Genomic DNA, 57,671 nt, shown 5'->3' with positions numbered 1-57,671 from the left:
GGGCGCCCGGGGAGGAGGTTCCCATGAACGTAAAAGAGGCAATGCACGAGGGTGTCACCTGGTGTTCACCGGATACCCCGCTATCAGAAGTGGCAAAAATTCTCCGCGACGAGGATATTGGTGCTGTTCCCATCGGCGAGAATGATCACCTCATTGGTATGGTCACCGACCGGGATATCACGTGCCGGGGCGTGGTGGAGGGTAGCGAGCTTTCCTCGATGACTGCCCGTGACGTGATGACGGAGGGTATCGAGTGGTGCTGGGAAGACGATGATATGCACGAAGCCCTCCACAAAATGGAGTCACTGCAGCTACGCCGGATGCCGGTGATGAACAGCGAGAAGCGTTTGGTCGGCATCCTGAGCCTGGGGGACATTTCCCACTCCCTGGCGCAGAATGAAATCGGTGAGTTTGCAGCGAGCGTATCCGCCCATCACGGCTAGGAGCGCCTGGAACCACATTGCCGGAGCGGCGCTATATGGCCCCAGGATGGATTTAGGGCCGATGAGCGCTCGACTCCGGTGGATTGCATTTAGCGGAGATAGATCGATACCTGCCCCGGCCGGCGAATGTCGCCACCGGGGCGTGTTTTATCCGCTTTTGCCAGCCTTGTGCCCAGTACCGCAACCCGGCCGCCCGGGGCATCGGCTTGGCAGTCGCCGGCTGGCGGGTATAATGCGCGCCGCTTCCGACCGGCTACCCGGCCGGGCGGAATAAATGAGGGACCCTATAAGATGAATGAACAGCAGCTCCGCCAGCGCAGTGGCGAAAAATGTGAGCTATGCGGTGATGGCAGCGAGCTGGGCGTATACAGCGTGCCGCACTCCGAGGGGCGCAGCGACACCGAAATCCTTGTCTGTGGCCGCTGCCGGTCACAGCTGGAGGGGGAGCAGCCCCTCGACAGTGATCACTGGCGCTGCCTGGGCGACAGTATGTGGAGCCAGGTGCCGGCGGTGCAGGTGCAGGCCTGGCGATTGCTGAAGCGGCTCAGCGGCGAAACCTGGGCCCAGGACCTGCTGGATATGCTTTACCTCGATGACGACCTGCGCCACTGGGCCGAGGCGGGCGCTACTGTGGCCGAAAGCGAGCGGGTGGTACAGCGTGACTGTAATGGCGTCGAGCTGCGGGCCGGGGATACGGTCACTGTCATCAAGGACCTGGATGTAAAAGGCACCAGCATTGTTGCCAAGCGCGGCACGGCAGTGCGCGGCATCAGCCTGACCGATAACCCGGAGCAGATCGAGGGGCGCGTCAATGGCCAGCGTATTGTCATCCTGACCAGGTTTGTCAAAAAGACCGGCTAGTGCTCGCGGCTGGATTGTCCGGGGCGGTGATGGGCCTCCTCCAGCACTACCTGCCCCCGGTACATTTTTTTCCGCTGCTGCCGCCGGGGTTGGGACGCATCGTGCAGGGATAGTTCGTCACCATAGATCATGGCGTAAATGTCCCGGTTTTCCTGCAGGATTGGCTGGCCGCGATACAGGCGGGGGGCCGGTTCATCGCCAGTACTAAAAGGCGCGCCGCGCAGTTTTTCCAGTTGCGCAATCATATGCCGCGTGTCCCCGTCCACGGTCTTGTGCTTTGCCCGGGCGAGGTGCTGCTCAAAAGCATATTCTGAGAAGCGGAGGCTGATATCGAATTCCGCCTGCAGCCGTTTGCGCAACTTGCGCAACAGCGTGAGCGCCTCTGCGCTCATCAACCAGTGATGATTGTCCATAGAGGCTGTCCCTTTGGTTGCTGTTGAATATAGTGCGTTCACCCTGAGCTGGAGCAAGTTTCAGGCCAGCATCTGCGCCGTTGCAGCAGTTACAGGAGACTGTGGCCGCTCGCGAACTGATGCGCCCGGCACCCGCACGCTTCAGTACCTGCAGCGACGCTGTGGGTTTATCCAATGGCTCCCTGGAGTGCACCACTGTGGCACAGGCAGCCTGGCGAAGGCGTTAAGTTGTGCACGCATCATTAGTGATTGAATTTACTTCGCCACCGGCACAGTGGTTGCAAGCCCGGGGAGGGCTGTGCCACCGGGTCGGTAAGCGAGAAAAGGACCCCCAGAAGAATCGATGAAACCGAATTACGAAATTCGCAGTGGCGCCCTGGCGGGATTCAACCAGCTGGTGCCCCATCTTGGCGGCGATCCGTCCGTGCTGTTGGCCCGGGTGGGCCTGCCGGAAGACTGTATGCGGCGCCCGGACCTGCTGGTGCCGATTGCCACCCTGTGCCGGTTGCTGAATATCTGCGCGGAAGAGTTGCAGTGCCGGGACTTCGGTGTACGGCTGGCTGCCATGCAGGGGATGCGGATGCTCGGGGCGCTGGGCCAGCTGCTCGATAATGTCGACCTGGAAACCGCACTGTCGGTGACCCAGCGCTATATGGCATTACACAACCAGGCGGAGCACTGGCGTATGCGGGTCGAGGGGGAGCAGCTGATTGCCGAGCGCTACGACCACTTCGAGGGACCCATCGATGCGCGCCAGTACCGGGAGCTCTCCATGGCGGCCTGCTACCGCCTGATGCTGGACCTTGCCGGCAAGGACGTGCGTCCCCGCATGGTGACCTTCCGCCAGCAGCCCGTGGCCGACCCGCAACGGCTCCGGGACTTCTTCCACACGGAGGTATTTTTCGGCCAGGAGCACGACTGCCTGGTGTTTGATGCCGCTATTGCCCGCCGCCCGGTGTGCCCCCCCAGTGGCAGCCTGCTACGGTATTTCCAGGAGTTCACGAGCCAGCTGCTGGCGGAACACCAGGAAAGTGTGGCGGCACAGGTGGAGACGCTGATTCTGCAGACCCTTGGCGCGCAGCGCCACAGCCTGGCCCAGGTGGCCGGCCTGATGGGGATGCCGGCCCGGACCCTGCAGCGGCGGCTCAGTGCCGAGGGCACTTCCTTCAAGCAGCTGGTGCAGGATGCGCGCATGCAGACCGCCCGCTGGCACCTGCGCTCTTCCAGTATCGACATCAACCTGCTGTCTGCCACGCTGGGTTACACCGATATCAGTGCCTTCTCCAAGGCATTTCGCGCCATTCACGGCAAGTCACCGTTACAGTGGCGCAAGCAGCAGCGCGAGTCGGGTTGAATCTGTCGCTCCAGAACCTCAACCATTGCCGGAATGGCGCGCCAAGTCACACGCAGCAAGGGCACAAACGCTTATCGTTATTACCCCGGCAATGAGATATTGTCGGGGTAATGCTGCACATGGATGTGCAGCCGCCGAGCGTAGCGCGGGCGCAAGCCCCTGAAATACAAGAAGATCCACGCATCTTCGCCAGTATTTCATGGGCGCCAAACAAATATTTCAGGACGAAATATTTGTTTGCCAGAATAATAGCTACCCTACCGGTGCGGCAGGTTCCCGCACCGGGGCACCAACTGATAATCACTGCAGGAGCACTCATGAGCGCAGAGCCGATCCAATGCAAGGCCGCCGTGGCCTGGAAGGCGGGGGAGCCGCTTTCCATCGAGACCGTCGAAGTGATGCCGCCGCAAAAGGGCGAGGTCCGCATCAAGCTGGTAGCTACGGGTGTCTGTCATACCGATGCCTTCACGCTTTCCGGCGAGGACCCGGAGGGGAATTTCCCCGCGATTCTCGGTCATGAAGGCGGCGGTATCGTCGAGTCCGTTGGTGAGGGGGTGACCAGTGTGGCGGTCGGGGATCATGTAATCCCGCTCTACACACCGGAATGCGGCGAATGCAAGTTCTGTAAGTCGGGCAAGACCAACCTGTGCCAGAAGATCCGTGATACCCAGGGCAAGGGGCTGATGCCCGATGGTACCTCGCGCTTTTCTGTCGACGGAAAGCCCATCTACCACTACATGGGCACGTCCACTTTTTCCGAGTACACGGTACTGCCGGAAATTGCCCTGGCGAAGGTGAACCCGGAAGCGCCGCTGGAGGAAGTCTGCCTGCTGGGCTGTGGGGTTACCACGGGCATGGGGGCAGTGATGAACACAGCGAAGGTGGAAAAGGGCGCAAGCGTGGCCATCTTCGGCCTGGGCGGCATTGGCCTGTCGGCGGTGATTGGCGCACGTATGGCTGGGGCCGGGCGTATTATCGGTATCGATATCAATACGTCAAAGTTCGACCTGGCGAAAAAGCTCGGGGCCACCGAGTGCATCAACCCGAAAGACTACGACAAGCCCATCCAGGAAGTGATCGTCGAACTTACCGATGGCGGTGTCGACTATTCGTTCGAATGTATCGGCAACGTGGATGTAATGCGCTCGGCGCTGGAGTGCTGCCACAAGGGCTGGGGAGAATCAGTGATTATCGGTGTGGCCGGTGCCGGACAGGAAATCTGCACGCGGCCATTCCAGCTGGTGACCGGCCGAGTCTGGCGCGGGACCGCCTTCGGTGGTGTGAAGGGGCGCTCTGAACTGCCGGATTATGTGGAGCGCTACCTGGCCGGGGAATTCCCGCTGCAGGACTTTATTACCCACACCATGCCGCTGGAAAAAATCAATGAGGCTTTTGACCTGATGCATGAGGGCAAGAGCATCCGCAGCGTCATTCATTTTGAACAGTAACGGGGGCTTCGGTGATGACTCTGGAACGAATCAGCAGCACAAAAGTATTCGATGGCAGGCAAGAACGGTATCGGCATCACTCAGAGACGCTGGACTGTGAAATGCACTTTGCCATCTTCCTGCCGCCACTTGCCGAGCGGATGGAGAAAGCCCAGCGATTTCCGGTTCTGTATTGGCTGTCGGGCCTTACCTGCACGGATGAGAATTTCAGCCAGAAAGCGGGCGCACAGCGTATGGCCGCGGAATTGGGTATTGCACTGGTGATCCCGGATACCAGCCCGCGGGGAGACGCGGTGGCGGACGATGAGGGCTATGACCTGGGCCAGGGGGCAGGTTTCTACCTCAACGCCACGCAGGATCCATGGAAGCGCCATTACCGTATGTATGATTATGTGCTGGAGGAATTGCCGGCGCTGGTGGAGGGCAATTTCCCGCTAACCGGCCGCCGCGCGATCGCCGGGCACTCTATGGGTGGCCACGGCGCCCTGGTACTGGCGCTGCGCAACCCGGGGCGTTTTACCTCGGTCTCGGCGTTCAGCCCGATCAGCAACCCCATCTCCTGTCCCTGGGGCGAAAAAGCGTTCAGTGCCTACCTGGGAGGGGACCGCAGTAGCTGGGAGGAGTACGATGCCACGGTTCTGGTCAGCCGGGCGACAGAGCACCTGCCAATGCTGGTTTCCCAGGGGGAAGACGATGAGTTCCTCGAGACCCAGCTCAAGCCGGACGCCCTGGAGGCCGCTGCAGAGGCGGCGGGGTACCCGGTGAGGATTGACCATCACGCAGGCTACGACCACAGCTACTACTTTATCGCCAGTTTTATCGAGCAACACCTGCGCTTTCATGCGGATTACCTGCTGAAGCCGGACGGATAACCGGCTAGCCTTCCCGCTCGATATGCTCATGGACGGGCCGGCAGTGCCCGCTCCGGTAGGACAGGATTGTGTACGGATCGGTCACGACGGGGCCCGGGCGAAATGGGTGCTATCCTTCGCAAAGCGTGCGGGTAAACTGTTCACGAGACGTCGATGCCTGCCGGGTGGTGTATGGCAGGTCGCCAGGCAGTGCCCGTTCAATTCGCCACCATGGAGCAAGGTCTGATGGCTGCAAGCTACACGTTCAGCTGCGATTGCGGAGCCGTTGAATTTACCGTCGAGGGAGCCCCCAAGGTGCGGGGCTTCTGCCACTGCGCCGATTGCCGCAACTTCCTCAAGGTTCCCTACCACTCGGTGGATGTGTGGGAGAAGGACCAACTGACGGTGAATAAGGGCGAGGACAAACTGGCTGAGTTCCAGCACCCGGAGAAAAAGATGAAACGATTCTTCTGTTCCGAGTGCGGGGATACCCTGTTCAACAGCAACAGTGCCGACTGGCGGGTGGTATCCCAACTGCTGGTGCGCCGCAACAATGACGGAGAGCTGCCCGAGGCCCTGGCGCCCCAGAGTCACTTTTACTACGGCGAGCGCATCGTCGATATCGACGACGACCTGCCCAAAAAAGAATAGTGGGGCGCGCTCACCTGTCACCGGGATTCCCGCACAACCCGCCAGCCCGTACTATCCTGGTGGCGTTTTAGCTTTCGGAGCCCCAGGGGGCGGGGGGCAGTTCGACTTCCTCGCCCAGGTCAAACTCGACCCGGAATTTTCGGCCAGTCGGGCGCGTCAGCTCGTAGGCGAACATTTCGCCCGGGTGAACTTCCATGGCCCAGGTGTTTGTGACCGAGGCATCGAGCCCCTCCCGCTGGAACATGGCGATGGATTCGGCATCCACGGGGAATTCCTGGCGGGTGGCAGTACCTGCACCAGCACTGTCACCACCGTACATGGTGACGGCATCGGCGCTGCCATCCTCGTGGCGATGGTCGTGCTTCAGGCGCAGGCCGCTCTCGGTGCGGGTGAGGATCCAGGTGCGCGAGTGGTCATCGCCCACATGGAAAGGAATGCGCAATTCCTTCCGTGGGGTATCACAGCCGCGTACGTGCATCACCAGAGCCTTGTTGGCAAACGGGTCCGCCTGGTCGGTTGCGGGTTCATTGGCAACGATGCGGCCGGCAAACGCCTTGCCGCAGTATTCGGCGATGCTGGACAGGAACTTGTCCGCGGGCTGCGCAGTCGCCTGCTGCTGTTTATCCGGTGTACAGGCCGAGAGGATCAACAGGGAGCCGGCGATTGCGCCAACAAGTGTTTTCCGGGGGAGCATTTTTATTTTTCCTTTTGCCGTTGTCGTTGTCGTTGTCGTTGCCGGGTGGCTCGGTCAGTCGGTGCTGCTTTCTCCGCTTTCGTCGATGATCTGCTGCAACTGTTGCTCGAATGTGGCGACTTCCTGGGCGCCGCTGATGGCGTACTGGCGATTGAATACGAATAGCGGTACACCCTGCACGCCCTGGCCGGCAATCAGCTGTTCCAGTTCGCGGACCTGGTCGGCATAAGCCTGCTCCTCCAGGACCTGGCGTGCCCGATCCCTGTCCAGCCCCACTTCCCCGGCGGCCTGGACCAGGACTTCGGTATCGCCAACATTCCTGCGCTCGCCGAAAAAATCCTCGAACAGGCGTATGCTGAGTTCATTCTGCTTGCCCTGTTCGGCAGCCCAGTGCAGCAGTTGGTGCGCATTGAAGGTGTTGTACATGCGCATGTCGTCGCTGTAGTTGAAGGTGAAGCCCACGTCTGCACCCAGGTCGGTGAGTCGCTGGCGTGCCTCGATGCTCTCCTGAGGGGTGGTGCCGTATTTCTCTGCCAGGTGCTCGCGCAGGTTCTGGCCTTCGCCTGGCATTTGCGGGTTGAGCTCGAATGGCAGCCACGAAATGGTGGGCTCGATACTGTATTCGAACCGCTCCAGGGCCTGGAGCAGGCGGTAGTAGCCAATGACACACCAGGGGCAGACAACGTCGGAAACTATCTCAATATGTACGGGCAGCTTCTTCATGGGACCTTCAGTTTCTGTGGCGGGGTGTTGGCCCCGCGTATGTCTATTGTTTCATTGTAGTTGGGGGGCATGAGCGGAAATTCAATGGCCGGGCGGGCATCCAGTGGGCTGCACGAACTGTCACATCAGGCCCGCTAGCGGAGGCTTGCCTGGACAACCAGCAATAGGCCGGAGCCCAACAGCAGTCCGCGGCAGCAGAGCATAAACATCCGGTCCTGGATGCGTCCCTGGATATGCCTGCCCAGCCAGGTGCCCAGCAGGGCCACCGGCAGGAGGGCCAGTGATGCCAGGAAGACGTCCGCTCCCCACTCCCCGGTTAGCAGGTAGGGGATCACCTTGATGAGGTTCATAATGCCGAAGAAGATGCCAGCCGTGGCCAGCCATGTCAGCTTCGGTAACTGGCGGGCGATCAGGTAGATATTGACGGGCGGGCCGCCGGCGTGGATCAGTGTACTGGTGAGTCCACTGATTCCCCCCCATAGCCACGCGGCGCCCCTCATGCCGCCGAGTACCGGGGCGAGCCGTTGCCACAGGGCAAAGACGATGGAGATTATGCCAAGGGTCAGCTTGAGGGCCTGCTCGGGCATACTGCCCAGCATCAGGCCGCCAGCGACAATGCCCAGTAGCGCGGCGGGTACCACGGCGCGCAGTTCGGGCCAGCTCGCATGGTGGCGGTAGTACTGGATGGTTTTTACATCCATGACCAGCAGTAGTGGCAGCACCAGGAACACCGCCTGGGGAATGGGCATTACCAGTGCCAGCAGTGGTACTGCCACTACCCCGGCTCCTCCCGCAAAACCGGACTTGGATATTCCGGTCAGCACAACCCCGATGAGGGCCAGCAGCCAGAACAGGGGGTTGCCTGCCAGGGCCTCCATCAACGCCTCTGTTGTCGATTGGCGGGGAGGTCGAACCACAGGGCCTCGATACCGCTTTCCCCGGCGGAGACTTGTCGCTCCCGCCCGATATTCATCCCCAGGCCATCACCGGCCCTTAACTCGATATCGCCGGCACCGGCGCTGCCGCCAATGACGTGCAGGTAGCCGCAGCGCTCGCCTGTGGCGAGCGGTACTGCCTCTCCCGGCTCCAGTCGCAGGCGATAGAGACTGGCATCCTGGTGTATGTGCAGGCTTCCATCGCGCCCGTCAGGAGTCACCAGCGCTGTCAGGGGACCCTGCTGGGGAATGTTCGCCTGTTCGTAGCCCGGTTCAATACCGGTGACTGCGGGTTCGATCCAGATCTGCAGGAAGCGCAGGCTTTCGGTGGGCGATGCGTTGAACTCGGAGTGTTGGATACCGGTGCCCGCCGACATGCGCTGCACTTCCCCGGCCGGCAGCAGGAAGCTGTTGCCCAGGCTGTCGCGGTGCTCAATCGCGCCCTCGAGCACGTAGGATATAATTTCCATATCCCGGTGCCCGTGGGCACCGAAGCCCCGGCCGCCCCTGACCCGGTCATCATTGATTACGCGCAGGACGGAAAATCCCATATGGCGTGGATCGAAATAACTGCCGAAGGAAAATGAGTGGCGGCTATCCAGCCAGCCGAAATTAGCCTGCCCGCGCTCATCCGCTCTTCTCAGGTAGTCCATCGTCTACCTCCTGCCGTAGCCCAATAACAGCGCAATCATAAGCGGCGGGCAGCCGCGGTTAAATCGCATAATTCCTGCAGGTTTGCTGGATTAAATCGAATGGTCTGCTGTACTTGCGGGAGCTGCGTTGATCTTGGTGCTTGCCCTGAGCGTAGGTCGAAAGACGTTTTCCAACAACAGAAGGAGGCATATCCCATGGCGGATCGAAAGGTGCTATTTGTCCTGACCGGTCATGAAAAGCTGGGGGATACCGGGGATAAGACCGGTTTCCACTTGTCAGAGGCGGCACAGCCCTGGAAGGTCCTGCGGGAGGCCGGCTTTCAGGTGGACTTTGCTACCCCGGAGGGAGGTGAGGCCCCGATTGATCCCGGCAGCCTGGATCTCGACGATCCTGTCAATCGCGAATTTACTGAGAGCGAGGACGTGAATGCCAAGCTCAGGCCCACCCCGGCGCTCGGGGACCTGGACCTGGGCAATTATGACGCGCTCTATTTCCCCGGGGGCCACGGCACCATGTGGGATCTCCCGGATCATACTGGAGTGCAGGCCGCCATCCGCGATATGTACGAAGCCGGCAAGGTGGTGGGCGCCGTCTGTCACGGGCCGGCTGCATTCGTGAATGTGAAACTCTCCAATGGCGAATGGCTGGTGGACGGCAAGACCCTGTCGGCTTTCACCGATGAGGAGGAGAGGGCGGTGGAAAAGGACGGGATTGTGCCCTTCCTGCTGGCGTCAAAGCTGAAAGAGCGCGGGGCGAAGCACGAGAAGGCGGACAACTTTGACAAGTCAGTTTCTGTCGACGACCGCCTGGTAACCGGGCAAAACCCCGCATCGGCCCGGGGGGTCGGTGAGGCGATTCGCGAACTGTTGCAGTGAAGCGCTGCCGATTGTGGGCCCGGGCGTAAGCCCGGGTGCTGCACTGGCTCCGGCTTGGCTGGCCGGGGCCGGCCCTATCTCCCTTTCCCTCATAGACCTGTGTGCCGCATACGGGCTGTTCCCTGAAGCGGATGGCGCAGGCTCTCTATCCTGCTTTCGAACATGGTTGGTATTGCGGCAATCCCGGTAATCCATTCCCTGATTTCCATTGATCTCAAATCAATAAGCTGCCTATTTTTCGTTCAGTACCGGTCAGTCTTTAGAGTTCAAGGTAGTTTTGTTGTCTAGTTATTGATCAAGCAATAATCTTTTTGTGATGCACATTTGTCTTTCCTCCACGAATTTGCAAAAATTCGCCGCAAATAAAGGCAATTTGCAGATCGTGATCGCGGTTGCTCCCCTGTCTTATGCTCCATGAAGGGCTCTCAGGCCACTTCAGTGTCGGGGCAGAATTCCAAAAATAATTACATCACTAAATTTTTCAGCGGGATGGAATCGGTTGGTGTCCGTGGGATACCGGCAGTGCGCCTGTAACTGTTGCCTGTGGCCGCGTGGCGGCCTCCGGGAATGCCCCTTATTTGGGGGCAGCGGTTTTCAATGATTGAAATCAACCTCAGGAAAGCAAGGAGAACTTTGTGTTCGAGAAAAATAAACTGCATAGCGCAGTGATCGCCGCCTCAGCGGCGCTGCTGGGCAGTGCGGCCGTCGAGGCAGCACCCAGGCAGATCGAGGAAGTCACAGTGACTGCCACCAAGCGCGCGTCCAGCGCGCAGGATATTCCGGTGACCGTCCAGGCGCTGGGCGAGCAGAACCTGGAAAACCTCAACGTCACCAACTTCGATGACTATATCCGCCATATGCCCAATGTGACCTCTGGCGGTCGCGGGCCGGGCCAGTCATCCATCTATATTCGTGGTATGGCCACCGACACCATCGCCACCCAGCTCTCCCAGGCCAATGGCACCGCGCCGAATGTTGCCCTGTATGTGGACGAGGCACCGGTCAGTGTCGGCGGCCGCAACCTGGATGTCTACGTCACCGATATCGAGCGGGTGGAAGTTCTGAAGGGGCCGCAGGGCACCCTGTTCGGTGCCAGCTCCCAGGCAGGTACCGTACGCCTGATCACCAACAAGCCGGTGATCGACGAGTTCGAGCTGGGCATCGAGGCGGGGCTCGCCACCACCAAGGACGGCGAGATGTCCGACACACTCGAGTCGGTAATAAACCTGCCACTGGTGGATGGCAAGCTGGCTGCCCGTGTTGCCGCTTACCAGTCCAATGAAGGTGGCTACATCGATAATGTGGCCGGCACTTACACCCCGGACCCGGAAGTAAACCCGGCCTGGGCAGGCCTGCCGGTGGAAAGCGCCACCAACGAAGACCTGGTGGAAGAGGACTTCAACGATGCCAGCTACCGCGGTACGCGGATCGGGGTTAAATACCTGATCAACGACAACTGGGAAGCGCTGGTACAGCACACGCACCAGGACCTGGATGCCGATGGTGTTTTCGACCACGACCCGGAAGACGTGGGCGACCTGGAAGTGCAGCGCTACTTTGAGGATTCCCTCGAGGACAGCTTCGATCTCACCAGCTGGACCCTGGAAGGGCGCCTGGCAGCACTCGATGTGGTCTACACCGGTGCCTACCTGGATCGCGAAGTCGAGCAGTCCATGGACTACACCGGCTACAACGATGTCGGTGGTTACGTGGCCTATTACACCTGCGACTATGTCGACAGCTGCTACGACCCCACCAAGGGTTACGTGGGCCTGGTGGAGAACACCCGCACCAGCCATGAGTTGCGCTTCTCCACCCCGGAAGACTATGCCCTGCGCCTGACCGCCGGCGCCTTCTACGAAGACGTGGAGATCCTTGACCGCGGCAACTTTGTCTACAACTCCATCGTTGACCTGGGCTTCCCCCAGAACTATCCGCGCGGCTGGTCCCCGGATACAACCGACCCGAACAAGGCTACCGTCATTGACCCCAGTGCGCGTCCCGCGGGTGTAGCCTTCTTCAACGATATTACCCGCACGGAAGAGCAGCTGGCGTTCTTCGGTGAGCTGTCCTACGACCTGACCGACCAGCTCACCGCAACCGTAGGCGTGCGCCAGTACGATATCGATGTGGAACTGCTGGGTTCCGCCAACTCCTCGTTCGGTAACTCGCCGCTGTTCAGTGAGGGTGTCGACCTGGACCAGTTCGGTGACAACCTGGATTCCAAGTGGGCCGAGGCCGGCGTGGAAACACCGCTCAACGAGAGCGACGTGATTACCAAGTTCACCCTGAGCTACACACCGAACAGCGATGTACTGCTGTACGCTACCTATTCCGAAGGCTTCCGTCCGCCCGCATTCAACCGCGGTGGTGGCAACGGCAACGAGACCACCACGGTGCCGTACACTGTGACCACCGATACCGTGGACAACTACGAAGCCGGCTGGAAGACCAGCCTCTCGGATTACAGCCTGCAGTTCAACGGCAGCATCTACCAGGTGGACTGGTCCAATATCCAGACCTCGGTCTTCGACCCGAGCGTCTACTTCCTGTTCTACCTGGATAATGCCCTGGATGCGCAGATCCGCGGTATCGAGGCGGACGTAACCTGGCTGCCCACGGACAACCTGCAGATTATCGGTGCGCTCTCCTACAATGACACCGAGATCACCAAGGTTCCCGCCAGTGCCGTGAACGTGGCACCGGAAGGCAGCGAGCTGGCCCTGTCCCCGCCCCTGCAGATGAACCTGCGCGCGCGTTACGACTGGACCGTGTCCGGTTTCGATGCCTATTGGCAGGTGGGCGCGCAGTACAGTGATGAGGCCTGGAGCTCCATCGTGGTACAGCCCAACGACCGCTTCCGCCAGGACGCCTACACCACGGTAGACGCCTCTGTCGGCATGCGCGAGATGAACTGGGGTGCCGAGCTGTATGCGGAGAACCTCACTGATGAGCGTGCGGAGCTGTTTATCAATACGCTGGATAACTCCAAGCGCATCACCACCAACCGTCCGCTTACCATGGGCGTGCGGCTGACCTATGACTTCTGATCCCTGATCGGTAAGTCATGACCGGGCTGCCCCTTCCGCGAGCGGGAGGGGCAGCCCTGGTGGACAGCGGATTCGTTTTTGCCTTTGGGGAGAGAAGCGAATCCGTTGCCCATCCGGGCCCAGGATCCACTGACCGCCAACGTTGAGAATTATCCGTGTCCACAGATAGCCAGGCAGCTGATCAACAACCTTCCCCCCGCGGCGGGGCCGACCAGGCAGCCCTCCGGGAAGTTCGTGGCGCCTTGAAACAGCGCGAGTTTACCCGGGCGAAGACCCTGGCGGAAAAGCTTGTGGAAGAATATCCGCAGGATAGCGAGGCCCTGTATATGCTGGCCGCAAGCCGGCGCTACCTGGGCGAACATCGACAGGCACTGGAAACCCTAGAGCAGCTGTTGGCAGTGGATGGCCGCAATGCCCGCGCATACCAGGAGCGTGGGCACAACTTCAGCCAGCTGGAAGATAACACCGCCGCGATCACTGCATACCGGCATGCGGTGGAGCTGAACCCGGCACTGCACGCCAGCTGGAAGGGCCTGGCGCTGGGCCTGCGCCAGGCCGGGGAAGTCGCTGAGGCGGAACACGCGCTGCGTCAGTTCCAGCACCTGCAGAAACTGCCGCCGGAGCTGGCGAGCGCAGCGAGCCTGTTATACGAGCGCAGGCTGTACAAGGCCGAGCAGATCTGCCGCGGCTTTCTCCAGCGCCATCGTCACCACCCGGAGGCCATGCGCCTGTTGGCATTGGTGGGAGCGGAACTGGGCATCCTGGATGATGCCGATTTCCTGCTGGAAAGCTGCCTGGAGCTCTACCCGGACTTCCATCAGGCCCGCTTTGACTATATCGGGATACTGCGCAAGCGACAGAAATTTGCCGCGGCGCTGGCGCAGGCAAAAAAATTGCGTGAGGCCCAGGGTGGTCGCCAGGCGGATATCCTGTTCGCTACCCAGAGCGCCATGGTGGGGGATTACGATACCGCACTCGGGGTCTACGACGAGATCGCCAGGGCAGAGCCGCAGTTGGCCAATATACACCTGCAGCGTGGCCATACCCTGAAGACCATTGGTCGCGCGGAGGAGGCCAACGAGGCCTATCAGGCAGCCTACCGGGCGCGCGAGGACTTTGGCGATGCTTACTGGAGTCTCGCCAATATGAAGACCTATCGCTTTTCCGACGATGAAATCGAGGCCATGCAGCGCCTGCAGTCGCGACCCGACACCGCGCTGGAGGACCGCTACCATCTCTGTTTTGCGCTGGGTAAAGCCCTGGAGGATCGTAAGCAGTTCGCCGACGCGTTCGATTTCTACGAGCAGGGCAACGCATTGAAGCGGCAGGAGTCCCGCTATAGCATCGAGCAGAACCGCCGCGACACGGAACTGCAGATCGAGCACTGTACGCCGGCGTTATTTGCGCGCAACGCCGACAAAGGCTTTCCCGCGCCCGACCCGATATTCATCGTGGGCCTGCCCCGTGCTGGTTCAACGCTGATCGAGCAGATACTCTCTTCTCACTCAGAGGTCGACGGCACTCTCGAACTACACAATGTGATGGCGGCGGCACGACGGCTGGATGGTCGCCGTAGAGCCAGTGAGGTGCCTCGCTACCCGGCGGTGTTGCACGACCTGGATCCGGGGCAACTGCGAGAGCTGGGCGAGCGCTACATAGAGGAGACGCGGATACATCGAGAAGCCGCCCCCCTGTTTATCGACAAAATGCCCAACAACTTTCGCCATATTGGCCTGATCAAGTTGATGCTTCCGAATGCAAAGATTATCGATGCGCGTCGTCACCCAATGGCGTGTTGCTTCAGTGGCTTCAAGCAGCTTTTCGCCGAGGGACAGGAGTTTACCTACGGCCTGGAGACTGTAGGGGAGTATTACCGCGACTACGTGCGCCTGATGGATCACTGGGACCGGGTGCTGCCGGGACAGGTGTTGCGCGTACATTACGAAGCTGTTGTCGATGACCTGGAGGGAGAAGTGCGGCGTATACTGGGATTCTGCGGAATTCCCTTTGAGGAAGCCTGTATCGAATTCCATACGACCCAGCGTGCTGTTCGCACACCAAGTGCGGAACAGGTGCGCCAGCCAATTTACCGCGGCAGTACTGAACAGTGGCGAAACTTCGAGACCGAACTGTCCCCACTGAAGGCGATACTCGCTGATGAAATAGCGCAGTATCCGCATAATTGAATCTTTTGCTTGCCCGTTCGGCGTGGGATCGTGGCGTAGTCTGACTTGAATGGATAGCTGGCGAGTGGGTAACCCGCCTTGCGGGTTACCGGGGCTGGAGTCGCCATGGCTTTCCTGCGATGGCGACTCGCGTGAGTTGTTAGCAGTCAGTATCCTCTGCGTCGGCGCCTTCCTTCACTTCCTCGCAGGCATCCTCCACCGCATTGCCAACATCCTCGACTTTCTCGTCGATCGTTTCACCAACTTCCTCGGCATCGGTATCGCGGTCGCACCCGGCAATGCCAACGCTCAATAAAGTGGCGAAGAAAACCAGTGCCAGTTTCCTGATGATAACCATATTCTCACTCCTAGATTGGTGAACCAGTTTATGTCAGTCAGGCTCTGACAGGTTGCAGGGCCGTTTAGTTCCCGACATTCCCAACGGTTCCGGTTACCGCCGGATAGCCCTTTCCGGAAAAGATGGCGCCCAGTGAATCCCCGCAGGGGGTTGAAAGTGAGCCAGGTAACCCTCAGTACAAAAACAGCAGAATCAATTTCGTTAATCCGTGTTCAAAAAGAGCCTGGGTGTATTGGCCAGGAACCAGGAGCTGGTCGGGCTGTCCCGGATGGGTAGCTGCCCAAGTCGGATTCAACCATTTTTCAGGCAGGGGGGAATATCTTTCCAGATCGTCTCAGTGTGAGGGTGATGGCTGTGCTGCTTGTGCAGCTGCTCCTGTTGTCACCGATTGTCCTGTCGGAGGAAAGCCAGCCTCGACCCGAAGGGCCCGCTGGTGGAGAGACTGCTGCAGGCATGCCGCCTGAATCGGCTGTTTCGGTCGCGCAGGACTCCAACGGTGGCGAGGGTCGCTTGTCCCCGGTGCAGATCGACCGGCTGGTTGAGCTGCTGGAGGATCCCGGGCAACGCAAGCAATTCCTGGGCAACCTGAAGCGGCTGCAGCAGGCCAGCGAGACTTCCCCGGGTGGGGGTGCGCTCAAGATCAGTGATGCCCTTGCGGTCGACGATGTCGCCACCGAGATAGTCCGGGATTATTCGTCATTCCTGAATGGGATTGGTCTCTCTGCGAATCAGGCAGGGAAGCTTCTGCTACTGGCCATTGCCTCGCTAATTCTGTTTATCGGAGTCGCCATCAATAACCGTGTGGCCTCTTTTGTTGACGGAAAGTTACGGCCCGGGCGCCGGCGGCTGGGAATTGCGCGGACACGCTTTTCGGTATTGTTCCAGTTGCAGCGCTGGCTTGGTTACTCTATGGCGGTGATCCTGTTTGGCTATACCGGGGTGGAACTGTTTGGCGGCGTCGTGGGTGAGCTGATTTCCAGGGAGGCGTTGCGCAACCTGGCCCAGGTGACTCTGTCTCTGTTTCTTGTACTCGCCGTGTTCTGTGCACTGTGGGAGACAATCAACGGCGTGATCGAGCACTACTTCGGTGAGCGGATGCTGTCAGCCAACGCCCGGGTGCGAACGCTCGTGCCGTTGATCCGGAACCTGCTCCTGTTTGTACTGACGGTGATGACCGGGTTGGTGTTGCTGTCGGAGTTTGATATCGATGTCATGCCGTTGTTGGCGGGTGCTGGTGTATTCGGTATTGCAATCGGTTTCGGGGCCCAGACCCTGGTCAAGGACTTCCTTACCGGTTTTACGATTCTGCTCGAGGATCTTTTGCAGGTGGAAGATATCGTGACTGTGGGCGGCCGTACCGGTGAGGTCACCAATATTTCGTTGCGAAAAATCGAACTGAGGGCGCTGGATGGTACTGTACACACCATCCCTTTCAGCGAAATTTCCGTGGTCGACAACCTGACCAAGCACTACAGCTATTACATGCTCGAAATTGGTGTGGCCTATCGCGAAGATACCGATGAGGTCATTGATTGCCTGCTCGCAGTGGATAAGGAGCTGCGGCAGAGCGATGAGTTTGGTCCATTGATCCTCGAGCCGCTCGAAGTCCTGGGAGTCGATGCATTCGCGGACAGTGCAGTCGTGATCAAGGCCCGCACCAAGACGCGGGCGCACGAGAAGTGGCGTGTTGGGAGGGAGTTTAACCGCCGCATCAAGCAAAAGTTCGACCGTGAGGGGATTGAGATTCCCTTTCCCCACCAGACGGTTTACTTCGGTGAAGACAAGTCCGGCCAGGCGCCGCCTGCGAAGGTTGAGCTGCGAGAGCGGGTCGGGCGCGATAAGCCGGTTGGTGTCATGGAGGAGGCCGGGAATGGTTGACGGGCAGGCCGGAATCTGTGGTGTGCGATGCGGAGCCTTGAGTGGACGCCTGGCCCGGGATGTCGAGGCTCCCCTCGCGGACGCCTTTCAGTAGTTGGGACTTCCGTTTAGAATCCTTTGCATATGAGATTCTGCCTCAACGTGAAAGAGGCAATCGGGAGCCCCATAAGACTATGAAGAAACAGATTTTGTTGCTGCTTGGCTGCCTTTCGGCCGGGTATTCATCCGCTGATCCGCTTTCGATCGAGAGAATCTTCTCCGATCCCGCCCTGGACGGATCCGCGCCGCGCGCACTGAAGTATTCTCCCGATGGTAGTCGAGTCACTTTCCTGAAGGGACGTGAGGACGATTACAACCGCTACGACCTGTGGGAATACAACCTGCAGGCCGGGAAAACGCGGATGCTGGTCGACTCAGATACGCTGCATCGTGGTGAGGAAGTCCTGTCGGATGAGGAAAAGGCCCGGCGCGAGCGCCAGCGCATCTATGGCAGCGGCATCATGGAGTACACATGGTCCCGGAAAGGGGACTCTCTTCTCTTCCCGCTGGCAGGTGATGTTTTTTATTATGACCTGGCCCGCAAGTCCGCCCGTCGCCTGACCGAGACCGAGGCTTTCGAGACCGATGTACGGGTCTCACCCCAGGGACGTTTTGTTTCCTTTATTCGTGACCAGGACATCTTTATTGTCGATCTGGAGACAGGCCGTGAGCGCCAGCTGACACGGGATGGCGAGGGCCCGGTCAAGAATGGCATGGCGGAATTTGTCGCCCAGGAAGAAATGGATCGCATGACCGGCTACTGGTGGTCGCCTGATGACCGGCATATCGCCTTCCTGCAGGTGGACGAGTCCCCGGTGGATGAGGTTACTCGCAGCGAGATCTATGCAGACCGCATCGATATGATCCAGCAGCGCTATCCCGCAGCCGGTCGCCCCAATGTACTGGTCAAACTGGGAGTGCTGGATGTCAGCAGTGGCGATATCCAGTGGGTCGACCTGGGCGAGAACAGGGATATTTATATTCCGCGGGTGGAGTGGGCGCGCGATGACCTGCTCAGCTATCAATGGCAGGATCGCAGCCAGCAGACGCTTGCCCTGCGCCTGGTGGATATCGGCTCCGGCAAGACGCGTACCCTGCTCGAAGAAAAGAGCGAGACCTGGGTCAACCTGCACGACGACCTGAAATTCCTGCAGGATAGTGACCGTTTTGTCTGGTCCTCCGAGCGCGACGGCTTCCGCCACCTGTACCTGTACAACCTGGACGGGGAGCTGCTGCGCCAGCTCACCCGGGGCGCCTGGTCAGTGGACGCGCTCGAGGCCGTGGATGAGGACAGCGGCAGGGTTTACTTCACCGGTCGTAAAGACACACCGCTGGAGCGCCACTTGTACCGGACCGGGCTTAAGGCTGACTCGCCGATAGAGCGGCTGTCTTCCCGCGCTGGTATGCACAGCGTCACCTTTGCCCGGGATGCCTCGGGTTATATCGACAAGTTCTCCAATATCACCACACCGTCTCAGGTGAGCCTGCACAATTCCGAGGGCCGGCAGGTAACCTGGCTCGAGGAAAATGCGGTGGAGAAAGGACACCCGTTGTATCCGTATATGGAAGACTGGATCGAGCCCGAATTCGGCACTATTGACGCACCGCGGGGCCACCAGCTGTTTTATCGCCTGTATAAGCCGGCGGGATTCGACCCGAAGAAGAAGTACCCGGTAATGGTATACCAGTATGGTGGACCGCATGCCCAGGTGGTCACCAATAGCTGGGACCGACTGTTCAACCAGTATATGGCCCAGCAGGGTTACGTGGTGTTCTCCGTCGATAACCGGGGCTCCGCCAATCGCGGTACCGAGTTTGAAAACCCAATTCACAAGGCGATGGGGTCGGTGGAGGTCGAGGACCAGGTCACCGGGGTGGAATTCCTGCGCTCGCTGCCATATGTCAGTGCAGATCGAATCGGCGTGTTCGGGCATAGCTACGGCGGTTATATGACCCTGATGAATATGTTCAAGGCCGGCGATTATTTCCAGGCAGGGGTCTCGGGGGCACCGGTCACCGACTGGGGGCTTTACGACACCCACTACACCGAGCGTTACATGGGGAATCCCAACAGCGATGCAGAAGCCTATAAGGCATCCTCGGTTTTTCCCTATGTCGATGGCCTCAAGGGTGACCTGCTGATCTACCATGGCATGGCGGACGACAATGTGCTGTTCACCAATACCACTAAACTGATCAAGCTGCTGCAGGATCAGGGCAAGCAGTTTGAGCTGATGACCTACCCGGGCAAGAAGCACAGCCTGCGCGGCAAGCAGACCCGGGTTCACCAGTACACCATGATCCGGGAATTCTTTGATCGCCACTTGAAAGCTGGTGGTTGAAGGCGGAAGTGGCGCAAGGGAGGAATCCGGGCGCCCCTTTTCTTTCACGCATGCTTCCCTTTGCAGATATAAAGCCGGGCACCGCCCGGTTTTTTTATGCCTGGCGAGCTGTCCGCGCTGTTGGGTTGAGAAGAGGTGGGAAAAAATTCTACCTGGCTCCTTATATCGGATTCTTATTCTGCCCTGATGGCCCGGGAATTGGCATGAGCGTGACTAAAAATTCATAAAAGTTTTATTGTTATATCGTTCTGGTAGTACTGCATTAAATTTGGTTATATTCCGTAGATTCCAAACTTCCTCCCGCCTCCCTATCGGGCGCGGGCAGCGTCCTGGCCGGGACCTGCAGGGCTCCGGCGGGCGGGGGAGGTCGTCCAGATCAAGAATAAAACCATGGAACTACGATGACAGGCAGGGCTACCAGGCTACTGCTGGCTGCAGTGTGTTTATTGCTTTCTTTCCCCCTGATGGCGCGGCAGCCCGTGGAGTTCCAGCCCCTGGGCGTCGCCGACGGGCTGGATGTGAAGGTGGTATCGTCCGTCATTGTGGACCGTGGCGGCCTTCTCTGGGCCGGCACCCGTGAAGGGGTTTTTCGTTACGACGGTTACCAGGCCAGGGCACTGCCAGTGGGCCAGGGTGATGCGGGGAGCCTTCCCGACAGCGACATCCGCTCCCTGTATGAGGACAGGCACGGCCATATCTGGGTGGCCAGTAACACTGCGGGGCTCAGCCGTTATGATCCGCAGACGGACAGCTTTCGCCATTTCCGGCACAAGACCGGTGACCCCCATAGCCTCAGTCACGAAAGTGTCTACGGCATGGCAGAAGACGCCAGCGGTCACCTGTGGATCGGCAGCCAGATCGGCCTGAACCGGCTGGACCCCGCCACCGGCATTGTCGAGCGCTTCTTCCACGATCCTGAGGATCCCCGTTCGCTCGCCCACGATTACGTCTATAGCGTGCATGCTGACCGCGCTGGGGACATCTGGGTTGCCACCTTAGGCGGTGGCATCAGTATCCGGCGCGCGGGCCGAGAGGGTTTCGATCATATTGACTTGTCCGACCGGCTGGGAGGCCCGTCCGCGGTCAATGATGTATTCGGGTTGGCCGAGGCGAGCGATGGCTCGATGTACGCGGCAACACGCAATGGGCTGGTGTTTATCAGCCCCGGGGCCGGCGAGGTCAGGCGCATACCGATAGCGCCGGAAAGCAGTGTGGAGGATGTGGTTACCGACCTGGCCTGGGGACCGCGGGGGCGCCTCTGGATGACAACCATGGCCTCCGGGGTACTGGTTTACGATCCTGAAACCGGTGAGATATATCCGGCTAACCCGGCGTCCCCTGGCCAGCCGGGACAGCTACCGCCCCTGCCCCAGTTGAGCCTGGTCATTAGTGGCCAGCGTATTTTTGTCGGTACCTGGGGCAGTGGGGTCTACCTCGCACGGTTGCCTGAAGAGCATTTCGGTTTCCTGAACGCGGATTCCGAGTCGAGCCAACTTCGCAACCGCAATGTCACCGCAGTCTTTGCCGATGGTGACCAGCGTCCGTGGGTGGGTAGCTTTGGTGGTGGACCACAGCCCTTTTCCCCGGGCCGGCAGCGGGCGGAGCAGCTCCACGATGCACCGGAGTTACTGGCACGTGACGGGGTGATTGCCATTACCCGGAGGCACAATGGCGAGCTGGTGGCGGGAACCAATAATGGCCTGTGGTTTCTTTCAGCCGATGGTGAGTCCGCCCAACTGGTCACTGCGGATTCCGGTCGTGGACTGGGGCAGGGATATGTCACCAGCCTGGCCGAGGACGGCCGGGGTGCACTTTGGGTAGGTGTCGGGGGTAGTGGCCTGTTCCGGCTCGCTACGAAGAGCGAGCAGTTTGCGGCCTTTACCCATGACCCGGAGAGGCAGGATTCCCTCAGCGGCAACTATATTTCCGGACTGCTGGAGGTGGGTAAAAACCTGCTCCTGGTTGGTACCCGTTCGAGCGGGCTCAATCTGTGCCAGGTGAATGAATGGTCCTGCCAGCGTTTTACCGTGTCTGATGGCCTGGGGCACCACAATGTCACCGGGATGTATCTCGCGGCAACCGGCGATATCTGGGTGGGTACGAATGGCGGTGGCCTGCATCAGTTTATCCTGTCCGCGGCCGGCCAGCTGCAATTGCAGCGCCGCTGGACCGAGCGGGATGGCCTGCTGAGTGACAATGTGGTGGGCATTGTCGAGGACGACGATGGTTCGCTCTGGATCAGTTCCCGGGAGGGGCTGACACGGCTGCAACCTGCCTCTGGTGCTTTGATCAACCACGTTGCCGAGAGTGGTTTACCGATTACGCATTTTAACGTCCGCGCCGCCGCGCGGGATGCGGATTACCTGTACTTTGGTGGGCTCGGGGGCGTTGTGATGATTCCCTCCGGCACCCCGATGCGGGAGCGGGAACCCAGCGCTGTCAGGATGGTTGAGCTGACCCAGCCCGATGGCCAGGGCGGACTCGATATACAGCCGGCCACCGCACTGAGCAAATATTCGATCGACTGGGGACAAATGTTCTCGGTCTCGTATGCTGTACTGGATTATGCGCGCGGCAGGCACGAGTACCAGTATCGCCTGAGTGAAGAAGCCGACTGGCAGTCCCTCGGCGACCGGCATTTCGTCACCCTGCTGGAGCTGTCGCCCGGCGCTCACCGTCTCAGGATTCGCGGGCGGGACGTCTTTGGCAACTGGAGCGTTTCCCCGGCCCTGGAGCTCGAGGTCATTCCGCCAATCTGGATGACTGCGGAATTTCGCGTCGGTGGTATTTTCCTGTTGCTCATCGGGACCTGGGGCTGGCACCGGCACCGGGTCCGCGGTCTGCGGCGCCGCAATCGCCAGCTGGAGCAGCTGCAACAGGACAAGGACCACGCACTGCAAACAGTGCGGGAGAGTCGTGAGGAGCTATCCCAGGCGCACTCGGGCCTGCGCAACCTGACCCGCAGATTGCAGACTGCCAAGGAAGAACAGCGGCAGGAGATTTCCCGGGAGCTGCACGATGAATTGGGGCAGACCCTTACGGCGACCAAGATCAGCCTGCAGCGGGTAAAGGGCGCCGCCGACCCGCGAGATCAGCAGGGGCTACTCGGCGCTTCCCTCACCATGATCGACAATATGATTGCCCAGGTGCGGAATATCTCCCTGAGCCTGCGGCCGCCGTTGCTCGATGAGGCCGGGCTGGTTGAGGCTTTGCGTGTACACCTTGATTCAGTGAGCGACCGCGCCGGGATACAGATCGAACTGCGGACAGACAGTGAGCTGTCCTGGATTACCGGGGAGTTCCGTACCACCATTTTCCGGCTGGTCCAGGAGGCTGTGAGTAATATCATCCGGCATGCGGGTGCCAGTCGCGTTGACGTCAGGCTGCGGCACGACGGGCAATGCCTGACCGTGGAAATCGAGGACGACGGTTGCGGGTTTGAGCCCCTGGAGGTCTGGACCCGGGCCCGCCGTGGTGAACACCTGGGCCTGCTGGGCATGCTCGAGCGGGTACATGGCGTAGGTGGCGAGATGAATTTTGATTCCAGTCCCGGCGCTGGCTGCCGGGTCACTGCAACAATACCGGGCTGACATATGCAAAAACACCCATTCCCTAACGATAACGCCCGGCGCATCCTGCTGGTGGATGACCACAGTTTGCTGCGTGCGGGTATGCGAGCCCTGCTCGACGATATGACCGGTATCGCGGTGATCGGTGAAAGTGGCGATGGCCTGGAAGCCCTTGAGATGATCCGGAAGGATCCCCCGGATGCGGTTCTCCTGGATGTCTCCCTGCCGGGCATGAACGGGCTCGAGGTGGCTGCACACCTCAGCCAGCACTATCCGGATGTGCGAATCCTGATCCTGTCCATGCATTCGGGTGCAGAGTATGTCGCCCGCGCCCTGAATGCCGGCGCACAGGGTTATTTGTTGAAGGACTCGGCATTCGATGAGCTGGCCGAGGCCCTGAAAGCCCTGTTCGCCGGGCGGGATTACCTATGCGCTGCTATCGATCGCGCCGTGGTGGAGCGTTTTGTCGCCACCGGCGGTGATGCCATTTCTGCTGCGGAGGTGCTGACTCCCCGCCAGCGACAGATCCTGCAGCTGATCGCGGAAGGCCGCGGTCCACGGGAAATTGCCGACAGCCTGAATGTCAGCGTCAAAACGGTGGAGGCCCACCGCGCCCAGCTGATGGACCGGCTGGGTATTCACAATGTGCCGGGCCTGGTGCGGTTTGCCATTCGCACCGGCCTGGTCAACCCCGAGCCCTGAAGCGGATCCGCATTGTTACGGTGCCGGTAACACTGTTATGTGAAGATAGTGCACCACTGGCACACACCTGAGTGAGCAAAAATGTGAATTCAATCACGTGAGCCCCAATATCGGGGAAACCCCGATACACCGCCTTCCAGCCTCTCCTTAACGTGGAATTGTCCCTGGTCGGGACCCATACAGCCCGGCCGCGATGTATACAATAATGAGAGGAAATCAACGTGTTAGGTAAAATCCAACGGTGCCGCAAGCCCCTTGCCGCACTGCTCGCCACACTCGTGGTTACCCTGGTTGCACCGGTAGCCAGCGCCATGAAACTCAAGACCCAGAATCTCACCCAGCTGATCACCAGCTCCGAGGCCATTGTTGCCGGCACCGTGAAAAGTGTGACTGACGGTATCGATGCCGCGGGTATTCCCTATACCGAAGTCACCATCCAGGTGGGTAGCGATGCGAAGGGCCAGATAAAGGAAGGCAGCGAATACACCTTCCGCCAGTTTGGCCTGCTGGAGCCGCGCACCATGGCCAACGGCCACAAGCTGCTGGCAATTTCCCCGGAAGGTTTCCCCCGCTGGAGCGAAGGCGAATACGTAATTGCCTTCATGCACGAAAAAGCCGGCCGCACCGGCCTGCAGACCACCGCCGGCATGGCCCAGGGCAAGTTCAGTGTGATGAACGGAAAGCTGAACAACCAGTTCAATAATGCCGGTCTGTTCGAGGGTGTGGAAATCAACCAGCAACTGCTGAGCTCGGAGCAGCAGAGCATGCTGACTACTCCCGGCGCCGTGGATGCCACCCAGTTCATGGACCTGGTTGGTCGCGCGGTTTCTGAAAACTGGATTGGTACAGGGGAGATGAAGTAATGAAACTGAACAAGCTTACTCTCGCCATTGGCCTGACCGTGGCTGCTGTGTCGGCACAGGCCGCCGGTCCCCTGTACACCACCGATGGGGAAAATCCGCAACCGCTCAAGTGGGACACCAGCAAGGGCCCCATCCCGGTCTACACCGATGGAGGTGAGGCCTTTACCGTGGGCTACGATGGCTCGACATTCCTCAGCATCGACCGTGCCAATGAAATCACGGCCCACGCCTTTGCGAACTGGAGCGACGTGCCCACCTCCACTTTCTCCGCCGAGATTGCCGGCACCATCGAGGAAAAGCTGGGCATTGCCGACGTGACCGGCGAGACCGCCACCGAAATTTACACCAAAGAAAACGGCTACGGCTTCTGGGTCCTGTACGACACTGACGGCTCCATCCTGGAAGACTTCTTCGGCGTACCGAAAGAAGCGGTATTGGGCATTGCTTTCCCCGAGTGGACCGATGGCAACGGCACCATCATCGAGGCGACTGCGGTAATGAACGGCTGGAATGTCTGGGACACCGATACTGAGGGCAACAACGTGGCCGGTGTGTTTACTCACGAATTCGGCCATGCGATCAATCTGTCCCACACTCAGGTTAATGGCCAGCTCGCATACCAGAGCTATACCTACAGCCCCAACTACCCGGGCGTGGCAGGCTGCGACGTGGAGCCGATCCATCGCTGGGATTATCCAGAGGCGTTTGGGGCCAATAATGCCAGCCCGGACATCATCGAGACGATGTTCCCGTTTATTAACCACAGTGGCCGGGCGGGGGCCGAGCAGAGCACTATCGAGCACCCGGATGATGTCGCGGCTATTTCCAATCTGTACCCGAGCGCCGATTACGCCTCCACCACCGGCTCCATTACCGGCGTGCTGCGCCTCAAGGATGGCAAGACCGAGTACAGCGGTATCAACGTCATCGCCCGTAATGTGGACAACCCGCTCTACGATGCGGTTTCCGACATGACCGGTTCGGCCACCCAGGGCAAGGTGGGCCCCGACGGCCGCTTCACCATCCGTAACCTGACTCCGGGCGAGGAATACGTACTGTATCTCGAGCAGATCGACTCGGGTGGCTACCCGACCATGCGCACTCGCCTGCTGTCCCAGGCCGAGTACTGGAACGCGTCAGAAAGCAGCGATCCCCTGGTAGACAACGCCTGTGACGCGACCCCGATCCAGGCGGAAGCCGGTGTGACCAAGGAGGCCGATTTCTATTTCAACGGCTTTGACAAGGGCGTGCAGGTGACCCCGCTGGTTCAGGCCTTTGTGATGGATATGGCCAAGGGTGGCAAGCGCGCTGCCGGCGTCGCGGGCAGAACGGCATTCATGTGGGACGAGAAAAAGGGCTTCAAGGTCCTGCCGCCGGAATTCGTGCCGGCCAACGGTGCCCTGAACCGCAATGGCCAGAAGATGCTGGTACAGAAAGACTTTACTGGCAACGGTATCCAGGAAGCCGCTATCTGGTCTGAAAACGGCGTCACGCCGCTGGGCGACCTGAACGACAACAGCTGCGGCGGTAGCTCAGTCACCGGTTCAACCGCTACCAGCGGCTGGGCGTTGGACGACAAGGGTGACACGGCTGTGGGCATTGCCTACAAGGATATTGATGGCGACGGCAATTGCCAGACCTCCTTCAGTGGTGAGATTGTACCCTTTATCTGGGACAAGACCGGTGGCATGCGCGAGCTGGACACCGACGGCATCGACTGGGATCGCACCCAGTTTATCCGTGCCCATGGTATCTCGGGCAATGGCGAAGTAGTGCTGGGCTCGAATACGCATTTCAAGGCAGTTGCCTGGGTGAATGATGGTGCCATGATCGACTTGCACGGTGCTTTCGGGGCCTACGAGGCCTATGCCAGCAGCTACGACGGCAGCAAGGTGGCGCTCGCAACCAGAGACGGAGTGCAGCTCTGGAACCCGGCCAAAGGCACCGGTGTGGATGCCCTCACCAATATTGGCTCCCTGCGCTGGTGTGAGGATATGCCGTTCTACTACTTCGGTTACAACTACTGCCAGTTACTGACCGAGGAAGAGATCACTGAGGCGGCAGGCCCAATCCCGCTGACTGTCTTCGACATGAGCGATGACGGCAGTGTCGCCATCGGTCGCGCCGGCAACTGGCGTATGGGGCTTGCCGGCGGTATGTGGGTCGAGGGCATTGGCTGGATGCACTTCGCCGACTTCCTGAAGAAACAGGGCGTGGTTGAGATGGACCAGTTGCCACTCGATAACCCGCTCTCCATCAGCGCCTCCGGTACTGAAATTGTCGGTGGCCTTGCGGGCATCTCCTTCTCCTGGAAGGTCGACCTGGACCAGGTATATGTTTGCGAAAACGGTGTCTCTGAGCAGGTCGGTTTCCCCGGTGGGCTGCGTGAGGCAGTTGCCGGTGGTGCGGAAGTTGGCCGCTGTGAGTTCCTGGAACAATAATAACTATTCCTCTCTTTGATTTAGCGGGGCTTTGCCCCGCTTTTTTGCTTTTTTTAGCTTTGTCCCTGTGAGTTCGGGGAGACTGTCAATTTAGGGGATTCCCCTATGTATTGTCTCGGCTGAACGCCGTAACCTTATAACCGTATTTGGATCAACCGATCTGAATCGGCTGAAGGTAGTTCACGATCAAAAACTGGGTGGGCAGGGCCTGCGGTACCCCAAGGCTGCATCAGGGCACCATGTCTCCTGAAAAAAATTGATCGATGTGAATATACAGTTCAGTGATTCCCTTGAGGCATTGATGGCGGGGCTTGTCCCCGCCTTTTTTTTGCCTGGTGCAACTGTCCCCTCCTCGCCGTCGGTTTCCTGCATATGCCGTTGATGGCCAGTAATGTGCCTGAAGGGGCTCGCTTTAATGAAAGACGCGACAATTCTGCGGTGTAGTATGCAGGCGTTTCATGATGGGCTTCCCGTATAGGGGGATATAGGGGATTCCCCTATACAGGCCCGGAATCCATATTTTTATTGTCGATTGATCCAGGTTGTCTGCTGGAGATGTGTCCAATTTAAAATAAGGAATCAAATATGATTGGGAAACTCCAACAGTGTCGCAAGCCAGTTGCTGCACTGATCGCCATGCTTGTGGTGACGCTGGTTGCGCCGGTAGCCAGTGCCATGAAGCTTAAAACCCAGAACCTGACCCAGTTGATAACCAGTTCTGAATCAATTGTTGCCGGCACTGTCATGAGCGTTTCTGACGGTATTGATGCGGCGGGCATTCCCTATACCGAAGTTACGATCCAGGTCGGCAGTGATGCCAAGGGCAAAGTGAAAGAGGGCAGTGAATACACCTTCCGGCAGTTCGGCCTCCTCGAGCCGCACACCGCAGCCAATGGCCACAAGATGCTGGCGATTTCTCCCGAGGGTTTTCCGCGCTGGAATGAGGGCGAATATGTGATCGCCTTTATGCATGAAAAGGCCGGTCGCACCGGACTGCAGACGACGGCTGGCATGGCGCAGGGTAAGTTCAGTGTCATGAACGGCAAGTTGAGCAACCAGTTCAATAATGCAGGCCTGTTTGAGGATGTGGAAATCAACCAGCAGCTCCTGAGCCCGGAGCAGCAGAGCATGCTGACCACCGCCGGTGCCGTGGATGCCGGCCAGTTTATTGACCTGGTGGGTCGGGCGGTTTCGGAAAACTGGATTGGCAAGGGAGACATGAAATAATGAAACTTAACAACCTGACCCTCGCCGTCGGCCTGGCAGTTGCCGCTACTTCTGTGCACGCGGCCGGTCCGCTTTATACGACGGATGGGCAAAACCCCCAGCCACTGAAATGGGATACCAGTAAGGGACCTATCCCGGTATATACCGATGGTGGTGAAGCGTTTACCTTCGACTACGATGCAGAAACCCCGTTTATTACCATCGACCGGGCCAACGAAATTACTGCTCATGCGTTCAGGAACTGGAGTGACGTGCCGACATCCACCTTCGCCGCAGAAATTACCGGGACCATCGAGCAGATGGCCGGTATTGATGACGTTACCGGTGAAAATGCGGCAGAAATCTATACCAAAGAAAACGGCTATGGTTTCTGGGTGCTGTACGATACCGATGGCTCCATCCTGGAGGATTTTTTCGGGGTGCCTAAGGAAGCGGTGCTCGGCATTGCGTTCCCTGAATGGACAGATGGCAATGGCACTATCATTGAGGCCACCGCGGTAATGAACGGCTGGAATGTCTGGGACACGGACGTCGATGGCAATAATGTTGCTGGTGTCTTTACCCATGAATTCGGCCATGCGATCAACCTGTCCCACTCGCAGGTTAATGGCCAGCTGGCATACCAGAGCTATACCTACAGCCCCAACTACCCCGGGGTCCCGGGATGCGATGTCGATCCTGTGCATCGCTGGGATTATCCCGCTTATGCGAATGCGAACAACGCGGACCCGGCAATCATCGAGACCATGTTCCCGTTTATCAACCACAGTGGCCGCGCCGGTGCCGAGCAGAGCACTATCGAGCACCCGGACGACGTGGCGGCGATTTCGAACATTTACCCGACAGCTGATTACGCTTCAAGCACGGGCACCATCAGCGGTGTGTTGCGCCTGAAGGATGGTAAGACCGAGTACAGTGGTATCAACGTGATTGCCCGCAATGTCGACAATCCGCTGTTTGATGCGGTATCCGATATGACTGGTTCCGCCACCCAGGGCAAGGTGGGCCCGGATGGCCGGTTCACCATCCGCAACCTGACCCCGGGGCAGGAATATGTCCTGTACCTGGAACAAATCAATAGCGGTGGCTACCCGACCGCACGTACCAGGCTGCTGTCCCAGCAGGAGTACTGGAACGAGTCAGAAGGTACCGACCCGCTCCAGGATGCAGCCTGTGACGCGACCCCGATAGTCGCGGAAGCCGGTGTCACCCGTGAAGCGGATTTCTACTTCAACGGTTACCAGAAAGGTGTCCAGGTGACCCCGATTGTATCGGCCTTTGTGCTGGATATGGCCAAGAACGGTAAGAAGGGTGCGGGCCTGGCGGGCCAGACAGCTTTCCTGTGGGATGAGGATAAAGGCTTCAAGGTCCTGCCCGCGGATATTGTCCCGGCCAACGGCGCCCTGGACCGCAACGGCCAGAAGATGCTGGTACAGAAGGACTTTACCGGTAATGGCATCCAGGAAGCAGCCATCTGGTCGGAGCAGGGGATTACCCGTCTCGGTGACCTGAACGGCAACAGCTGTGGTGGTGGCTCCCAGACCGGCGTGGCAGCGGTCAGCGGTTGGGCCATGGATGACAAGGGGGAAACCGCGGTGGGGCTCGCCTACAAGGACGTCGACGGAGATGGCTTCTGCCAGCGCTCATTCACCGGTGAAATCGTGCCCTTTATCTGGGACAGGAAGGGCGGCATGCGCGAGCTGGATACCTCCAGTATCGACTGGGGCAGGACCCAGTTTATCCGCGCACAGGGTATCTCCGGTAATGGTGAAGTGGTCCTGGGCCTCGACAGCCACCAGCGTGCCGTGGCCTGGGTAAACGACGGCCCGATCATCAGGCTGCACGATGCGTTTGGTGCACGGGATGCGTACGCATCCAGTTATGACGGCCGCAGGGTTGCCCTGACAACTGCTGATGGTGTGAAGCTATGGGATGCAAGCAAGGGAACCAGCCCGGACGCAGTGACCAATATCGGCTCCCTGCGCTGGTGCGAGGATATGCCGTTCTACTTCTTCGGGCTGAACTACTGTGACGTGCTGAGCGAGGAGGAGATCACCGACGCTGTGGGGCCGGTGCCGCTAAGCGTTTCTGATATGAGCGATGACGGCCGTGTCGCTATCGGTCGTGCAGGAAGCTTTCGTATGGGCCTGGCAGGCGGGCTCTGGGTCGAGGGAATTGGCTGGATGCAGCTCGCTGACTTCCTGAGGAAGCAGGGCGTAGTGGAAATGGATTCCCTGCCGATGAACAACCCGATTTCCATCAGCGCCTCTGGCACTGAAATCATGGGTGGCCTGGCCGGCATACAGTTTTCCTGGAAAATCGACCTGGACCAGGCCTACGTCTGTAACAGTGGCGTTTCCCAGCAGGTTGGTTTCCCCGGCGGGCTCCGTGAGGCGGTGGCCGCGGGTGCCGAAGTGGGCCGCTGCGAGTTTATAGACCAATAACAACCGCTATATTTTCCCTACACCAGGGCGGGGCTTTGCCCCGCCTTTTTTTATTCTGGCGCGGTCTTTTACGGGTCTGTCCCTGCCATTGAAAATAAAGTGCCAGAAGGCGCCTGTCGGCGAGAAGTTGGCCTCTGGGGGCGCGCTGAATTCCTATACTGCAGTCCTCGCAGTTTTCCATACGGATGACAATAAAGAGGAAATGCAGCATGGCGCTCTGGAAACCCGATCCCTCCTTCTACCCCTCCGCCAAAATGGCGATGCAGGCGCCACCGGAACGGCACGCCTACGTGGCGGCGCTGAATACCGGCCGCAATGACCAGCCCGATGGCATCCGGGTGGTGGACCTGGACCCGCACTCGTCCAGTTATGGCGAGGTGGTCCATGCCCTGGACCTGCCGCATCTGGATGATGAGCTGCACCACTTCGGCTGGAATGCCTGCAGCTCCGCCCTGTGTCCCTACGCACCGCACCCGCACCTGGAGCGGCGCTACCTGGTGGTACCGGGAATTCGCAGTTCCCGCCTGTATATCATCGATACCAAACCCGACCCCCGCCGGCCACGGATCACCAAGGTGATCGAGCCGGAGGAAATGATGGCCAAGTCTGGTTACAGCCGGCCCCATACCGTGCACTGTGGCCCGGACGCCATTTATGTCAGTGCCATGGGGTCCGCCAACGGTGATGAGGGCCCGGGTGGTATTTTCCTGCTGGACCATTTCAGCTTCGAGGTGATTGGCCCCTGGGAGCTCGATCGTGGTGACCAGTCGCTGGCCTACGATTTCTGGTGGCACCTGGCACAGGACGTCATGGTGACCAGCGAGTGGGGCACGCCGCGCCAGTTCGAGAACGGGCTGGTACCCGAGGAACTGCTGGGACAGAAGTACGGCCACCGTATTCACTTCTGGGACCTGCGCAAACGCAAGCTCAGCCAGACCATTGACCTGGGCAAGCAGCACCAGATGGTGCTGGAGTTACGCCCCGCGCACGATCCCCGCAAGACCTATGGTTTCGCCGGGGTGGTGGTGAGCACCGAGGACCTGTCCGCATCCATCTGGCTCTGGCACCAGAAAGGCGGCACCTGGCAAATGGACAAGGTGATCACCATCCCGCCGGAACCCGCCGATGCGGATGACCTGCCCCCCGCCCTGAAGGACTTCGGTGCCGTTCCCCCACTGGTGAGCGATATTGACCTGTCCCTGGATGACCGCTTCCTGTATGTCTCCTGCTGGGGGACCGGCGAGCTGCACCAGTATGATGTCTCTGATCCCTTCAAACCGAAGCTGGCCGGCAAGGTGGCTATTGGCGGTATCGTCAACAAGGCCCCGCACCCGAAGTCCGCGGACCCTCTCCTGGGCGGGCCGCAGATGGTGGAGATCAGCCGTGACGGTCGACGGGTCTACTTCACCAATTCCCTTTACAGCACCTGGGACGACCAGTTTTACCCGGACCGGATGGGCGGCTGGATGGTGAAGGTGGATGTAGACCCCGATGGTGGCATCCAGCTGGACCCGGACTTCTTTGTGGATTTCGGGGAAACCCGGGTGCACCAGGTGCGGCTGGAGGGCGGGGACGCCTCCACCGATTCATTCTGCTACCCCTGATGATCGCGTGGTACAGGACATGTTAGGGCCACTGGGGCCCTGGCTGGCAATGCTCGGGTTCGGTGCCTTTCACGGCCTCAACCCGGGGATGGGCTGGCTATTTGCCCTGTCGCTGGGCCTGCAGCAGCAGCGCGAGCGGGTGATCTGGCTGTCACTCCTGCCCATTGCTGCCGGTCACGCCCTGGCGATCTGCCTGGCAGTGGTGCTGGTGCTGCTGGGGTTGCAGGTAGTCTCGCTGACGGCACTGCAGTGGATCACTGCCGGGATGCTGTTGCTCTTTGGCCTCTACAAACTGTTCAATTATTACCGTCACCCACGCTGGGTGGGAATGAAGGTCGGGGCCCGCGACCTGTTCCTGTGGTCTTTCCTGATGGCCACAGCCCATGGTGCCGGGCTGATGGTAGTGCCGGCACTTTTGGGGGTGGCCGGAAGTATGGAGGGTGCCCATGCAGGCCATGCGGGTCATGCTGGAGATGGAACCTCCGGCGGGCTGGTGATGCTGGGAGCGGTGGCGCTGCACACTGGTGCGATGTTGCTGGTGATGGGGGCGACGGCGTGGATTGTCTACCGTAGGTTCGGGCTCGCCATCCTGCGCCAACGCTGGGTTAACTTCGATCTTATCTGGGCGGTGGCATTGCTGGTGGCGGCGGTGATCGCTGCGCTGATGGCCTGGAGCTGACACCGGGGCAGGGCAAGGCCAGTTGTGCTCAGTCCCGCAGCAGGGTGTCCGCAAACGATGGGCGCGCTTCCAGTTGTTCGGATAGGCGGGCCAGCCGGGGAAAGTCGGCCCGCCAGGAAATATCCGGGTGCCGGAAATCCAGGTAGGCCAGTGCTGAACCGAGGCTGATATGGGTCATGGACAGTGCTCCGGGTAGCGTATCGCAGCGCTGTTCCAGCCAGTGCAGGGTGCGGCCCGCCGCATGACTGTAACGATCCCACCAGAAGTCCGAGCGCAATCCCTGTTGGGCGCGGGCATCCTCTACCCGGCGCAGGACCAGGGTATCCATCAACCCCTGGCAGACGCTGTGCAATGTCTGCAGCTGCCAGTCCTCCCCGGATGGCAGGCTCAATCGTCCATCTCCTTCCCCGCGATCCAGGTAGTCACAGATCACCTGGCTGTCCATGATCGATGCGCCACTATCCAGCAGCAGGCAGGGCACTTTGCCGAGCGGGTTGCTGGCGATAAATTCCGGCGGGTTATCAAAAGGGTGGGCCACCTGCTCGCTGACGCGAGACTGTAGTGATTGCTCACGCACAACGATGCGTGTCGCCCGCGCATAGGGCGAAGCATGGGTAATGAAAAGCTTCATGGTCAGTCTGTCCGGTTACTCAGCAGGTCCCTGCAGGTGTGCGCGAGATGGGAAACGCGCACCCTGTGGCAGGCTTCCAGTGTGACGAACAGACTGGCGGTAATCCAGTCGTGATTCAGGGCCGGTGGCCGGCGCTCACTCAGATATGGATATCTTTGTCAGTAATGCGCCGGTAGAGCCGGTCTTTCATGTGGGCGCGCTGGATCTTGAGTTCGTTGAAGTGCTGGTCGCTGGTAGCGACGCCCCTTTCCTCCAGGCCCCGTATCTGTTTATCCAGCTTGTGGTAGGTATCGCTCTGGGTCTTGAAGTCCAGGTCCACCTCGTTGAGCCGGCGGATGGTCCGGGAATGCTCGGGGAAGTCTGCTTCCAGGGTATGGGGGGCAATGGCCATTGGTCGACTCCTGGCTAATTTTTGATCTGCCACAGGAATAATTGTAGTTGCATTGGGTGACAGTGACCGCTCTCAAGTAAAGCTAAATGATAATGGTTTGCAAAAGCGTTTACCCCCTATTATGATGCCGGCCGTAACAACAGGGACACGATAAGGGGAATAGATTGTGAGCACTGATCAGCCTTTGGGTTCGCGCCGCACACTGCTGGCCGCGGCCCTCATAGCGATGAATGGCGCCGCGGCCAGCGGCGCCTGGGCCCAGGAAACCGCGCAATCGCAGGACACTGCGAAAACTGCGCTGGAGCAGGTGGAGGTGACCGGTGAAGAGGAGGATTCGTACCTGCCGGGGGAAATGGATACCGCCACAGGCCTGGGCCTGTCCGGGCTGGAAACGCCACAATCGGTTTCCCTGATCAGCCGGGCAGTGCTGGATGATTTTGCCATCGACAGCCTCAACGAGGCGCTTGAGACTTCCCCCGGCATTATGGTGGAAAGCGTCGAAACCGACCGCACCTACTACACCGCCCGTGGATTTGATATCACCAACTTCCAGTTGGATGGTGTCGGGGTGCCGGCTACCTACGGTAACCAGAATGGTGAGATCGATACTGCCATTTACGAACGAATCGAGGTTGTGCGTGGCGCAAGTGGCCTGATGTCCGGCGCCGGCAACCCCTCCGCCACTATCAATATGGTGCGCAAGCGCCCGCTCGACGAACTGCGCATGGCATTCAGCGGCACGGCCGGCTCCTGGGACAAGCGCCGGGTCGACGCGGATATCAGTGCCCCACTCACTGACTCCCTGCGGGGCCGCTTTGTCGCCGCCACCGAGAGCCGCGACTCCTACCTGGATCGCTATGGCATCGACAAGAATGTCGCCTATGGCGTGCTCGAGCAGGACCTGGGTGCCAGCACCCGGCTCACTGGCGGTATCAGCCACCAGGAAAGCCGGGCCAACAGCCCTCTGTGGGGCGCCTTGCCGCTGCATTACACCGATGGTTCACTCACCGCTTACGACGAGTCTGCCAGCACTTCGGCGGACTGGTCCTGGTGGGACACTGTGGACTCCAGTGCCTTTGTCGAGCTGCAGCACGAATTCAGCAATGGCTGGCAGGCCAGGGCTTACTACACCCATTCAGAAATCGAGGGAGCCAGCGAGCTGTTTTACATGTACAGCCTGCCCGACCCGGTCAACGAAGTGGGGCTGGTCGGGTATGCGAGCGAGTACAACCTGGACGAACAGCAGGACCTCTTCGACCTGCGCCTTAGCGGAAGCTTTACCCTTGCCGGTCGCGAGCACGACGTCGTGTTCGGTTACAACCGGGCCGAAGGCAGTGTGGAGGACAGCTCCCTCTACGACTACACCAATGGCTTCCCGATGGTCGGGGATTTCACCCGGTGGGAAGGAAAAACCCCGGTGAAGCCGGTGTTTACCGACGGCCTGAATGGTAGCGACTGGACCGACGAGCAACAGTCGGTGTATGCCGCCACCCGCCTGAAGTTGACTGAAGCACTGTCACTGATCACCGGCGCCCGTGTGACCGACTGGGACAGTGCGGGTGAGAGTTATGGCGAGGATCACGGTACCAGTGCATCAGGCGAGGTGTTGCCTTACGCCGGGCTGGTCTACACCTTTGCTGACCGGTTCTCTGTGTATGCCAGCCACACAGAAACCTTCATGCCGCAACGGGAGATGGGGGCGGACAAGAATCGCCTGGCTCCGGCCGAGGGTAGCAATGATGAGTTTGGCCTCAAGGGTGAATTCCTTGATGGGCGAGTGAATGCCTCCCTGGCGGTGTTTCGTGCCGAGCACGAAAACGTTGCTGAATCGGCTTACTTCGATACCGAGTTGGGCGCACAGGTTTACGAAGGACGCGACTATGAGAGCCAGGGCTATGAGCTGGAACTGGTCGGCGAAGTAGCACCGGGACTGCACGCTTCCCTGGGCTGGACTGAGCTTGAGATCGAGAACCAGGAAGGGCAGGGGACGCGGAAATTTGTACCCGAGCGTGTACTGCGGGCCTATGCGAATTACCGCCTGCCGACACTGGAGCAGCTGAAGATCGGTGGCGGTATCAACTGGCAGGACGATATCGAGCGTATCACTAACTACGGTGTCACCGTGAAGCAGGATGCCTATGCCACAGTGAATGCGTTTGCCCGTTATTCAGTGAGCGATAACCTGACGGTTTCACTGAATGGCAACAACCTGACTGATGAGAAGTATCTCAACAGCCTCTACTGGGACCAGGCATTCTATGCTGCACCGCGCAACTTCAGCGCTTCTGTCAGCTGGGTGTACTGATAAACCGCAGTATTCCTGAAGTCCGGGATTCAGTCATGGGCGACGGCGCAGGCCGTCGCCCTTCTGTATTTTCAAGGCAGGCAAGGCATGAACAAGATCCTGTTTAAACTCCATAGCTGGATGGCACTGGTTGCGGTGATTCCGCTTCTGGTGATTTGCGTTACCGGTAGCATCCTGGTCTTCAAGCACGAAATTGATACCTTGCTGATGGAGGATCGGGTGCGTGTGGATACGGGCGGGCAGGAGCGCCTGGGACTGGACCACTTGCGCCAGTCCCTGGATGGGCAGTTACCGGATTACGAGGTTGTGGGCTGGGCGCTGTTCCAGGACCGCGGGCGTGCAGACCTTGTGTATGTGATGGAGCACGGCAGCAGCGAGTGGCGCTACGCATTGCTGGACCAGTACAGCGGCAGGGTCCTGGCGGAGCCGGTCGGGCTTACCCATAACCTCACCGACTGGCTACTGGACCTGCACTACACCCTGCTGATGGGGGACTGGGGGATGCTGGTCAGCAGTGTGTTTTCTATCCTGCTGTGCCTGCTCGGGATTACTGGTCTAGTGCTGTATCGCAAGTTCTGGAAGAAATTTTTTACCCTGCGCTGGAATGCGCGATTGATGGTTTACTTTTCCGACCTGCACAAGCTTACCGGAGTGATCGCCTCGCCGGTGCTGCTGATTCTCGGGTTCACGGGCGCCTGGTGGAACATCACCCATTTCGCCCACGAGATGGAGGAGCACGCCGATGGCCACGAGCACTACGTGATGGAGCAGCGCCTTTACAGCGACGAGATATCGCTGCAGGCCCTGCGTGAGGATACGGCGCGCCGGGTAGACGGTTTCGAGGCCACCTATATCACCCTGCCGTGGGAGCCGGGGGTCAATATTACCTTCTGGGGTGATGTGCCTACTGGTAACCCGCTGCTGAGCCAGTATGCCAGCAGCGTTACCTACGATGCCCGGCGCGGGGAGTTCATGGCCAGCGCGGATATCCGGGAGGCCGGCTTCGGGGCAAAGTTTGTCGACAGTTACCGCCGCCTGCACTTCGGGAATTTCGCCGGCCTGCCCAGTCGGGTACTCTGGTGCCTGTTGGGGCTGAGCCCGCTACTCCTTGCCGTCACCGGTCTCTACCTTTGGTTCAGGCGGCGGGAAAAGCGGCGCACCGCCCGGGCCAGGCGACGTGCCCTCCGGGCGGCCGGTGTTCCCCTCAGCCCGGTTCGGGGATAGTGCTGGATTCCACAATCTGCTGGTACAGGTGATCTTTCAGCTGTACCCGCTCTCTCTTCAGTGCGTAAAAGTTTTCGTCGTCCGTGGTTATCCCGGAAGCCTCCAGCCCACGTATCTTTTTATCCAGCTGGTGGTAATGCTCACTCTCCAGCTTGAACTCCAGGTCCTCCCGGTACAGCTGCCTGATCCGGTCTGCGTATTCGGGGAAATCGTGCTCGAGGGTGTGGGCTTCAATGAACGGCATATTGATCTCCTTTTTGCAGCCACCAGCCGGGCCGGGAATTGATAGGGTCCGGCGGCAGTTTATGTCGGTATCATGACCAGTTGGTTCCAAGTCGTGCCAGTGATGCGCGATTTGGTGCCAGTTTTTCTGCAGGCCCGCCCGATTGTCTACCTGGCGGGCGCGTTATTCAGCTTCAATTGCTTACCATGTAATCTGTGACTTGGGAAACCCTGCATAAGTTCATGGCCTCTCTGGCTTTCAGGCAGGTTTCCATTCAAGGCGCAGCCGCGTGGGCTGGTTGCCCCTCAAGCGGCTGCAACGTAGAGTGGAGGCCTGCCTGGGCGCCCCGGAGGGAGACCCTGAAGCGTGCATCTGCGGCGTTGCAGCACTTGCAAAGGGCTACGGCCATTTGCTGCGCGTTGCGTCTTGCATCTACACGCTTCAGGGGCTGCAGGGAGGCCATGGACTCGTTCAGGGGTTCCCAGTCGTCGTAAATATCCCGAATCTTCCCGAGAACATTCGATGAAACTGAATGCTGACTTCAGCCAGCGCGTGGTGATAAAGCCGGAAGACTATCAATGGGCGCCGTCACCGGCCGCGGGCGTGGAAAGGATGATGCTGGACCGTGTTGGCGATGAGGTGGCGCGGGCGACCTCGCTGGTGCGCTACGCGCCGGACAGCGAGTTTCCCGCCCATGAGCATGGTGGCGGCGAGGAAATACTGGTGCTGGAGGGGGAGTTCGCCGACGAGCACGGCACTTACCCCGCTGGCACCTATATCCGCAACCCCATCGGTTCCAGCCACAGTCCGCGCATCGGCAGTGACGGCTGCCTGATTTTCGTCAAACTGCACCAGTTTGACCCGGGGGACACGGTGCAGAAAGTCATTGATACCCGTGCCAGCGAGTGGTTCCCGGGGCTGGTGGAAGGCCTGGCGGTGATGCCCCTGCACGAGTTCCAGGGAGAGCGGGTGGCGCTGGTACGGTGGGCCCCCAATACCCGTTTTCAGCGCCACACCCACCCCGGCGGGGAGGAGATCCTGGTATTGGAGGGCACCTTTCAAGACGAGTTTGGTCGCTATCCGAGGGGAAGCTGGATCAGGAACCCCCACTTCAGCGATCACGCCCCGTTTACAGAAGCAGACGGGGCGCTGATCTACGTCAAGACCGGTCACCTGTGAAGTATGGGGGTGGCGGGGCTGTCCGGCTCGCGCTGCCAGCCCCTAAGCGACGCGTTTTTCCAGCAGCTCGCCAATATACATTTTCAGGTAGGCGATGGTGGCCCGCTTTGCTTCGCTGACCATTTCGTCAGTGATGCGCCCGTAAAGGGTGTAGGAAAGAGACCACAGGGTATCGCTGATGCTGATGGCGACCAGGAAGCGGCTGTTCCAGTCGTTGGAGTCCGGCAGCTGGAATTCCCGCATACAGGAATCGTAGAGGATCTGTGCCAGTCGCTGGTTGTTCGACAGGACCAGGTCGCGAATGGCCCAGCTTCCATCCGGTCCGAAGCGCAGCTTCTGCATGGATTCGTTGGACTGGTAATAGGACAGGGCTCTCTCGCAGACCAGGCATACCATCTCCTGCCAGCTGCTGAACTCGGTTTCTGCCGGCCGAAAAGCCCCTTCGTTAAAGCTGGTATCGAAGTAGCGCTCAGCCAAGGCAGTAATCGCTGCGTCTTTGCTGGGAAAGAAATGATAAATAGAAGCTGTGGGCACCCCGGCGGCATCGCTGAGGTCCGCAAGGGTGATTTCGCTGGCCTCTTTGGCGAAAAGCAGCGCTTCCAGGCTATCCAGTAATTTCTCGTATTTTTCCCGACCATTCCGTCGCTGCGGTCTGCGCGGCATCGCTATGCTGCGCTTGGTCTGGATCAGTTGATCAGTTTCGCTCAATTCCTTGCTCCAGTAGTTCACCTTCAGGCATCCGCTGCCCAACCGGCAGGTATATACCCACGGCAGTTACGCAGAGGAAACAGTGCGCAGGCGCGCCCGGAGTGCACCACGGGCTGTGGGGCTCTCGCGTCGCGAGCACTGGCTTCGAATGGATTCCGGTCAGCGATCAGCTGATGGCCGGATCCCCGGGCGCTCGCAACAGGCGTCGCCCTTCGGTGCTACTTTCTGGATGGAATTGGGGTTTTTTGTTGAGGCATTTAGTTTTAGCGTCCATTGCAATAACAATATTTTTTTAAGGTTTATCCCGTGTGATAACACAGTCGGGATTGTAGGTAGTGGATGCCATGGGCATGCCGCTACCGGTTTCGCTCTTGAGATTATTTTTCTTATATGGCCGCTGCTTATTCTTGTACTTATAGAACGGCTTTTATTATTAGATTATTTCAAGAGCCTGAATGGTATAAACTTTTGTTGGCGTTGGAAAGATCGCTATCATCCTTTTTTTGTGAGCAATGTGGCAGCAATTCAATGAATTTGATGTATGTCTCAAAAAATATATTTCCGGTCGCAAATACTTTATAAGCACCTGCTTAACTCGAACATTTATTCAGCTTGATAATGAACGCCAGCCTGCGGCTCCGGGAGTGCACGGGCATTCAGGCCGACCCTTCGGTAATTTCAATGATTTCAGTGATCGTGCCAGTGGGGCACAGAGCTTGTGCCTGAAAGGGAGCTGGTTGGTGAAGGAGCCGGGAGATTGGCGCGAACCGACATGACTGCGGCCGCGCCGGGCTATCCGGGGCCCTTGTTTGGCCCCGGTTTTTTTCAGTGGTACTTGAGTGCAGTGGCCTTGCCGTGGAAAACCCGGTAGGCCAGGGCCGTATAGGCCAGGATGAGTGGTACGACGATTACGGCGCCTACCAGGATAAAAGTCAGTGATTCAGTGGCACTGGCGGCCTCCCAGATATCGAGCCTGCCGGGGACGATCTCGGGAAAGAAGCTGAAGGCAAGCCCGGTGAAGCAGAGCACGAAGACCGCGACCGTCAGGAAGAAAGGCACACGGCAGTGCCGGTCGTTTTCCTTGGGCAGCCGTTTCAGCAGGCGGTCATTGAACAGGAAAACGGCAAAGCACACGGTCGGTATCAGCAGGACGAACATTACCAGGGGGTAAGTGAACCATCGGTCAAAAACCCCGGGGTTTACCATGGGGTTGACCACCGACACCGCCACTACCCCGAGGAATGTTGCCCGTCCCGCCTGCTGTGTCCAGCGCACGGCACGTTTCTGTAGCTCGCCCTCGGTTTTCATTACCAGCCACGCGCCACCAACATAACTGTAAGCAGCAGTTACGCCGAACGCACTCAACCCGGAGAACAGCAGGGCGTTCCAGTGGGTGTCGAACCCCATCACATACTGCCCCAGCATGTATCCCTGGGCGAGAGTGGTGAGCAGTGAGCCGGCCTTGAAAGTCCGGTCCCAGGTCAGCTTCAGGTCCACCGCCGCCTTGGCGCGGAAGTCGAAGGCGACCCCGCGCATGATCAGTCCAACCAGCATAATCGCCGCAGGGATGTAGAGGTTCATCAGGACCATGCTATGGGCGACAGGGAAAGCGATCAGGAGGATGCCAATGGCCAGCACCAGCCAGGTTTCATTGGCGTCCCAGAAGGGACCAATAGAGGCAATCATGGTGTCACGTTTTAACTCGTCGGCGGAACTCATGGGCAAGAGTATGCCAACCCCCAGGTCATAACCGTCCAGGATGGCGTAGATCAAAATGGCCAGTCCCATCAGGCCGATAAAAATGACTGGTAGCCACTGCGCATAGGTCAGGCTTTCGCTCAGGATCTCGGTATTCATGCTGAACCCTCCTCGGCTGATCCGGGCAGGCTGGTAGTGCTGCCCTCGGCGGACGGGGACTCGGTTTCGAACTCCTCGACTTTGACGGCCTTGAGCGCCATGACTTTAAGCGTATGGATATACGCGTACATCAGGATGACGTATACCGCCAGGTAGAGGGTCAGGGAAAAACCGACGTTCGCGGGCGCCAGGGGCGTCACCGCATCGGCGGTTCTGAGCACGCCGGTAACCAGCCAGGGTTGGCGGCCAATTTCCGTGACATACCAACCGGCAAGGGTCGCCACCCAGCCGGAGAAGGTCATACCTACCAGCACGCGTAGGGTCCAGCGTGGTAGTTCCCCCCGCCTGAGCAGCAGGTAACAGCCGCCCCAGGCGGTGAGCAGCATCAGTATTCCCATTCCCACCATGATGCGAAAGCCGAAAAACACTGGTGCCACTGGCGGGTGATTATCCTTGAATTCGTCCAGGCCGCGGATTTCGCCATCGGCATCATGAGTGAGAATAAGGCTGGCCAAGTGGGGTATCGCGACTTCCAGGTGGTTTGTGCGTTCCTTCTCGTCGGGGATTGCAAACAACAACAGGGGTGCGCCGCGCTCCGTTTCCCAGATACCCTCCATGGCAGCAATTTTCTGTGGCTGGTGCTCAAGGGTGTTCAGGCCGTGCAGGTCGCCAACATAAGCCTGGATTGGTGCCAGCACAGCTGCCATCACCAGTCCGGTCTTGAGTGACAGGCGTGGAGCGAGTTTCTCGTCGCCCCTGAGAATGCGGTACGCGGAAAGCCCGGCGACAAAAAATGCAGCGGTCAGCCCCGAGGCCAGCATCATATGGGTATAACGGTATGGGAAAGATGGATTGAAGATGACCTCGAGCCAGCTGGTGGCATGCACCACGCCGTCCCGTATCTCGAATCCCGCCGGGGTCTGCATCCATGAGTTGAGTGCCAGGATCCAGAATGCGGAGATGGAAGTACCAATCGCCACCACCAGGGCGGATACGGTATGCAGCCAGTTAGGTACCCTATCAATGCCGAAGAGCATGATGCCGAGGAAGGTGGCCTCGAGGAAAAACGCGGTAAGAACTTCATAGCCGAGCAGGGGGCCCGCGATATTTCCCACGGTTTCCATAAAGCCGGGCCAGTTGGTGCCGAACTGGAAGGACATGGTGATGCCGCTGACGACCCCGAGCGCAAATGTCAGCGCGAAGACCTTGACCCAGAAGCGATAGGCGCGCATCCACACTGGATCACCGGTCTGCTGGTGGCGCAGTTTGAAAAAGAACAGTATCCAGGCCAGTGCCATGGTGATGGCGGGAAAGAGAATATGGAAACTGATGTTGGCGGCGAACTGTATCCTTGACAGGACCAGAGTATCTAACATGGCTACCTCGGTAGATGATGGGCACCCCGAGGCTAATAGGATAGATGCTCTGGCGCGCCCGGACGGTAAAAGCGGTCTGCGCGGGGAGGATGTCAGTCCCCGGCGCCGGAAGATCCCCCCTTGAGTTTTTCCCGCAGGTCGAGCAGCCGGCTGAGGCCGGAGCCCATTTTCATCAGCCGCAGGAGGTCATCCTCGCTCAGGCGGCTCAATGTGGTGGCAAATTCATCGAGTAGTTCCAGCAGCGTATAGACCTCCTGCATGCGCTCCTGGGCGCGGACTTCCTCTTCATCCTGGGGATCATTCAGCAGCAGCTGGCGCAACAATGACAGTGTGGGGTCCAGCTCGCGCTTGCGACGCTCCTCGAATACGGTGCGGGCCATATCCCAGATGGATCCGGCGGCGGTAAAGTAATCCTTGCGGTCGCCCGGCCGGTGATGCAATTCCACCAGGCGCCAGGCCTGCAGCTCCTTGAGTCCCATGCTCACATTGCCGCGGCTGATTTTCAGTGCCTCACCGAGTTGGTCCGCATTGAGGGGTTCACTGTGTATCGTCAGTAGGGCCAGCATCTGCCCCACGGTGCGATTGAAGCCCCAGCGACTGCCCATCTCGCCAAAGTGCAGCACGAACGCCTGCGACTGACTGGATAGTTTCATTAGTTTTTAATGTTTCAGAAATTTCTGAAAATTGTAAAGGTAAATTGATGCATGTCAATGGAATTGTCAGTAGGTGGCTGCGGAGTGGGCTCAGAGACCGGCCCGGGCGAGCTCCGGCCAGTTGTCCGGCACGATAAAGCCACGACTTGCCTCGCCAGTATGGTCCAGAGCTGCGACACAGACCGGCCCGCGGGACTCATTCTGCAGGAATCCGGCGGCGATGGCGGCGCAACTGCCCGCACGGTCCACCCGGTAAGCCCGGTCTGCCAGCCAGGCCCGCTTGGGCAGGAGGGCCCAGCGGAAAGGCAGGTTTGCAAAGTGGAACTGGAATTCGTCCACCCGTGCCCACCAGTAACGGCAGGCGGCCGGGTTGATGGCCCGGTGGAGGATTGTCCCGCTGTCTCCCAGGCGGCGGAACAGGCGGCCTGGCATCAGCGCCCACTGGCGGTCTATCTGTATCCCCAGGTCCGCCAGCAGCGTCCGGGCTGCCGGCTGCCGGATCAGGGGCAGCTGGTGCTCGCGCATCCGCGCCAGCTTGATATCCAGTCGGTCGCGCAGGCCCGGCCCCACCCAGAATTCGCCCTGCACCTGCAGGTAGAACTTCACGGCGATTTCCCAGTGCTCGGTGAGCCCGCTCGGCAAGTGATGTACAACGAAATCGAGTTCGCCCAGGGTTCGGCCCCCGGCGCGCAGGGGCAGGTTGCGATGCAGTAAGCGGTAATCGGGGTGTTGCTGGAAGGCGAATGCCCACAGGTTCTCAAAATAGACGCCCAGCCGTGTCGCCGATCCCCGACTGTTATCGCAGGTGATGGAAGTTTCCAGCTGCGGTGCCAGATTGCGGGCCACATCACTGCGGCCAAAGTAGTCGGCCAGCTCGGCCTGCCGTGAAGGCGGCAGCCACGGCAGGCCGAAATCGCTCACGATATGCCCGGCGCCCACTGCCCAGGCGAGGTTGGCCCAGTGATCGGGTGTTACGCCCAACTGCTCTGCAGCCATTGGCTTTCTCTTGTTGCTCTTGCCCGGCGTGTGGCCGGGCATGGATTGTGGATATTGCGGTTGCGAAGATTCCCGGCGCGCAAGCGACACCCTGTGCTAGGGTTTAACCTCCATAACTACATAATAACGAAAGGAGGTATCCGTGGAATCCGGCCCCCTGATTTCGATCGGCCTGCCGATCTCCCTGTTTATCATCATGATCGGTATCGGCATGACCCTCACCGCGAGGGAGTTTCACCAGGTGACGGTGAAGCCTGCGGGACTGATCCTGGGAACGATTGCCCAGATCCTGGTGATGCCTCTGTTCGCCTTCGCGCTATGCTGGCTCCTGAGCCTGCCGCCGGCCATCGCCGTGGGCCTGGTGGTGATCGCCACCTGTCCCGGCGGGACTACCTCCAACCTGTTCACCCTGCTCGCCCGCGGCAATGTGGCCCTGTCCATCGTGCTGACCGTATCTGCCAGCCTGATCACGGTCATGACGCTGCCGGTATTCACCAATTACGCGTTGCAGCTGTTTATGGGCACCGAACGTGAAATCGTGCTGCCATTCGGCCGCACGGTGCTGATGCTATCAGTCATCGTCCTGTTGCCGGTGGTGATCGGTATGCTGGTGCGGGCCTGGAAACCACTGCTGGCTACCCGTGCCGAGGGTGTCGTCAGTATTTTCGGTGGCCTGGTGCTGGCCGTGCTGGTGATTGCCCTGGTGTACGGGATCCGCGACCGCTTCCTCGAGCTGATGGCACAGGCGGGCCCCTCGGCCATCCTGCTGAACCTGGCCGGTGTCGGCCTGGGACTGCTGACCAGTCGCCTCTGTGGGCTGTCCCGGCAAGAGGGGCTGGCGGTGGCCACGGAACTGGGGATCAAGAACGGTACCCTGGGCCTGATGGTGACACTGACCCTGCTGCACTCCAGTGAGATGTCGGTGCCCTCGGCGATCTACGGCGTACTGATGTTCCCGGTCGGTTTCCTGCTGGCGGCATACGGCCGCCGGGTGATTCCGCCAGTCCGCCGCACTGCCCGGGACAAGCCCGGTGAACCTGCGGCCGGTGCGGGTTGATTGAATTTTTACCGGGCAGGGCGCAATAACCACGGCGCATTGCGCCGCTGCCCGGGGCAATGCGCCGTGCTGTCTCAGTCCAGTTGTTCGATGTAGGCCTGCAGGCGCACCGGGTCGGGAATGGTCACACGGCCATACTCGAACTGGACCAGTCCCTGTGCCTCGATGGTTTTCAGTACCCGGTGCAGTCCCTGCCGGGTCATGCCCATCATATTGGCGAGCAGTTCCCTGGTCATGCGGAAGCTTGCTGCGCCATCGGCGCTCTCCACCGGGTTCTGCATCTGTGCCAGGAACAGCAGGCGCCGGGCAATGCGTGCCTCGGTACCGCGCAGTACATCGTCCTGGATAATCGACATGGCTGCCCACAGGCGCCGGCTCACCAGGTCCAGCACCACCGGGTAGGCCCCGGGGTATTGCGCCATCAGCGCGCGCAGCTCCTCACCCCCCACATCCACCACCTGGCTGTCTTCATGCGCCGTCGCGCCGAATACCCGGGGCATCCCCGGGGAAAAAACCGTATCACCAAACCAGGCGCCGCGATCCAGCAGGGCCAGGGTCGCCTCGCGGCCCTCGGCGTTGCCGGAACAGATGCGCACTCGTCCCGCTGCCACGATCGACAGCCGGCTCTGCATGGACCCCGGTGGATAGATTTCCTGCCCGGCGCTGTAGTGCTGCAGGCGGGCGCGTCTGGCCAGGGAACGCCTGGCGGTCTCCGGCAGTCCGGCAAGCAGGGGGCAGGCGTCGAGAAATGGCAGCAGATCAGTCATCCGCCAAGTGTAAACAAGTTGACAGTGTTGCGGCGAGAGGGGTTCCAGAATGTAGCAAGCCAATAACGACAAACACACAGTGATAGAGGGAGATGCACAATGCTGGATTCCATACCGTCCCTGCAGGGCAGGGTAAGCGAGGAAGAATGGCAACTACGTGTCGACCTGGCCGCGGCCTACCGGCTGGTCGCCCATTACGGCTGGGACGAGCTGGTATTCACCCACCTGTCGGCCCGGGTGCCGGGTCCTGAGCACCACTTCCTGATCAATCCCTTCGGGGCCATGTTCGAGGAGATTACCGCGTCCAGCCTGGTGAAGATCGACCTCGATGGGGAGAAGGTGGATGACGGTCCCTTCCCGGTCAATCCCGCCGGTTTCACCATCCACAGTGCCATCCATGAGGCGCGCGAGGATGCGCAGTGTGTCATGCACACCCATACCACTGCGGGGGTGGCGGTAGCGGCGCAGAGCGAGGGTCTGTTGCCGATTTCCCAGCAATCCCTGTTCCCGCTGTCCGGTCTCGCCTATCACGACTACGAGGGGATCGCCGTGCGTGAGGACGAAAAAGCCCGGCTGGTCTCGGACCTGGGCGATGCCAATTTTATGATCCTGCGCAACCACGGGCTGCTGACCTGCGGACCGACCGTAGCCGATACCTTCCTGTCGATGTTTGTCCTGCAGCGTTCCTGTGAGATCCAGGTGGCGGCACTGGCCGGCAACCAGCGCCTCACGCCGGTGCCGCAGCCTATCCTCGACAAGATCCTCGGCGAGGGCGACAGGGTCACCAGCAGCCAGGGTGGTAAGCTGATCTGGCCCGGCCTCCTGCGCAAGCTGGACCGTATCGACCCGAGCTATCGCGACTGAGGCCCGAGTTCATGGAACAAAAAGTACAGGAACATGCCCGGTTCGCCGACATGGAAAACGGCACTGCGGAGGACTGGAAAATAATCGCCGACGCCTTCGGGGATTTTGCCCGGGGGTTACCGGATCGGATCATTGCCCACCTGAAACTGCTGGATGGTGATTTTGGCGGCTTCCCGGTGGATCGCCTGACCCATTGCCTGCAGGCCGCGACACTGGCCTACCGAGACGGCAAGGATGAGGAGTATGTGGTGTGCGCGCTGCTGCACGATATCGGGGACACGCTCGGTAGCTACAACCATGCCGATGTGGCCGCCGTTTTGCTGGAGCCGTTCGTCAGCGAGGCCAACCACTGGATGATCAAGCACCACGCGGTTTTCCAGGGCTACTATTTTTTCCACTACCTGGGCATGGATCGTAACCTGCGCGAGCAGTACCGCGAGCATCCCCATTACCAGCGTACCCTGGAGTTCGTGTCAAAGTACGATGCCCCGGCTTTCGACCGGGAGGCCGAGACCCTGCCGCTGGAATTCTTTGAGCCCATGCTGCGGCGAGTGTTCGCCCAACCGCGGAAATCCCTCTACAAAAAGGCGATGGAAGAAGCCTCCTGACCGATGTCCGTCCGGGGTTGCCGGGCGGCCATTACCTGCTATTTTCCCAGTTCGAACAGGGCCATGGACTCGACGTGTGTGGTCTGCGGGAACATATCCATGACGCCGGCCCTCTGCAGGCGGTAGCCCAGCTTTTCCAGCTCAGCGGCATCGCGGGCCAGGGTTGCGGGGTTGCAGGAGACATAGAGCACCCTGCGCGCCTTGAAGCGGGCCAGTTCCCGTACCACCTCGATCGCGCCGGTGCGCGGCGGGTCGATCAGGATCTTGTCGAAGCCGGCCCTGGCCCAGGGCTTCGCGGTGATATCCCGGGTCAGGTCCGCTGCGTGGAAGGCGACGTTACCCAGGCTGTTTGCTGCCGCATTTTCCCGTCCGCGCGCCAGCAGCGATGCATCCCCCTCTACGCCTACCACCTCTTCGGCATGGCGCGCCAGCGGCAGGGTAAAGTTTCCCAGTCCACAGAACAGGTCCAGCACCCGCTCGCCGGGCTGGATATCCAGCAATTCCACGGCTCGCTCTACCATCTGCCGGTTGATGTCGAAGTTCACCTGGATAAAGTCCAGCGGGTGGAAGCCTATCTCCAGGTTGAATGCCGGCAGCCGGTAATGAAGCCGCTCGATACCGGCCTGCGGCCAAACCCGGTGCACGGTGTCAGGTTCTCCGGGCTGCAGGTAGAGGTGGAAACCTGTTTTCCGGGCCAGTGCCAGCCACAGCTCCAGGTCTTTCTGTGGCAGGGGTTGCTGGTGGCGCAGGACCAGCGCGGTGGCATCCTCGCCGATGGCCACCTCCAGGTGGGTGAAGCCGGCGCGACTCTCACAGGCCCCGATCAGTTGTGTGAGCGCGGGCAGGTGCCGGGCAAAGTCATCCGGCATAATCGGGCATTCGCTGATGGGGGTGAGCTGGTTGGAGCGCTTTTCCCGGAAGCCCAGCACGATGCCGCGGCTGCGCGATGCGCGGATTCCCAGTCGCGCCTTGCGCCGGTAGCCATAGGGAGCCGCAACCAGCGGCGGCAATGTCTCCGGGACACTGATGCCACCGAAGCGCTGTAACTGGTCCAGCAGAATCTGTTGCTTGGCCTGGATCTGCGCCGCCGGTTGCATATGTTGCAGGGCGCAGCCCCCGCAGTCTTCAAAATGCCGGCAGCGCGGTGCACAGCGATTGGCGGAGGCCTCGATCACTTCCACTGCGACGCCCTCGGCAAATTTCGAGCGGCTGGCGGTATAGCTGAGCCGCACGGTTTCCCCCGGCAGCGCGTTGTCCACAAACACGGTTTTGCCACGGACACGGCCGATGCCGCGCACTTCGTGGCTGAGTCGTTCAATTTCCACCGTCGGGGTGCCGGCCGGCAGGCGCGGGCGCCGTCTCTTCATGTTGTATACCGCTGGTTCATTTCCACTGGGGTTGCGGGCGCAATGATAGGCAGCGCATGGGAAGCTGTCACGGTCGTGGATGTGACTGGCCGGGCTGCTCCGGTACACGGGCCAGCAGCAGCCCTCCGGCGACAAATAGCAGGATCAGTGCCAGCATGGAGTAGCGAGCATCCCCGAACCAGGCGCCAAACAGGCCAAACAGGGGCGGGCCAATCAATGCCGCGAATTTTCCCATCAGGTTGTAGAAACCGAAGAACTGGCCGCTCTTTTCCGCGGGAATAAGCTGGGCGTAAAGCGAGCGGCTCAGTGCCTGCACGCCTCCCTGGACCAGTCCGATCAGGACAGCGATGGCAAAGAACTCCCACGGGGACCGGATAAAGGCCCCCCAGCTACAGACGAGGATGTAGACACCCAGGCCGATATAGATGCCGCGCCGGGCACCGATGCGCGCGCCAAGGTAGCCGAAGGCAACAGCGGCCGGGAAACCCACGAACTGCACCAGCAGCAGCGCCAGGATAAGGTGAGAGCGCTCGAACCCCAGGGCGCGTCCATAGGCCACCGCCATCCTGATTACTGTGCCGACCCCGTCAATGTACAGCCAGTAAGCCAGCAGGAATAAGGCCACCGGCCGGTAATCCGGTAGCATGCGCATTGTGATACGCAGCTGGGTGATGGCCTGGCGCCAGGCTGGCTCGTTGCCGCCGGCGAGCGGTTCCGGTTCCGGAACCCACAGTAGTAGAGGCAGGGAGAACAGCGCCCACCAGAGTGCGGTCACCACAAATGCGGCCAGCGCCGCGGCGGTGCTGTCGCTAAAGCCAAACAGTTGTGGCTGCAGTGCCGCCGCAACGCAGCCGAGATAGAGCAGCCCGCCCCCCAGGTAACCGAGCCCGAACCCCAGCCCGGATACCGTATGCCAGCGCGATGGCGGCGCTACATACACCAGCAGGGAGTCGTAGAGGAGGTTACTGCCGAGAAAACCGACCGTGGCACAGACGAACAGCAGCGATGCCGCCAACCACTCGCCACCGGGGACCGAGCCGAGTAGCGCGGTCGCCAGCATGCCACACAGAGCGAACAGAAACAGCAGGCGCTTGTGCGCACCGGCGCGATCCGCCACTGCCCCCAGGAACGGGGCGGTGACGGCAATCACCAGCGAGGCCGCGGCGTTGGTCCAGCCCAGGCGCAGGTTTGCCGCCTCGGCAGTGACGCTGGCGTTCCAGTAATCCTGGAACAGGAGGGGGAAAAAGCCGGCCAGCACCACAGTGGCGAAAGCGGAATTGGCCCAGTCGTAAAACGCCCAGCTCCAGACCCGGCGCCGATCGCTGGCGAGGGGTGGCTGACTGGCCACAGGCACAATTAACCCCGCATCACCACTTGAGCCGAAGGCCTACTATTATCGCGGTGCTGACACTGTCACCGAAGTTTTCCAGGCTACTGGACAGGTTGAGTTCGCCGTAGACCGAGCAATGATCACCGCACTCTTCGTAGGAGGCTCCCATTGCCAGGGTCCCATACCAGTCGTCCGGTTCCTGCTCCAGCAGGGTTTCCGATACGGTCACCCCGGTTTCGTCACCGATGTTGTAGATGACACTGGGCGTAAAATATAGGCTGTAGCGCTCCAGCTCCCGAGTTCCGAACATATCAGTGCCGGCCTTGCGGCGCGACACCCGCTCCTCGAAGGCGGCGCCCAGTCGGATACTGAAGCCGCCATTGTCGACATCGGTGACGTGCACATCGTACACATCGCGAAAATCGTCGGCGTCCTCGTTGCTGTAATTCATCTGTAGTTGCGGGGTGACGGAATAGTGGTCGCATAGCTTGAAGCTACGGCCTGCCTCGACGGAAAACCCGTACCCTAATGCATCGCGATCCTCGGGCAGCTGCCGCAGTCCCCGGGCACGGAGGTCAGACTGGAACCAGTTTAAGTAGAGCTGGGAGTCGGCATAGGTGCCGTCGGTCCCATACCAGGTGAAAGTGCCGGTAACACCGAACTGTTCAGTGTCGATGTTACCGTTACCAAAAAAAGACGTGACGTCGGTGTCAGCTTCACCGTAATGCAGGGCAATGCCGGCGATGGGAGCGCGACCGTAAATACTGTAGTGAAGCGGGGCATCGAAACCCAGTTGGACCAGCCAGCGATCCTGCTCCCATTCGCTGGACGTGGTGGAGAAACCCGGCAACTCGTCCGTGTAGCGTGCCTCAGCGCGGATCCACGGACCGCCACCGTCGATGGTGCGCTCGAGTGAGTCCACGTAATCGCAGCTTCCCACATCCCAGTGGCTGGTGCCCATCCAGAAGCGATTGCCCAGTCGCTGGCGCAGGGTCGGTGCGCGGTTAAGCGAGCGCAGCACCTGGGCATAGGATTCATAGATCACGGCGCCGGGCTGCCAGCGCGACCGCTCCTCTACCGAGCTGCCGCGGGGAAATTCCAGGGATGAGCGCAGGTACCAGTTGCCATCCTGTGGATCCGACAGGGCATTGTGATGCAGGGTATAACCGTAGGCTCCGGCAATCACCGCCGGCGGACCGTCGCGGCTGACGTAGTCGCCGTCCAGTACCAGTGCATCACCGGGGGAATCCCCCCCTACCTCAACGATACGAATACCGTCACCTGTGGTCAGGGCACCCAGCCCGCCGAGATTCTTGACCCGTACCGTGGTGCGGCCGGAAAGGCTGTTTTCGATGCGTAGCAGGTCGGCTGCGGATGTATCGGTATTGAGTTGTGCATCGAACCACAGGCGACCATTGCGGCCGACGAAGCTGCCGTAATCACCGTCACTGTTGCGTACCACTGAAACGATATCGTAACGATCATTCTGCAGGTTCACGGTACCCGCATTGGCAATGTTGCCGATCAGTGTGAATTCGGCGGGATCGAATTCCACCAGCCCGCCCCAGAAGACATCCAGCCCCAGGTGGTTTCCGTCGACAAAGCCACCGCCCACCTCCAGACTGCCGACAAAGATCATCTTGGAACTGCCCTGTACGCCGATGCGCTCCCAGTTGCGCAGCAGGCTGCCATCCACGGTGTGGTCGAGCTTGAAAAGCAGGAAGTCGATATCGCCATCTTCAGCGCTGTAATCGTCGCCACCATCGAGCACCGCCTCGCCCTCGTAGGCGTAGGCATCCATCTCCAGTGTGTCGGAGCCCGTACCACCGCGGAACTCGAAGATTACCCCCTCATCCCAGTAAAAGAAGTCGTCACCGGCACCAGCGTCCAGAAATTCATAGATCAGGCCGCCGTCGAGAAGGATGTTGTCGTTTCCGTCACCGGTATGGACCCTGAATGCGAGTCCATCGAGCACCTCGACGGTGTCATCCCCGGCGCCGGTATCGATGCCGCCGCCATCGAGGAAGTCGCCCACATCGGAAGCGCGGCTGTTGAGGATAACGGTATCGCGACCGGCGCCAGTGAGCACGCTGCCCTCGATCACCGCTCCCAGTATATTGACCTGGTCGTCCCCGTCCCCGGCATCCACGGTGTTAATGGTGCCGCCCAGCAGGTCCAGGGTGTCATTTCCCTGCAGGGAGGAAACGTCGGCACCCTCGGCATCATTTTCCTCGTCGCAGGTGATCAGGTCGGGTCCGGCGGTGCCGATATTACCGGGGGTGCAGGTAGCCCAACTGCCCTGTGTTGCGGCGATCAGTCCCAGTGCCAGCAGCGACTGGCTGAAAAAACGGGGCACCCGGGAATCCCGCTTGCCTGGTGGAATGCCTTGTGCCGGTTGGGTTTGCTCGATCACCGATATACCTGTCGTTATGTGGATTCCGGGGCGCCGTTGGGAGCAGGCGTTGCGTGGACGCTGGAACGTGGGTCCGGATGATCCCTAGAATTTGTAACCGATCGCGAAATTCACCACCCAGGGGTCGTAGTCAAAGTCGGAGTAGAGACGGTTGTTGCCGCGCCGGGTGCGGTAGCGGACGACGGCGTTGGTGTCCGACTCGAAGTAGATCACAGCGAGGTTCAGCAGCAGCGGTACGTCCCTCATCGGTGTGTAATCCACACCCAGCTGTCCTGCGGCCCCCCAGGAATGGCCGAGGGTCAGGGTGGCGGGTCCGGTCGCGAGTCCCTCATCCACCAGGTAATTGGCGAAGTCCTCGTCGAGACGGTCGTCGTGGTAATCGGTGTAATTGACGCCCAGGCCAATGTAAGGACGTGCCAGGCAGGAGGCGTCCAGTGGATACCAGTTTAAGAAGGCGTTGGAGGAGGTCGCCTCAAATTTGCCCAGGTCAATGGAGTTCCTGCCCGGGTATACATAGAAGTTACTCAGGTTAACGTCATACTCCGCCCCGTCGATATACATCAGCTCGATACCCCAGTGCTCCATGGGGCGCCAGGCGGCAGAGATATGCCAGGTGGTCTCGCTGTCGAACTCCCAGCGTGTCCGGTACAGGTCGAATGACTGGAGTACTGCAAACTTGAGCTGGCTGGAGCGATCCTCGGGGTGAATATAGGAGCCGCCCACACGGACCAGGAAATCTCCCCAGTCGATACGGTGCCATTCCTCCGGCCGCTCGGGGATGGTGTATTCCCCCGACGGTCCGGCATTGGCCCCCAGGGGGGGCAGGAGAATGGCAGCGAGCAGGGCATGGCAAATTTTCATTACGGGCTCCATCCGGGGAACGTCAGACTTATTGGTTTCCGGCCGGGTGCGCGCAGCCCGATTCACGATTGCCTGGATCTTGCGGGTACCGGTGGTTTGTCGATCAGTTTGTTCCGGTCAGGCAATGGACTGCCGCCACTGAACATTTACATTAGCACGCGGATTTCACCCTGCAGGTTACGGGAGGAATCCCGCGCTGCCAGTTGCAGGGGAGAACAGACGGGAGGGATCTGCCGGCGGGCCGGCAATAAAAAAGCCCCGCAGGGCGGGGCTTTGGGGTTGCGTTGCTCCGGTGCTTACCAGATCGTGACGCGGTCCTCTTCCGGCAGGTACATCTTGTCGCCCTCTTTCACCTCAAATGCGGTGTAGAAGCCGGAGATGTTCGGCAGTACGCCCAGCACCCGGTACTTCTTCGGGGAATGCGGGTCGGTTTTCAGTCGGTTGCGCAGTGCCTCGTCCCGGGTCTTGCCGCGCCATACCTGGGCCCAGCCCATGAACAGGCGCTGGTCGCCGGTAAAGCCGTCGATCACCGGTGCTTCTTTACCCTCCAGCGACATTTTGTAGGCCTTGTGGGCAATACCCAGGCCGGACAGGTCGCCGATGTTTTCACCGAGTGTCAGTTCACCGTTGATGTGGTCGCCCTCGAGGGGTTCGAATGAATTGTACTGGTCGACCAGTTTACCGGTGAGCTGCTCAAAGTTGGCGCGATCACTGTCGGTCCACCAGTTATTCAGGTAACCCTGGCCGTCGTACTTGCTGCCCTTGTCGTCGAAGCCGTGGCCGATTTCATGGCCGATCACGGCACCGATGCCACCGTAGTTGACGGCGTCCTCAGCTTCCATGTTGAAGAAGGGCGGCTGCAGGATGGCGGCCGGGAACACGATCTCGTTCATCGGTGGGTTGTAGTAGGCATTCACCCGCTGCGGGTTCATATGCCACTCACCGCGATCGATAGGCTGGCCCAGCTTGCCGCGCTCGTAGGCGTTCTCGAATGCGCGCGCTGCCATAACGTTGCCCACCAGGTCGTCGGGCCTGACTTCCAGGGCGCTGTAGTCGCGCCACTCATCCGGGTAACCGATCTTGGTGGTGAAGTTTGCCAGCTTGTCCAGGGCCTGCTTCTTGGTTTCCTCGCTCATCCAGTTGAGGGATTCGATGGAATCGCGGTATGCGGCCTTGAGGTTGTCCACCAGTTCCAGCATACGAGCCTTGGCTTCCGGCGGGAAATGCTTCTCCACGTAACGCTTGCCCACCAGTTCGCCTGCGGTACCGTTTACGAACTGTACGCCGCGCTTCCAGCGCGGTTCCATTTCAGTTACCCCGCGCACCGCCGTGCCGTAGAAATCAAACCGGGCCTGTGCCAGTTCGCCGTGCATGTAAGGAGCCACGGAGGTCAGCAGTTTGATCTTCAGGTAGCGCTTCCAGGTGGCCAGGTCGGTGTCGGCAATCACCTGGTTGGCAGCTGCGAAATAGTCGGGCTGGCCGACAATCACGCTGTCGAGTCCTGCCAGGCTCGCTTCCGGGAGGTAGGCCTCCCAGTTGATCGCCGGCATAAGCTCGGCCAGTTCCGCCAGGGTCTTCTTGTTGTAGGTCTTGTCCGGGTCGCGGTTGTCGACGCGCGTCCACTGGTGCTCCGCGAGGCTCTTCTCCAGCTGGTAGATGGTCTCGGCACGGGCCTCAGCCTCGGCCAGGCCGGCGATCTGCTGGACCTTCACCAGGTAGTCCCGGTAGGCCTGTTGCAGTTTCTGGCCCTTCTCGCTGTCGTCAAAGTAAGAGTCACGATCGGGCATGCCCAGGCCGGATTGCCAGAAATAGGCGGTGTAGGACTCGACGTCCTTCACGTCCTGGTTGATGAACACACCGAACGGAGCATCGAAACCGATACTGTCGGCGTAGGCAAAGTAGCGGGCCAGCTGGTCGCGATTCTCGATCGCATCGATCCTGGCCAGCTCGCCGGCGATCGCCTGCATGCCCAGTTTCTCCACGCGTTCTTCATCCATAAAGCTGTTAAAGAGCGCGCCAATCTTCTTGGCCTCCGGCGTTTCCGCATGCTGTCCGGCTTCCTCGATCAGGGCCTTGACCCGTTCGGTGCTCAGTTCGGCCAGCTGGTCGAAGGTACCCCAGCGGGACTTGTCGGCAGGAATCTCGGTCTTCTCCATCCAGCCGCCATTGACGTAGGCGAAGAAGTCGTCCTGTGGGCGGACTTCGGTGTTCATGGCTGCCAGGTCAATACCGGAGCCGAGTTCGGCTTGCCGGGAGGTCGTTGTCTCGGCGACAGCCTGCGCCCCTTCGGTGGCGGCCTGCTGCCCGGAGGTGGTGCTCTCCGGCTTGGAGCAGCCGGCTACCGCGCCGGCAATGGCGAGTGAAAGAATCAGTTTTTTCATACTACGGCCTTTCTCGGTCTAGTTATTCCGGTCGGATAGTAAACTTTGGCGTCACAGGCGGGCAACCGGCCTGCGGCCAGCAGTAGCCCCTGAGCGATGTGCAGAGGTGGTTCGGCTGAAGGCGGGGGAATGAAAAAGCCCCGCACGGGGCGGGGCTCTGGAGATGTGTGAGGCCTGCTGACCTGTCAGTCCGGCAGCCGGAAGGTGATCGGCACGGAGAACTCGTAGTCGTTCTTGGCCAGTGCCGGCGGTACCTTGGGGTAGGGCGACGCGGACTTGATCGCCGATACCGCCGCCCGGTTGAGGTCGTTGAAGCGGGATGCCTGGACAGTCTGGACATCGCGTACGCGCCCCGCCGGGTCGATGGTGACGCGGATACGAATGCTGCCTTCCTGGTTCCGTTCCAGTGCCCGCTGGGGGTACTGGAGGAAGTCATAGGTGTGTCGCAGCAGCATGGAATGGTAGATCTGGCGCGCCAACAGGACATCGGCAGTCAGCGGCTGGTCCTCTTCTTCCTCTACCTCCTGGGCAGCCTTGCGCGCGGGCTTGGGCTGCGGACGCGGCTGGGCCGGCTCGGGCTTGCTGGCCGGTGCCGGTTGCTGTGTCGCCGGCGCCTTCGGCTTGGCGACCGAGGCGAGGGAGGGCGGCGGGATATTGGCTGCTACCTTGGGCTTAGAGGGCTTGGGCTTTTCGGTCTCGGGCGTGGAGCCGGACTCTGCCTGTTCCTCTTCCTCGCTGTTCTCTTCATTGGCTTCGCTGAGTTCGAGGACCCTGGCATCCGTGGGCTCCAGCAGCTCGTACCGGCCCAGCAGGCCCGAATCAACGTCGCCTGCGGCCAGCAGGCCCTCGCGGAATTCTGTGGAGGGCGGTACCGGTCCGACCCATGAGCGCAGCAGGGTAGTGAAGAACTTGCGATCCTCGATCCTGCCCAGCTGGATCCCGTTCAGGCTCACCGTGCTGGCTCCGGAAGCGCCGTCAAAGTCGATCCGCAGCTGGTCCCCTTTCTTCAGGCGCCCGGAAAACAGGTTGGCGAAGGTAACCATGTTGTCGGCCTGGGCGGATAGCGAGCTGCCACTATTGTTGATGGCGATCGCTTCCATCCACTGGTTGCGCAGGCGACGCGCAGACAAACTGTCGGCGACCACCCGGATTTCCAGGCGGCGGGTGGTGTTCTCATCCAGGATCACGCCGGCGCTGTCGGCAAGTGTGTCGGAATA

Annotated in this window: 47 protein-coding genes (1 of these 47 only partly in view); 26 read left to right on the top strand and 21 right to left on the bottom strand. The window is 60.0% G+C overall.

The genetic code is table 11. The features are described from left to right. Nucleotides 1-23 precede the first annotated feature (23 nt). The gene (locus LVD10_RS07025; protein WP_233006305.1) at nt 24-443 is read left to right on the top strand and encodes a CBS domain-containing protein; all 420 of its coding nucleotides are present in this window, start codon (nt 24-26) and stop codon (nt 441-443) included. 291 nt (nt 444-734) lie between these two features. After that, nucleotides 735-1,304 (top strand): PhnA domain-containing protein, encoded by a 570-nt coding sequence (locus tag LVD10_RS07020; RefSeq protein WP_233006304.1) that lies wholly within the window; start codon nt 735-737, stop codon nt 1,302-1,304. Here the strand turns inward: LVD10_RS07020 and LVD10_RS07015 are convergent. Then, a complete protein-coding gene (locus LVD10_RS07015; protein ID WP_233006303.1) occupies nt 1,301-1,717 on the bottom strand; it encodes a hypothetical protein in 417 nt (138 codons plus the stop codon). The two genes, LVD10_RS07020 and LVD10_RS07015, sit on opposite strands and share 4 nt — an antisense overlap. Nucleotides 1,718-2,060: 343 nt before the next feature. On the opposite strand from LVD10_RS07015, the gene LVD10_RS07010 reads away from it, so the two are divergent. From LVD10_RS07010 to LVD10_RS06995, 4 genes are all read left to right on the top strand, one after another. Next, entirely contained in the window at nt 2,061-3,071 is a 1,011-nt protein-coding gene (locus LVD10_RS07010; protein WP_233006302.1) for an AraC family transcriptional regulator, read from the top strand. A 317-nt stretch (nt 3,072-3,388) separates the two neighbouring features. Then, a complete protein-coding gene (locus LVD10_RS07005; protein ID WP_237062668.1) occupies nt 3,389-4,519 on the top strand; it encodes an S-(hydroxymethyl)glutathione dehydrogenase/class III alcohol dehydrogenase in 1,131 nt (376 codons plus the stop codon). A 14-nt stretch (nt 4,520-4,533) separates the two neighbouring features. Next, nucleotides 4,534-5,391, top strand: coding sequence for an S-formylglutathione hydrolase (fghA, locus tag LVD10_RS07000; RefSeq protein WP_233006300.1), 858 nt, complete (start codon nt 4,534-4,536; stop codon nt 5,389-5,391). Between the two features lie 225 nt (nt 5,392-5,616). Continuing rightward, nucleotides 5,617-6,021: a GFA family protein gene (locus LVD10_RS06995; RefSeq protein ID WP_233006299.1), complete on the top strand. Its 405-nt coding sequence runs from the start codon at nt 5,617-5,619 to the stop codon at nt 6,019-6,021. 67 nt (nt 6,022-6,088) lie between these two features. Here LVD10_RS06995 and LVD10_RS06990 read toward each other — a convergent pair whose 3' ends face one another. From LVD10_RS06990 to LVD10_RS06975, 4 genes are all read right to left on the bottom strand, one after another. Continuing rightward, on the bottom strand, nt 6,089-6,715 hold the full coding sequence (locus LVD10_RS06990; RefSeq protein WP_233006298.1) for a hypothetical protein: 627 nt from the start codon (nt 6,713-6,715) through the stop codon (nt 6,089-6,091). 54 nt (nt 6,716-6,769) lie between these two features. Continuing rightward, on the bottom strand, nt 6,770-7,438 hold the full coding sequence (locus tag LVD10_RS06985; protein ID WP_233006297.1) for a DsbA family oxidoreductase: 669 nt from the start codon (nt 7,436-7,438) through the stop codon (nt 6,770-6,772). Between the two features lie 134 nt (nt 7,439-7,572). Continuing rightward, nucleotides 7,573-8,316 (bottom strand): sulfite exporter TauE/SafE family protein, encoded by a 744-nt coding sequence (locus LVD10_RS06980; protein WP_233006296.1) that lies wholly within the window; start codon nt 8,314-8,316, stop codon nt 7,573-7,575. Continuing rightward, nucleotides 8,316-9,026, bottom strand: coding sequence for a pirin family protein (locus LVD10_RS06975; protein ID WP_233006295.1), 711 nt, complete (start codon nt 9,024-9,026; stop codon nt 8,316-8,318). The genes LVD10_RS06980 and LVD10_RS06975 overlap by 1 nt, the downstream gene beginning before the upstream one ends. Nucleotides 9,027-9,221: 195 nt before the next feature. Here LVD10_RS06975 and LVD10_RS06970 point away from each other — a divergent pair, with 195 nt between their 5' ends. The 3 genes from LVD10_RS06970 (at nt 9,222) to LVD10_RS06960 (ending at nt 15,138) form a co-directional block, all read left to right on the top strand. After that, nucleotides 9,222-9,902, top strand: coding sequence for a type 1 glutamine amidotransferase domain-containing protein (locus tag LVD10_RS06970; RefSeq protein WP_237062666.1), 681 nt, complete (start codon nt 9,222-9,224; stop codon nt 9,900-9,902). Between the two features lie 635 nt (nt 9,903-10,537). Beyond that, entirely contained in the window at nt 10,538-12,952 is a 2,415-nt protein-coding gene (locus LVD10_RS06965; RefSeq protein WP_237062664.1) for a TonB-dependent receptor, read from the top strand. Nucleotides 12,953-13,107: 155 nt separating this feature from the next. Further along, nucleotides 13,108-15,138, top strand: a complete 2,031-nt coding sequence (locus LVD10_RS06960) for a tetratricopeptide repeat-containing sulfotransferase family protein (RefSeq protein WP_369413274.1) — start codon at nt 13,108-13,110, stop codon at nt 15,136-15,138. A gap of 139 nt (nt 15,139-15,277) precedes the next feature. Here LVD10_RS06960 and LVD10_RS06955 read toward each other — a convergent pair whose 3' ends face one another. Further along, entirely contained in the window at nt 15,278-15,475 is a 198-nt protein-coding gene (locus LVD10_RS06955) for a hypothetical protein (RefSeq protein ID WP_233006291.1), read from the bottom strand. A 348-nt stretch (nt 15,476-15,823) separates the two neighbouring features. On the opposite strand from LVD10_RS06955, the gene LVD10_RS06950 reads away from it, so the two are divergent. The 10 genes from LVD10_RS06950 to LVD10_RS06905 all read left to right on the top strand — a co-directional run bounded on the left by LVD10_RS06950 (nt 15,824) and on the right by LVD10_RS06905 (nt 33,263). After that, a complete protein-coding gene (locus tag LVD10_RS06950) occupies nt 15,824-17,353 on the top strand; it encodes a mechanosensitive ion channel family protein (RefSeq protein ID WP_237062653.1) in 1,530 nt (509 codons plus the stop codon). A 173-nt stretch (nt 17,354-17,526) separates the two neighbouring features. Continuing rightward, nucleotides 17,527-19,734, top strand: coding sequence for a S9 family peptidase (locus tag LVD10_RS06945; RefSeq protein WP_237062645.1), 2,208 nt, complete (start codon nt 17,527-17,529; stop codon nt 19,732-19,734). Nucleotides 19,735-20,135: 401 nt separating this feature from the next. Further along, a complete protein-coding gene (locus LVD10_RS06940; protein WP_237062643.1) occupies nt 20,136-23,324 on the top strand; it encodes a two-component regulator propeller domain-containing protein in 3,189 nt (1,062 codons plus the stop codon). 3 nt (nt 23,325-23,327) lie between these two features. After that, nucleotides 23,328-24,005 carry a response regulator gene (locus tag LVD10_RS06935; protein WP_233006287.1) on the top strand — a complete coding sequence of 226 codons (678 nt, stop codon included), beginning with the start codon at nt 23,328-23,330 and terminating at the stop codon, nt 24,003-24,005. Nucleotides 24,006-24,226: 221 nt separating this feature from the next. After that, the gene (locus LVD10_RS06930) at nt 24,227-24,868 is read left to right on the top strand and encodes a hypothetical protein (protein WP_233006286.1); all 642 of its coding nucleotides are present in this window, start codon (nt 24,227-24,229) and stop codon (nt 24,866-24,868) included. Beyond that, nucleotides 24,868-27,309, top strand: coding sequence for a matrixin family metalloprotease (locus LVD10_RS06925; protein WP_233006285.1), 2,442 nt, complete (start codon nt 24,868-24,870; stop codon nt 27,307-27,309). The genes LVD10_RS06930 and LVD10_RS06925 overlap by 1 nt, the downstream gene beginning before the upstream one ends. A 585-nt stretch (nt 27,310-27,894) precedes the next feature. Beyond that, nucleotides 27,895-28,536, top strand: coding sequence for a hypothetical protein (locus LVD10_RS06920; protein WP_233006284.1), 642 nt, complete (start codon nt 27,895-27,897; stop codon nt 28,534-28,536). Next, nucleotides 28,536-30,980, top strand: a complete 2,445-nt coding sequence (locus LVD10_RS06915) for a matrixin family metalloprotease (RefSeq protein ID WP_233006283.1) — start codon at nt 28,536-28,538, stop codon at nt 30,978-30,980. The genes LVD10_RS06920 and LVD10_RS06915 overlap by 1 nt, the downstream gene beginning before the upstream one ends. Before the next feature lie 209 nt (nt 30,981-31,189). After that, a complete protein-coding gene (locus LVD10_RS06910) occupies nt 31,190-32,584 on the top strand; it encodes a selenium-binding family protein (RefSeq protein ID WP_233006282.1) in 1,395 nt (464 codons plus the stop codon). Nucleotides 32,585-32,603: 19 nt separating this feature from the next. Then, complete coding sequence (locus LVD10_RS06905; RefSeq protein ID WP_233006281.1) at nt 32,604-33,263, top strand: hypothetical protein; 660 nt, start codon at nt 32,604-32,606, stop codon at nt 33,261-33,263. A gap of 28 nt (nt 33,264-33,291) precedes the next feature. On the opposite strand, the gene LVD10_RS06900 is transcribed toward LVD10_RS06905, so the two are convergent. Together LVD10_RS06900 and LVD10_RS06895 are read right to left on the bottom strand one after the other, a co-directional pair. Then, nucleotides 33,292-33,894 carry a glutathione S-transferase family protein gene (locus LVD10_RS06900; protein ID WP_233006280.1) on the bottom strand — a complete coding sequence of 201 codons (603 nt, stop codon included), beginning with the start codon at nt 33,892-33,894 and terminating at the stop codon, nt 33,292-33,294. Between the two features lie 139 nt (nt 33,895-34,033). After that, nucleotides 34,034-34,285 (bottom strand): HP1242/YdcH family protein, encoded by a 252-nt coding sequence (locus LVD10_RS06895; RefSeq protein WP_233006279.1) that lies wholly within the window; start codon nt 34,283-34,285, stop codon nt 34,034-34,036. Nucleotides 34,286-34,451: 166 nt separating this feature from the next. On the opposite strand from LVD10_RS06895, the gene LVD10_RS06890 reads away from it, so the two are divergent. Both LVD10_RS06890 and LVD10_RS06885 read left to right on the top strand, forming a co-directional pair. Beyond that, nucleotides 34,452-36,590: a TonB-dependent siderophore receptor gene (locus LVD10_RS06890; protein ID WP_237062641.1), complete on the top strand. Its 2,139-nt coding sequence runs from the start codon at nt 34,452-34,454 to the stop codon at nt 36,588-36,590. 87 nt (nt 36,591-36,677) lie between these two features. After that, nucleotides 36,678-37,814 (top strand): PepSY-associated TM helix domain-containing protein, encoded by a 1,137-nt coding sequence (locus LVD10_RS06885; RefSeq protein WP_237062638.1) that lies wholly within the window; start codon nt 36,678-36,680, stop codon nt 37,812-37,814. Here the strand turns inward: LVD10_RS06885 and LVD10_RS06880 are convergent. Beyond that, a complete protein-coding gene (locus LVD10_RS06880; protein WP_237062636.1) occupies nt 37,795-38,058 on the bottom strand; it encodes an HP1242/YdcH family protein in 264 nt (87 codons plus the stop codon). The two genes, LVD10_RS06885 and LVD10_RS06880, sit on opposite strands and share 20 nt — an antisense overlap. 501 nt (nt 38,059-38,559) lie before the next feature. Here LVD10_RS06880 and LVD10_RS06875 point away from each other — a divergent pair. Beyond that, entirely contained in the window at nt 38,560-39,216 is a 657-nt protein-coding gene (locus LVD10_RS06875; RefSeq protein ID WP_237062634.1) for a cupin domain-containing protein, read from the top strand. A 42-nt stretch (nt 39,217-39,258) separates the two neighbouring features. On the opposite strand, the gene LVD10_RS06870 is transcribed toward LVD10_RS06875, so the two are convergent. Next, a complete protein-coding gene (locus LVD10_RS06870; protein WP_237062632.1) occupies nt 39,259-39,924 on the bottom strand; it encodes a TetR/AcrR family transcriptional regulator in 666 nt (221 codons plus the stop codon). A gap of 148 nt (nt 39,925-40,072) precedes the next feature. Here LVD10_RS06870 and LVD10_RS06865 point away from each other — a divergent pair, with 148 nt between their 5' ends. Continuing rightward, a complete protein-coding gene (locus LVD10_RS06865; RefSeq protein ID WP_233006273.1) occupies nt 40,073-40,456 on the top strand; it encodes a hypothetical protein in 384 nt (127 codons plus the stop codon). Between the two features lie 293 nt (nt 40,457-40,749). On the opposite strand, the gene cydB is transcribed toward LVD10_RS06865, so the two are convergent. The 4 genes from cydB to LVD10_RS06845 form a co-directional block, all read right to left on the bottom strand. Next, nucleotides 40,750-41,781, bottom strand: coding sequence for a cytochrome d ubiquinol oxidase subunit II (gene cydB / locus LVD10_RS06860; RefSeq protein ID WP_370636803.1), 1,032 nt, complete (start codon nt 41,779-41,781; stop codon nt 40,750-40,752). Continuing rightward, a complete protein-coding gene (locus tag LVD10_RS06855; protein WP_237062623.1) occupies nt 41,778-43,157 on the bottom strand; it encodes a cytochrome ubiquinol oxidase subunit I in 1,380 nt (459 codons plus the stop codon). Before LVD10_RS06855 ends, cydB begins: the two co-directional genes overlap by 4 nt. A 92-nt stretch (nt 43,158-43,249) precedes the next feature. Continuing rightward, a complete protein-coding gene (locus tag LVD10_RS06850) occupies nt 43,250-43,810 on the bottom strand; it encodes a GbsR/MarR family transcriptional regulator (protein WP_233006271.1) in 561 nt (186 codons plus the stop codon). Nucleotides 43,811-43,900: 90 nt separating this feature from the next. Beyond that, nucleotides 43,901-44,806 (bottom strand): DUF1853 family protein, encoded by a 906-nt coding sequence (locus LVD10_RS06845; protein ID WP_237062621.1) that lies wholly within the window; start codon nt 44,804-44,806, stop codon nt 43,901-43,903. A gap of 142 nt (nt 44,807-44,948) precedes the next feature. Here LVD10_RS06845 and LVD10_RS06840 point away from each other — a divergent pair, with 142 nt between their 5' ends. Beyond that, nucleotides 44,949-45,863 (top strand): bile acid:sodium symporter family protein, encoded by a 915-nt coding sequence (locus LVD10_RS06840; RefSeq protein ID WP_233006269.1) that lies wholly within the window; start codon nt 44,949-44,951, stop codon nt 45,861-45,863. A 74-nt stretch (nt 45,864-45,937) separates the two neighbouring features. Here LVD10_RS06840 and LVD10_RS06835 read toward each other — a convergent pair whose 3' ends face one another. Continuing rightward, complete coding sequence (locus tag LVD10_RS06835; protein ID WP_233006268.1) at nt 45,938-46,630, bottom strand: Crp/Fnr family transcriptional regulator; 693 nt, start codon at nt 46,628-46,630, stop codon at nt 45,938-45,940. Nucleotides 46,631-46,729: 99 nt separating this feature from the next. Between LVD10_RS06835 and LVD10_RS06830 the strand changes: the two genes are divergently transcribed. Continuing rightward, nucleotides 46,730-47,494, top strand: coding sequence for a class II aldolase/adducin family protein (locus LVD10_RS06830; RefSeq protein ID WP_237062600.1), 765 nt, complete (start codon nt 46,730-46,732; stop codon nt 47,492-47,494). Nucleotides 47,495-47,505: 11 nt separating this feature from the next. After that, nucleotides 47,506-48,102: an HD domain-containing protein gene (locus LVD10_RS06825; RefSeq protein ID WP_233006266.1), complete on the top strand. Its 597-nt coding sequence runs from the start codon at nt 47,506-47,508 to the stop codon at nt 48,100-48,102. Nucleotides 48,103-48,140: 38 nt separating this feature from the next. Here the strand turns inward: LVD10_RS06825 and rlmD are convergent, their stop codons facing one another. From rlmD to LVD10_RS06795, 6 genes are all read right to left on the bottom strand, one after another. Beyond that, nucleotides 48,141-49,469, bottom strand: a complete 1,329-nt coding sequence (gene rlmD, locus LVD10_RS06820) for a 23S rRNA (uracil(1939)-C(5))-methyltransferase RlmD (protein ID WP_233006265.1) — start codon at nt 49,467-49,469, stop codon at nt 48,141-48,143. A gap of 67 nt (nt 49,470-49,536) precedes the next feature. Next, nucleotides 49,537-50,817 (bottom strand): MFS transporter, encoded by a 1,281-nt coding sequence (locus LVD10_RS06815; protein ID WP_237062598.1) that lies wholly within the window; start codon nt 50,815-50,817, stop codon nt 49,537-49,539. 19 nt (nt 50,818-50,836) lie between these two features. Further along, nucleotides 50,837-53,212, bottom strand: coding sequence for an autotransporter family protein (locus LVD10_RS06810; protein ID WP_237062596.1), 2,376 nt, complete (start codon nt 53,210-53,212; stop codon nt 50,837-50,839). An 84-nt stretch (nt 53,213-53,296) separates the two neighbouring features. Beyond that, the gene (locus LVD10_RS06805) at nt 53,297-54,073 is read right to left on the bottom strand and encodes an OmpW/AlkL family protein (RefSeq protein WP_237062594.1); all 777 of its coding nucleotides are present in this window, start codon (nt 54,071-54,073) and stop codon (nt 53,297-53,299) included. A gap of 296 nt (nt 54,074-54,369) precedes the next feature. Next, nucleotides 54,370-56,454, bottom strand: a complete 2,085-nt coding sequence (locus tag LVD10_RS06800) for a M13 family metallopeptidase (protein WP_237062592.1) — start codon at nt 56,452-56,454, stop codon at nt 54,370-54,372. A 185-nt stretch (nt 56,455-56,639) separates the two neighbouring features. After that, nucleotides 56,640-57,671, bottom strand: the 3' portion of a protein-coding gene (locus LVD10_RS06795) for a TonB family protein (protein WP_237062590.1). Its footprint extends 129 nt past the window's final position; only the last 1,032 of its 1,161 coding nucleotides appear in the window; the start codon falls outside the window, past its right edge; it ends in the stop codon at nt 56,640-56,642.

Origin of the sequence: Microbulbifer zhoushanensis (assembly GCF_021729055.1) — a bacterium.
GTDB lineage: Bacteria > Pseudomonadota > Gammaproteobacteria > Pseudomonadales > Cellvibrionaceae > Microbulbifer > Microbulbifer zhoushanensis.
The sequence above is the reverse complement of the archived record's forward strand: the minus strand, read 5'-3'. Positions and strand labels throughout refer to the sequence as shown.

Bases quoted from the DNA above. Each gene is read 5' to 3' on its own strand.
- LVD10_RS06910 (WP_233006282.1), top strand. From the start codon at position 31,190: ATGGCGCTCTGGAAACCCGATCCCTCCTTCTACCCCTCCGCCAAAATG.
- LVD10_RS06905 (WP_233006281.1), top strand. From the start codon at position 32,604: ATGTTAGGGCCACTGGGGCCCTGGCTGGCAATGCTCGGGTTCGGTGCC.
- LVD10_RS06825 (WP_233006266.1), top strand. From the start codon at position 47,506: ATGGAACAAAAAGTACAGGAACATGCCCGGTTCGCCGACATGGAAAAC.
- LVD10_RS06940 (WP_237062643.1), top strand. From the start codon at position 20,136: ATGACAGGCAGGGCTACCAGGCTACTGCTGGCTGCAGTGTGTTTATTG.
- LVD10_RS06880 (WP_237062636.1), bottom strand. From the start codon at position 38,058: ATGCCGTTCATTGAAGCCCACACCCTCGAGCACGATTTCCCCGAATAC.
- LVD10_RS06920 (WP_233006284.1), top strand. From the start codon at position 27,895: ATGATTGGGAAACTCCAACAGTGTCGCAAGCCAGTTGCTGCACTGATC.
- LVD10_RS06850 (WP_233006271.1), bottom strand. From the start codon at position 43,810: ATGAAACTATCCAGTCAGTCGCAGGCGTTCGTGCTGCACTTTGGCGAG.
- LVD10_RS06970 (WP_237062666.1), top strand. From the start codon at position 9,222: ATGGCGGATCGAAAGGTGCTATTTGTCCTGACCGGTCATGAAAAGCTG.
- LVD10_RS06855 (WP_237062623.1), bottom strand. From the start codon at position 43,157: ATGTTAGATACTCTGGTCCTGTCAAGGATACAGTTCGCCGCCAACATC.
- LVD10_RS07020 (WP_233006304.1), top strand. From the start codon at position 735: ATGAATGAACAGCAGCTCCGCCAGCGCAGTGGCGAAAAATGTGAGCTA.
- LVD10_RS06895 (WP_233006279.1), bottom strand. From the start codon at position 34,285: ATGGCCATTGCCCCCCATACCCTGGAAGCAGACTTCCCCGAGCATTCC.
- LVD10_RS06945 (WP_237062645.1), top strand. From the start codon at position 17,527: ATGAAGAAACAGATTTTGTTGCTGCTTGGCTGCCTTTCGGCCGGGTAT.
- fghA (WP_233006300.1), top strand. From the start codon at position 4,534: ATGACTCTGGAACGAATCAGCAGCACAAAAGTATTCGATGGCAGGCAA.
- LVD10_RS07005 (WP_237062668.1), top strand. From the start codon at position 3,389: ATGAGCGCAGAGCCGATCCAATGCAAGGCCGCCGTGGCCTGGAAGGCG.
- LVD10_RS06975 (WP_233006295.1), bottom strand. From the start codon at position 9,026: ATGGACTACCTGAGAAGAGCGGATGAGCGCGGGCAGGCTAATTTCGGC.
- LVD10_RS06955 (WP_233006291.1), bottom strand. From the start codon at position 15,475: ATGGTTATCATCAGGAAACTGGCACTGGTTTTCTTCGCCACTTTATTG.
- LVD10_RS07010 (WP_233006302.1), top strand. From the start codon at position 2,061: ATGAAACCGAATTACGAAATTCGCAGTGGCGCCCTGGCGGGATTCAAC.
- LVD10_RS06935 (WP_233006287.1), top strand. From the start codon at position 23,328: ATGCAAAAACACCCATTCCCTAACGATAACGCCCGGCGCATCCTGCTG.
- LVD10_RS07025 (WP_233006305.1), top strand. From the start codon at position 24: ATGAACGTAAAAGAGGCAATGCACGAGGGTGTCACCTGGTGTTCACCG.
- LVD10_RS06925 (WP_233006285.1), top strand. From the start codon at position 24,868: ATGAAACTGAACAAGCTTACTCTCGCCATTGGCCTGACCGTGGCTGCT.
- LVD10_RS06805 (WP_237062594.1), bottom strand. From the start codon at position 54,073: ATGAAAATTTGCCATGCCCTGCTCGCTGCCATTCTCCTGCCCCCCCTG.
- LVD10_RS06900 (WP_233006280.1), bottom strand. From the start codon at position 33,894: ATGAAGCTTTTCATTACCCATGCTTCGCCCTATGCGCGGGCGACACGC.
- LVD10_RS06845 (WP_237062621.1), bottom strand. From the start codon at position 44,806: ATGGCTGCAGAGCAGTTGGGCGTAACACCCGATCACTGGGCCAACCTC.
- LVD10_RS06800 (WP_237062592.1), bottom strand. From the start codon at position 56,454: ATGAAAAAACTGATTCTTTCACTCGCCATTGCCGGCGCGGTAGCCGGC.
- LVD10_RS06885 (WP_237062638.1), top strand. From the start codon at position 36,678: ATGAACAAGATCCTGTTTAAACTCCATAGCTGGATGGCACTGGTTGCG.
- LVD10_RS06990 (WP_233006298.1), bottom strand. From the start codon at position 6,715: ATGCTCCCCCGGAAAACACTTGTTGGCGCAATCGCCGGCTCCCTGTTG.
- LVD10_RS06865 (WP_233006273.1), top strand. From the start codon at position 40,073: ATGGATTCCGGTCAGCGATCAGCTGATGGCCGGATCCCCGGGCGCTCG.
- LVD10_RS07015 (WP_233006303.1), bottom strand. From the start codon at position 1,717: ATGGACAATCATCACTGGTTGATGAGCGCAGAGGCGCTCACGCTGTTG.
- LVD10_RS06835 (WP_233006268.1), bottom strand. From the start codon at position 46,630: ATGACTGATCTGCTGCCATTTCTCGACGCCTGCCCCCTGCTTGCCGGA.
- LVD10_RS06875 (WP_237062634.1), top strand. From the start codon at position 38,560: ATGAAACTGAATGCTGACTTCAGCCAGCGCGTGGTGATAAAGCCGGAA.
- LVD10_RS06915 (WP_233006283.1), top strand. From the start codon at position 28,536: ATGAAACTTAACAACCTGACCCTCGCCGTCGGCCTGGCAGTTGCCGCT.
- cydB (WP_370636803.1), bottom strand. From the start codon at position 41,781: ATGAATACCGAGATCCTGAGCGAAAGCCTGACCTATGCGCAGTGGCTA.
- LVD10_RS06985 (WP_233006297.1), bottom strand. From the start codon at position 7,438: ATGAAGAAGCTGCCCGTACATATTGAGATAGTTTCCGACGTTGTCTGC.
- LVD10_RS06950 (WP_237062653.1), top strand. From the start codon at position 15,824: ATGGCTGTGCTGCTTGTGCAGCTGCTCCTGTTGTCACCGATTGTCCTG.
- LVD10_RS06995 (WP_233006299.1), top strand. From the start codon at position 5,617: ATGGCTGCAAGCTACACGTTCAGCTGCGATTGCGGAGCCGTTGAATTT.
- LVD10_RS06830 (WP_237062600.1), top strand. From the start codon at position 46,730: ATGCTGGATTCCATACCGTCCCTGCAGGGCAGGGTAAGCGAGGAAGAA.
- rlmD (WP_233006265.1), bottom strand. From the start codon at position 49,469: ATGAAGAGACGGCGCCCGCGCCTGCCGGCCGGCACCCCGACGGTGGAA.
- LVD10_RS06980 (WP_233006296.1), bottom strand. From the start codon at position 8,316: ATGGAGGCCCTGGCAGGCAACCCCCTGTTCTGGCTGCTGGCCCTCATC.